This window comes from Pseudomonas sp. fls2-241-R2A-110 (assembly GCF_030209165.1).
Taxonomy (GTDB): Bacteria; Pseudomonadota; Gammaproteobacteria; order Pseudomonadales; family Pseudomonadaceae; genus Aquipseudomonas.
The window spans coordinates 226,475-282,534 of sequence record NZ_JARVSN010000005.1; the positions used below are offsets into that span (position 1 = coordinate 226,475).

General features: G+C 59.5%; 54 protein-coding genes, 2 tRNA genes and 1 pseudogene (2 of these 57 running past the window's edge). 37 read left to right on the forward strand and 20 right to left on the reverse strand.

Annotated features, from left to right (window positions below; translation table 11 throughout):
* The 3 genes from nhaA to QRN31_RS03520 all read left to right on the forward strand — a co-directional run.
* On the forward strand, positions 1–300 hold the 3' end of the coding sequence (gene nhaA / locus QRN31_RS03510; RefSeq protein WP_285430221.1) for a Na+/H+ antiporter NhaA. The gene continues 888 nt to the left of window position 1, outside the view; the window shows 300 of its 1,188 coding nt (coding positions 889–1,188); the start codon falls outside the window, past its left edge; the stop codon is at positions 298–300.
* A gap of 121 nt (positions 301–421) precedes the next feature.
* The gene (locus QRN31_RS03515; protein WP_285430222.1) at positions 422–1,606 is read left to right on the forward strand and encodes a colicin E3/pyocin S6 family cytotoxin; all 1,185 of its coding nucleotides are present in this window, start codon (positions 422–424) and stop codon (positions 1,604–1,606) included.
* A complete protein-coding gene (locus tag QRN31_RS03520; protein ID WP_285430223.1) occupies positions 1,603–1,833 on the forward strand; it encodes a DUF7683 domain-containing protein in 231 nt (76 codons plus the stop codon). The genes QRN31_RS03515 and QRN31_RS03520 overlap by 4 nt, the downstream gene beginning before the upstream one ends.
* Positions 1,834–1,917: 84 nt before the next feature.
* Here QRN31_RS03520 and QRN31_RS03525 read toward each other — a convergent pair whose 3' ends face one another.
* Positions 1,918–2,382 carry an outer membrane lipoprotein gene (locus tag QRN31_RS03525; RefSeq protein WP_285430225.1) on the reverse strand — a complete coding sequence of 155 codons (465 nt, stop codon included), beginning with the start codon at positions 2,380–2,382 and terminating at the stop codon, positions 1,918–1,920.
* Between the two features lie 166 nt (positions 2,383–2,548).
* Between QRN31_RS03525 and QRN31_RS03530 the strand changes: the two genes are divergently transcribed.
* A complete protein-coding gene (locus tag QRN31_RS03530) occupies positions 2,549–2,785 on the forward strand; it encodes a hypothetical protein (protein ID WP_285430227.1) in 237 nt (78 codons plus the stop codon).
* A gap of 5 nt (positions 2,786–2,790) precedes the next feature.
* Here the strand turns inward: QRN31_RS03530 and pdxH are convergent, their stop codons facing one another.
* The 5 genes from pdxH to dinG form a co-directional block, all read right to left on the reverse strand.
* Complete coding sequence (pdxH, locus tag QRN31_RS03535) at positions 2,791–3,438, reverse strand: pyridoxamine 5'-phosphate oxidase (protein ID WP_090180899.1); 648 nt, start codon at positions 3,436–3,438, stop codon at positions 2,791–2,793.
* A gap of 24 nt (positions 3,439–3,462) precedes the next feature.
* Positions 3,463–4,569, reverse strand: a complete 1,107-nt coding sequence (locus QRN31_RS03540) for an OmpA family protein (protein WP_285430230.1) — start codon at positions 4,567–4,569, stop codon at positions 3,463–3,465.
* Positions 4,570–4,683: 114 nt separating this feature from the next.
* Complete coding sequence (locus tag QRN31_RS03545) at positions 4,684–5,829, reverse strand: serine hydrolase domain-containing protein (RefSeq protein WP_285430232.1); 1,146 nt, start codon at positions 5,827–5,829, stop codon at positions 4,684–4,686.
* Positions 5,830–5,991: 162 nt separating this feature from the next.
* Entirely contained in the window at positions 5,992–8,502 is a 2,511-nt protein-coding gene (locus QRN31_RS03550) for a beta-agarase (protein ID WP_285430233.1), read from the reverse strand.
* Positions 8,503–8,597: 95 nt separating this feature from the next.
* A complete protein-coding gene (gene dinG / locus QRN31_RS03555) occupies positions 8,598–10,742 on the reverse strand; it encodes an ATP-dependent DNA helicase DinG (RefSeq protein WP_222590044.1) in 2,145 nt (714 codons plus the stop codon).
* Positions 10,743–10,841: 99 nt separating this feature from the next.
* Between dinG and QRN31_RS03560 the strand changes: the two genes are divergently transcribed.
* Entirely contained in the window at positions 10,842–11,306 is a 465-nt protein-coding gene (locus tag QRN31_RS03560) for a CopD family protein (protein ID WP_285430234.1), read from the forward strand.
* A gap of 112 nt (positions 11,307–11,418) precedes the next feature.
* On the opposite strand, the gene QRN31_RS03565 is transcribed toward QRN31_RS03560, so the two are convergent.
* The 4 genes from QRN31_RS03565 to QRN31_RS03580 form a co-directional block, all read right to left on the reverse strand.
* The gene (locus QRN31_RS03565) at positions 11,419–12,177 is read right to left on the reverse strand and encodes a collagen-like triple helix repeat-containing protein (RefSeq protein ID WP_285430236.1); all 759 of its coding nucleotides are present in this window, start codon (positions 12,175–12,177) and stop codon (positions 11,419–11,421) included.
* Positions 12,170–12,448, reverse strand: coding sequence for a DUF1145 domain-containing protein (locus QRN31_RS03570; protein WP_090180862.1), 279 nt, complete (start codon positions 12,446–12,448; stop codon positions 12,170–12,172). The genes QRN31_RS03565 and QRN31_RS03570 overlap by 8 nt, the downstream gene beginning before the upstream one ends.
* 148 nt (positions 12,449–12,596) lie before the next feature.
* The gene (locus QRN31_RS03575; protein ID WP_285430237.1) at positions 12,597–13,316 is read right to left on the reverse strand and encodes a PA1041 family peptidoglycan-binding anchor lipoprotein; all 720 of its coding nucleotides are present in this window, start codon (positions 13,314–13,316) and stop codon (positions 12,597–12,599) included.
* 90 nt (positions 13,317–13,406) lie between these two features.
* Entirely contained in the window at positions 13,407–14,102 is a 696-nt protein-coding gene (locus tag QRN31_RS03580; protein ID WP_285430238.1) for a PA1041 family peptidoglycan-binding anchor lipoprotein, read from the reverse strand.
* A 191-nt stretch (positions 14,103–14,293) separates the two neighbouring features.
* Here QRN31_RS03580 and QRN31_RS03585 point away from each other — a divergent pair, with 191 nt between their 5' ends.
* The 4 genes and pseudogenes from QRN31_RS03585 to QRN31_RS03600 all read left to right on the forward strand — a co-directional run bounded on the left by QRN31_RS03585 (position 14,294) and on the right by QRN31_RS03600 (position 16,086).
* On the forward strand, positions 14,294–14,791 hold the full coding sequence (locus QRN31_RS03585) for a DUF6231 family protein (RefSeq protein WP_285430239.1): 498 nt from the start codon (positions 14,294–14,296) through the stop codon (positions 14,789–14,791).
* Positions 14,792–14,795: 4 nt separating this feature from the next.
* A pseudogene (locus QRN31_RS03590) lies at positions 14,796–15,269 on the forward strand (YchJ family protein); the annotation flags it as partial.
* Positions 15,270–15,385: 116 nt separating this feature from the next.
* Positions 15,386–15,880 (forward strand): LEA/WHy family protein, encoded by a 495-nt coding sequence (locus QRN31_RS03595; RefSeq protein WP_285430241.1) that lies wholly within the window; start codon positions 15,386–15,388, stop codon positions 15,878–15,880.
* Positions 15,877–16,086, forward strand: coding sequence for an SEC-C metal-binding domain-containing protein (locus QRN31_RS03600; RefSeq protein ID WP_007906737.1), 210 nt, complete (start codon positions 15,877–15,879; stop codon positions 16,084–16,086). Before QRN31_RS03595 ends, QRN31_RS03600 begins: the two co-directional genes overlap by 4 nt.
* Positions 16,087–16,268: 182 nt before the next feature.
* On the opposite strand, the gene QRN31_RS03605 is transcribed toward QRN31_RS03600, so the two are convergent.
* Positions 16,269–16,826: a cysteine hydrolase family protein gene (locus QRN31_RS03605; protein ID WP_285430243.1), complete on the reverse strand. Its 558-nt coding sequence runs from the start codon at positions 16,824–16,826 to the stop codon at positions 16,269–16,271.
* Positions 16,827–16,972: 146 nt separating this feature from the next.
* Here QRN31_RS03605 and QRN31_RS03610 point away from each other — a divergent pair, with 146 nt between their 5' ends.
* From QRN31_RS03610 to pdeM, 11 genes are all read left to right on the forward strand, one after another.
* Entirely contained in the window at positions 16,973–17,617 is a 645-nt protein-coding gene (locus QRN31_RS03610; RefSeq protein ID WP_285430245.1) for a glutathione binding-like protein, read from the forward strand.
* Between the two features lie 242 nt (positions 17,618–17,859).
* Positions 17,860–20,310 carry a penicillin acylase family protein gene (locus tag QRN31_RS03615; RefSeq protein WP_285430247.1) on the forward strand — a complete coding sequence of 817 codons (2,451 nt, stop codon included), beginning with the start codon at positions 17,860–17,862 and terminating at the stop codon, positions 20,308–20,310.
* Between the two features lie 209 nt (positions 20,311–20,519).
* Positions 20,520–21,554, forward strand: coding sequence for a ligase-associated DNA damage response exonuclease (locus QRN31_RS03620; protein ID WP_285430248.1), 1,035 nt, complete (start codon positions 20,520–20,522; stop codon positions 21,552–21,554).
* Positions 21,551–23,239, forward strand: a complete 1,689-nt coding sequence (locus QRN31_RS03625) for an ATP-dependent DNA ligase (protein WP_285430250.1) — start codon at positions 21,551–21,553, stop codon at positions 23,237–23,239. The genes QRN31_RS03620 and QRN31_RS03625 overlap by 4 nt, the downstream gene beginning before the upstream one ends.
* A 310-nt stretch (positions 23,240–23,549) precedes the next feature.
* On the forward strand, positions 23,550–24,332 hold the full coding sequence (locus QRN31_RS03630) for a transporter substrate-binding domain-containing protein (protein WP_140666252.1): 783 nt from the start codon (positions 23,550–23,552) through the stop codon (positions 24,330–24,332).
* 56 nt (positions 24,333–24,388) lie between these two features.
* Positions 24,389–25,117, forward strand: coding sequence for an ABC transporter permease (locus QRN31_RS03635; protein ID WP_033058975.1), 729 nt, complete (start codon positions 24,389–24,391; stop codon positions 25,115–25,117).
* On the forward strand, positions 25,114–25,824 hold the full coding sequence (locus QRN31_RS03640; protein WP_222590030.1) for an ABC transporter permease: 711 nt from the start codon (positions 25,114–25,116) through the stop codon (positions 25,822–25,824). Before QRN31_RS03635 ends, QRN31_RS03640 begins: the two co-directional genes overlap by 4 nt.
* A 28-nt stretch (positions 25,825–25,852) precedes the next feature.
* The gene (locus QRN31_RS03645) at positions 25,853–26,971 is read left to right on the forward strand and encodes a succinylglutamate desuccinylase/aspartoacylase family protein (protein WP_285430255.1); all 1,119 of its coding nucleotides are present in this window, start codon (positions 25,853–25,855) and stop codon (positions 26,969–26,971) included.
* Positions 26,972–26,984: 13 nt separating this feature from the next.
* Positions 26,985–27,749, forward strand: a complete 765-nt coding sequence (locus QRN31_RS03650; protein WP_208671578.1) for an ABC transporter ATP-binding protein — start codon at positions 26,985–26,987, stop codon at positions 27,747–27,749.
* Positions 27,750–27,922: 173 nt separating this feature from the next.
* Positions 27,923–30,409, forward strand: coding sequence for a ligase-associated DNA damage response DEXH box helicase (locus tag QRN31_RS03655; RefSeq protein WP_285430257.1), 2,487 nt, complete (start codon positions 27,923–27,925; stop codon positions 30,407–30,409).
* Positions 30,409–31,065 carry a ligase-associated DNA damage response endonuclease PdeM gene (gene pdeM / locus QRN31_RS03660; RefSeq protein WP_285430259.1) on the forward strand — a complete coding sequence of 219 codons (657 nt, stop codon included), beginning with the start codon at positions 30,409–30,411 and terminating at the stop codon, positions 31,063–31,065. The genes QRN31_RS03655 and pdeM overlap by 1 nt, the downstream gene beginning before the upstream one ends.
* A gap of 48 nt (positions 31,066–31,113) precedes the next feature.
* On the opposite strand, the gene QRN31_RS03665 is transcribed toward pdeM, so the two are convergent.
* Together QRN31_RS03665 and dcd are read right to left on the reverse strand one after the other, a co-directional pair.
* Entirely contained in the window at positions 31,114–31,323 is a 210-nt protein-coding gene (locus QRN31_RS03665) for a hypothetical protein (protein WP_084321795.1), read from the reverse strand.
* Between the two features lie 106 nt (positions 31,324–31,429).
* Positions 31,430–31,996 (reverse strand): dCTP deaminase, encoded by a 567-nt coding sequence (dcd, locus tag QRN31_RS03670; protein WP_090187649.1) that lies wholly within the window; start codon positions 31,994–31,996, stop codon positions 31,430–31,432.
* Positions 31,997–32,350: 354 nt separating this feature from the next.
* Here dcd and QRN31_RS03675 point away from each other — a divergent pair, with 354 nt between their 5' ends.
* Positions 32,351–32,560: a cold-shock protein gene (locus QRN31_RS03675; RefSeq protein ID WP_002554837.1), complete on the forward strand. Its 210-nt coding sequence runs from the start codon at positions 32,351–32,353 to the stop codon at positions 32,558–32,560.
* Between the two features lie 110 nt (positions 32,561–32,670).
* Here the strand turns inward: QRN31_RS03675 and QRN31_RS03680 are convergent, their stop codons facing one another.
* Positions 32,671–33,678, reverse strand: coding sequence for a DUF481 domain-containing protein (locus QRN31_RS03680; RefSeq protein WP_285430263.1), 1,008 nt, complete (start codon positions 33,676–33,678; stop codon positions 32,671–32,673).
* 134 nt (positions 33,679–33,812) lie between these two features.
* Here QRN31_RS03680 and QRN31_RS03685 point away from each other — a divergent pair, with 134 nt between their 5' ends.
* The 4 genes from QRN31_RS03685 (at position 33,813) to QRN31_RS03700 (ending at position 38,614) form a co-directional block, all read left to right on the forward strand.
* Positions 33,813–34,193 carry an MGMT family protein gene (locus QRN31_RS03685; protein WP_285430265.1) on the forward strand — a complete coding sequence of 127 codons (381 nt, stop codon included), beginning with the start codon at positions 33,813–33,815 and terminating at the stop codon, positions 34,191–34,193.
* A gap of 44 nt (positions 34,194–34,237) precedes the next feature.
* Positions 34,238–35,797: an AmpG family muropeptide MFS transporter gene (locus tag QRN31_RS03690; protein WP_285430267.1), complete on the forward strand. Its 1,560-nt coding sequence runs from the start codon at positions 34,238–34,240 to the stop codon at positions 35,795–35,797.
* A gap of 130 nt (positions 35,798–35,927) precedes the next feature.
* Positions 35,928–37,643, forward strand: coding sequence for a proline--tRNA ligase (locus QRN31_RS03695; RefSeq protein WP_285430269.1), 1,716 nt, complete (start codon positions 35,928–35,930; stop codon positions 37,641–37,643).
* A 17-nt stretch (positions 37,644–37,660) separates the two neighbouring features.
* Positions 37,661–38,614, forward strand: coding sequence for a hypothetical protein (locus tag QRN31_RS03700; RefSeq protein WP_285430270.1), 954 nt, complete (start codon positions 37,661–37,663; stop codon positions 38,612–38,614).
* A gap of 130 nt (positions 38,615–38,744) precedes the next feature.
* Here QRN31_RS03700 and dinB read toward each other — a convergent pair whose 3' ends face one another.
* Positions 38,745–39,806, reverse strand: coding sequence for a DNA polymerase IV (gene dinB, locus QRN31_RS03705; protein ID WP_285430272.1), 1,062 nt, complete (start codon positions 39,804–39,806; stop codon positions 38,745–38,747).
* 299 nt (positions 39,807–40,105) lie between these two features.
* Here dinB and QRN31_RS03710 point away from each other — a divergent pair.
* From QRN31_RS03710 to QRN31_RS03725, 4 genes are all read left to right on the forward strand, one after another.
* Positions 40,106–40,182 (forward strand) — tRNA-Met (locus tag QRN31_RS03710).
* Between the two features lie 231 nt (positions 40,183–40,413).
* A tRNA-Met gene (locus QRN31_RS03715) sits at positions 40,414–40,490 on the forward strand.
* Between the two features lie 278 nt (positions 40,491–40,768).
* Positions 40,769–43,411, forward strand: a complete 2,643-nt coding sequence (mprF, locus tag QRN31_RS03720; RefSeq protein WP_285430274.1) for a bifunctional lysylphosphatidylglycerol flippase/synthetase MprF — start codon at positions 40,769–40,771, stop codon at positions 43,409–43,411.
* The gene (locus tag QRN31_RS03725; protein WP_285430275.1) at positions 43,411–44,709 is read left to right on the forward strand and encodes a virulence factor family protein; all 1,299 of its coding nucleotides are present in this window, start codon (positions 43,411–43,413) and stop codon (positions 44,707–44,709) included. The genes mprF and QRN31_RS03725 overlap by 1 nt, the downstream gene beginning before the upstream one ends.
* Positions 44,710–44,948: 239 nt before the next feature.
* On the opposite strand, the gene QRN31_RS03730 is transcribed toward QRN31_RS03725, so the two are convergent.
* Positions 44,949–45,236, reverse strand: a complete 288-nt coding sequence (locus QRN31_RS03730; RefSeq protein ID WP_111450975.1) for a type II toxin-antitoxin system RelE family toxin — start codon at positions 45,234–45,236, stop codon at positions 44,949–44,951.
* A gap of 11 nt (positions 45,237–45,247) precedes the next feature.
* Positions 45,248–45,538, reverse strand: a complete 291-nt coding sequence (locus tag QRN31_RS03735; protein WP_259152092.1) for a type II toxin-antitoxin system Phd/YefM family antitoxin — start codon at positions 45,536–45,538, stop codon at positions 45,248–45,250.
* 482 nt (positions 45,539–46,020) lie between these two features.
* On the opposite strand from QRN31_RS03735, the gene QRN31_RS03740 reads away from it, so the two are divergent.
* The gene (locus QRN31_RS03740; protein WP_285430278.1) at positions 46,021–46,347 is read left to right on the forward strand and encodes a DUF3077 domain-containing protein; all 327 of its coding nucleotides are present in this window, start codon (positions 46,021–46,023) and stop codon (positions 46,345–46,347) included.
* 189 nt (positions 46,348–46,536) lie between these two features.
* Here QRN31_RS03740 and QRN31_RS03745 read toward each other — a convergent pair whose 3' ends face one another.
* Positions 46,537–48,438: a potassium transporter Kup gene (locus QRN31_RS03745; RefSeq protein ID WP_285430280.1), complete on the reverse strand. Its 1,902-nt coding sequence runs from the start codon at positions 48,436–48,438 to the stop codon at positions 46,537–46,539.
* Between the two features lie 289 nt (positions 48,439–48,727).
* Between QRN31_RS03745 and rimO the strand changes: the two genes are divergently transcribed.
* The 6 genes from rimO (at position 48,728) to tsaA (ending at position 53,770) form a co-directional block, all read left to right on the forward strand.
* Positions 48,728–50,065: a 30S ribosomal protein S12 methylthiotransferase RimO gene (gene rimO / locus QRN31_RS03750; protein WP_059181533.1), complete on the forward strand. Its 1,338-nt coding sequence runs from the start codon at positions 48,728–48,730 to the stop codon at positions 50,063–50,065.
* Between the two features lie 113 nt (positions 50,066–50,178).
* Positions 50,179–50,652 (forward strand): GNAT family N-acetyltransferase, encoded by a 474-nt coding sequence (locus QRN31_RS03755; protein WP_285430282.1) that lies wholly within the window; start codon positions 50,179–50,181, stop codon positions 50,650–50,652.
* A 92-nt stretch (positions 50,653–50,744) separates the two neighbouring features.
* Complete coding sequence (locus QRN31_RS03760) at positions 50,745–51,455, forward strand: rRNA pseudouridine synthase (protein WP_090187685.1); 711 nt, start codon at positions 50,745–50,747, stop codon at positions 51,453–51,455.
* Positions 51,456–51,530: 75 nt separating this feature from the next.
* Positions 51,531–52,001 (forward strand): YehS family protein, encoded by a 471-nt coding sequence (locus QRN31_RS03765; RefSeq protein ID WP_285430283.1) that lies wholly within the window; start codon positions 51,531–51,533, stop codon positions 51,999–52,001.
* 136 nt (positions 52,002–52,137) lie between these two features.
* Complete coding sequence (locus tag QRN31_RS03770; RefSeq protein WP_285430284.1) at positions 52,138–52,908, forward strand: SDR family oxidoreductase; 771 nt, start codon at positions 52,138–52,140, stop codon at positions 52,906–52,908.
* A gap of 163 nt (positions 52,909–53,071) precedes the next feature.
* Positions 53,072–53,770 carry a tRNA (N6-threonylcarbamoyladenosine(37)-N6)-methyltransferase TrmO gene (gene tsaA, locus QRN31_RS03775; RefSeq protein WP_285430286.1) on the forward strand — a complete coding sequence of 233 codons (699 nt, stop codon included), beginning with the start codon at positions 53,072–53,074 and terminating at the stop codon, positions 53,768–53,770.
* Between the two features lie 171 nt (positions 53,771–53,941).
* On the opposite strand, the gene fpr is transcribed toward tsaA, so the two are convergent.
* Positions 53,942–54,721 carry a ferredoxin-NADP reductase gene (gene fpr / locus QRN31_RS03780; RefSeq protein ID WP_003443014.1) on the reverse strand — a complete coding sequence of 260 codons (780 nt, stop codon included), beginning with the start codon at positions 54,719–54,721 and terminating at the stop codon, positions 53,942–53,944.
* 121 nt (positions 54,722–54,842) lie between these two features.
* Between fpr and QRN31_RS03785 the strand changes: the two genes are divergently transcribed.
* The gene (locus tag QRN31_RS03785) at positions 54,843–55,769 is read left to right on the forward strand and encodes a LysR family transcriptional regulator (RefSeq protein WP_285430289.1); all 927 of its coding nucleotides are present in this window, start codon (positions 54,843–54,845) and stop codon (positions 55,767–55,769) included.
* Here the strand turns inward: QRN31_RS03785 and QRN31_RS03790 are convergent.
* Positions 55,766–56,060: the 3' portion of a diacylglycerol kinase gene (locus tag QRN31_RS03790; RefSeq protein ID WP_008153979.1), read on the reverse strand. Its footprint extends 68 nt past the window's final position; the window shows 295 of its 363 coding nt (coding positions 69–363); the start codon falls outside the window, past its right edge; the stop codon is at positions 55,766–55,768. The genes QRN31_RS03785 and QRN31_RS03790 overlap by 4 nt on opposite strands.

Here is a 56,060-nt window from a genome sequence, read left to right on the forward strand (position 1 = left end):
GTTGGCCTGCTATTGGGCAAGACGCTGGGTGTGTTCGGCCTGACCTGGCTGGCGGTGAAAATCGGCATCGCCGCCCTGCCCCAAGGCGCCAATTGGGGCCAAGTGCTGGGTGTGGCGATCCTTTGCGGGATCGGTTTCACCATGAGCCTGTTTGTCGGCTCCCTGGCGTTTGAGCCGGGCGTCAGCGAGTACGCCGGGATGGACCGGATGGGGATTTTGACCGGTTCGATTCTGGCCGCCTTGATCGGTTATGCGGTAACGGCGGCGGCGAGCCGCAAACGCACTGCGCTGCAATCCTGAGCGTTAGAGAACACTCTTAACGACATTCAGGATTCGTCCTACAGCCACGATTAGCCTCGTTCGTTAACGTCGCACAGCCCATTTTCAAAGGGCTGTCGACGTACGAACGCAAGGAAGATCAGTGGCTGGCAACAAGGAAGTCCCCAGGGTTCAGAACCCACCGTCCGGCGACGGACATCACATCAGTCACCGCTTCATGACGGCCACTGAGCTGGCCGAGCGGGAGACCCGACAGAACGCTTACGAGGCCATGCTCGCCAGGCAAGACGCCTTCGAGCGCAGTCGTGAAATCGTCGCAAAAACACACGAACCCGTTCGCGCGGGCTGTGTCTTCGCCAAGTCCTGCAATCTGCCGGACGCCATCATCGACTACTCGAATCCTTCAGGCATGGTGCCCACCGACAGCCTCAAGGATTACGGCGAAGTCGCCTGGCTCGGCGCTCGCGAAGCAGACGATGCCGGGCTGCTGAACCTCGAAACCATCAGCGGCAGCACCCTCTCGCTCGGCATTGGCCGACTTGCCCTGAGCGCCCCCGCGCTCTCTGCTCCAGTCGCCGCAATCGGCGCTGCTGGAACCGCCGCATTGGCCACTGTGGTTGCGCTGTTCTGGACACCCAGCCTGGGCGACAGCGCGCTCTATAGCGAAGATCAACTGCGCGCCCTGAAACAGGCCAGAACCCGCGCTCGTCTACAGGTCGAGCAACAGGCTGACGGCAGTCTCAAGGGTTACGGCTTCTATACCGGCAAGAACCGCGATTGGGAAATGGTTGATGTTGTGCAGTTCACATTGCGCGGCAGTCAGCAGGTGGCGGATCTGGGAGATGGCGTTGAACTGATCTGGACACCGGCTGTAGATGCTTCGGACATGCTCGGAATTCCAGCATTGGAGGCGGCACCGCAAGCGCCGCATGTTTGGGTTTATCCGCCAACGGAAGCGGCTGACGGGATAATTGTGAATCCGGTTTATCCGCCTGAGTACAAGGATTTCATTCTTGTGTTTCCGGTGGGTTCGGGGATTTTGCCGGTTTATATTGTGGTCAGTGCTCCTAACCACAAATATTATCCGGCGCCAAAGGGACTGACCGCTTTTCCCGATGCTACGAAAGCAACTCGTAAGACCCCAATTAAAGGGGGCGGCGGCCTTAGAAAACGCTGGAAAACTCCAAATGGGAAAATTTTTGAATGGGACTCACAGCATGGGACTGTCGAGATGTACGACAAACGTGGCCGTCATCTCGGTGAATATGATCCGACTACTGGCGAGCAGACCAAACCAGCGGATAACACCAGGAAAGTAGAACCATGATTTACGTTATAGAGGCATTTGATAAAAAAACCGAACTCCTCGCATTCGAAGAAGAGTTACCGAACGGCTACGAAAAAGAATTAAAAGCAATTATGGGATGGACAGCGGATCAACAAGGCTGGGAGGGATACAACCTCACGACCGAGCAACTTAATTCCCTGGAAGAAATACTCGGAAAGAAAATTTATAACCCATCATTTCTATTTCAACTCACCTGCAACGTCTAAAAATAGCGCGGTTTGATTCTCACTTCAAAAAACAAACCCCGACCAGTCACCTGATCGGGGTTTTCTTTTACCCTTCGTTCCCGCTTAGTGCGAAACGCGGCTAGTCCCATTAACCGTGGCAATCCGCACACGCTCGCCCACACGGAACACTTCGTTTGGCTGAACTTCCTGAACGTAGGCGCGCATGCTGCCATCGTCTTCGCGAACGGTGATTTCGACGCCTTGGGTACGGGTCAGGCCTTCTTCGGCAGCCGAGCCTGCAAGGCCGCCGGCGACGGCGCCGATGACGGCTGCGACGATGCTGCCGCGACCGCCGCCGATGGCGCTACCGCCAACACCACCCACAACAGCGCCTGCAGCGCCGCCGATTGGGGTCTTGGTGCCTTCGATTTTGACCGGACGCAGCGCTTCGATGGTGCCCATGCGAACGGTCTGTACACGACGCGCTTCATCACGGGAGTAGGAGTCACCGGTCAGGCTCGATTGGCAGCCAGTGAGCAACATCGCCATCGTGGAAAAGGAAGCAACCAGCAGAACAGACTTACGCATAGCATCAACTCCAAAGGACAGGTATTCATTAAACTCCGCAGCTTGACGCCTGTCACGGCATCGCCCGGATAAAATTGTTTTCATTCAGGCCCGGTACAGGCGCCTCGGAACTCACCACACAGTAGCGGCAAATTCAAAAAACTGCGCCACTGACCCTAGGATTCTCATGGATTATTTCATCATTGTCGTCACCACTGCGGCAGGTTTGTACTTCCACTGGTGGCTATACGTGCGGATCAAACGCTGGATGGACCGCGACCTGGCGTTGGCCCTGGCGGGTAAAGACGAGAAGAAGCGGGCCTTCATGCTCCAGCAACTGGCAAACGCGCACGCACAGAAAATCAAGCGCAAGGACCTGCCCCAGTGGCTTGAAGCCGCTGCGGCAGGCTATCCCGATCGGTAGACTGTTTAAGGTGCCAGACGTTCAAGCGTCCAGTGGGTGCCTTGCAAGCGGTAGTTGAGGCGATCGTGCAGACGGCTCGGACGGCCCTGCCAGAACTCGATGCGCTCGGGTAGCAAGCGATAACCGCCCCAGTGTTCCGGGCAGTGTGGCTGGGTGTCACTGAAACGTTGCTCGGTGGTCTTGAGCAACGCTTCCAGCTCGGCACGGTCGGCGATCACACGGCTCTGAGGCGATGCCCAGGCACCGAGGCGACTGCCCAGAGGCCTGACCTGGAAATAGGCGTCGGACTCTTCAGGTGTGACCTTCACGACCCGCCCTTCGATGCGCACCTGACGCTCCAGGGTTGGCCAGAAAAAAGTCATGGCGGCGAACGGATTCGCCGCCAGATGCTGGCCCTTGGCACTGTCGTAGTTGGTGAAGAAGGTGAAGCCCTCCTCATCCAGCCCCTTGAGCAGCAGAATGCGACAATGCGGTCGACCGTCCTGATCGACCGTGGCCAGCGTCATGGCGTTGGCCTCCACCGGCGGTTGCTCGGTTTTCACCGCATCGCCAAACCACTGATGGAACAACCCGAACGGCTCGGCCGGGGCTTGCGCCTCGGTCAGGCCATCACGGGTGTAGTCGCGACGCATATCAGCCAGGCCCTGTGTCATGGCGCATTCCTTTTAGTTAACGAATCACTTCTTGTCAGCATCGGCGGCAACGACTTTCTTGTCAGCTGCTGCGGCTTTGGCGGGAGCCGCTTTTTTCGTCGATGTTGCGGTTTTAGCCGGTGCTTTCTTGGCGGAGGCTTTCTTGGCCGGCGCTTTTTTCGCCGCAGGCACAGCAGCCTTCTTCGCCGCTGGCGCCGGGGTGACCGGTGCAACCACTGGCTTGATGGCCGTGGACGCGACCACTGTCAGAGGTGCGGGTGCCGGCATGTTGTACTTGCTCAGCAGCGCGACCATGGTGTTTTGCGGCGATACCAGCAACTCCACGCGACGGTTCAGGGCACGCCCCTCATTGCTGTCGTTGGCTGCACGCGGGGCTTCGCCGCCCATACCGCGCAACATCAAACGATCACGTTGCAGACCGCTGAGACGGAAGATCGCGGCAACGGCTTGTGCGCGCTCCTGGCTCAGTTTCACGTTGTCCGGTGCAGAGCCCGAGGTGTCACTGTGACCGAGCACCAACACGGCAGTTTTCGGATCGACTTCAAGGATTTTCGCGACGCGAGTGAACGGACCGAGGGTCACCGGCAGCAGCATGGCTGGGCGAGCCGGGTTGAACGAGCCTTCTACCGGCGCGGTGACGACCAGCACGTTTTCACGGCGTTCCAGTTGCAGGTTGCTGTCCTTGATGGCCTCGCGCAGGCGCGGCTCATAATCGTCGAGCCAGGCCTGGGTGACTTTAGGGTCTGGCATCGGCACGACTTTGGCAGTCGGTTGTTCTTTGCCACCGAACGGCCACCACCATTTGCCACCCGCATCGGCTTGAGCCTTGGCGACGTCGACAGGCTTGGCTTCAGGTTTCACTTCTGGCTTGGCTGGAGTTTTGACTGCAGTGTCATCAGAGCCGAACGGCCAGTACCAAGGGCTGGCGCTTTCCGTTTTGGCGACCGGTGCAGTAGCGGCAGGCTTCAAGGGAGCCGGCGCTGGAGCCGGGGCGGCAGGGTCTTTTGCGGCGACTTTGTCGGACGAACCGAACGGCCACCAGCTGCTGCCATCCGAATCATTTTTTGGGGTCTGTGCACAACCAGTGATAGCGAAGCAAAGGGCCAAGGCAAGGGTTTTATTGGATGACATTGGATATCCGCAAAATAAAGTAATGAAAAAATCTGACCGAATCGGCCCGCATAACCAGATGATTTGAAACTGAAAAGGCTTTCAGGTTCCGACACTGGAACCTTTGAGCGGGATTTACAGACAAGTGGCCAGTACTCGCACAAGTTTCTGCGCTCGCGGATCCATCAAGACGTACGGCCCTAAGGTATTGGTCACAAAGCCGAAGGCAACATCATGTTCCGGGTCAGCGAAACCGATGGAGCCGCCAGCGCCCGGATGGCCGAATGCCCGTGGCCCGAGGCCATAGGTTGCATTCGGGACATCCGGTTGATCGAGCATGCAACCCAGGCCAAAACGGGTCCGGGTCAACAAAGTCTTGTCTTCTCCGAGGCTGTGTTCGCAAGTCAGCTCATCGAGCATCTCGCTTTCCAGCAGGCTGCCGTCCAGTAGACCGGCGTAGAACCCGGCCAGGCTGCGGGCGTTGCCGTGGCCATTGGCGGCGGGTTGTTGCATGCGCCGCCACTCGGGTTTGTTGGTGCTGGTCATGATCGACGGCGGATTGGTGAAGGCCCGTGTTGTCATGGCCGTCGGTTCGCGCATGGTCACTTGCAGCAGGCGCTGGGCCGCGGCATCGCCGACGTTACCCTTGCCACGTGCGATATGCGCCACGCGATGGAATTCTTCATCGGCCAGGCCGACATGAAAATCCAGCCCCAACGGCTTCGCGACCCGCGCCACGATTGACTCTCCCGGCCCACGACCATCGACACGGCGCAACAGCTCGCCCACCAGCCAGCCGTAAGTGATGGCCGCATAGCCGTGGCCTTCGCCCGGCGTCCACCACGGTTCTTCGGCAGCCAGGGCATCGACCATGGTTTGCCAGTCGTAAAGCGCTTCGGGCGCCAGCAACTCGCGCAACGCCGGCAGACCGGCCTGATGGCAGAGCAATTGTCGCAGGGTCACGGAGGCTTTGCCGGCGGCGGCGAATTCAGGCCAGTAACGCGCAACCGGGGCGTCCAGTTGCAGCTTGCCTTCGGCCACCAGTTGCAGCGCGGTGACGGCGGTGAAGGTCTTGGTGCAGGAGAACAGGTTGGCAATGGTGTCGCTGTGCCAGGCCTCCAGGCCATCCTTGTCGGCGGTCCCGGACCAGAGATCAAGGACGGTTTCGCCACCGACCTTGATGCACAGCGCCGCACCACGTTCCTGAGGATCGTCGAACAGCGCCGCAAAAGCTTCACGCACCGCTTCGAACTGGAGTTCGTAATGACCCTGAATCTGCACCCGCAACGCTCCTGGATTAACGCTATACAAAGTGGTCCGCATTGTTCCAGCCCCCGAGGGTTTTGGGAACAGGGTAAGGCTGGGCGGTCGGTTGCCCATGGAGTGGGCAACCATTGATGTGCCTGTCAGGCCGCAAAGAACGGTAAAGCGATCCAGCAGGACTCAGTGACCGTTGGCCGAATGCCCGCCCGCATGGCCAGCGCCCTGCCCCGCCCCTTTGCCGGCGTCACCTTTTCTGCCGCCCTCGGAATCGTGACTGACTTTATCCGCCTCGGCCTTGGCCTTCTCGGCTTCTTTGCCCAACTGATCGACCATCGCCAGGTTGCTCTTGCGCACGCTGTCGACGAAGCCCTGGAACGGCAGATCGGTGATGCCTACCAGGCCAAAGTGACCGTTCTCGCCATCCAACAGACGACCGGTCACCGGTTGATCGAGGTACTGGAACCAGTGCACCCCGACAATCGACGGCTCGCTCATCGCCTGTTTGAGGAAGTTGGCGTACGCCGGGCCACGGTCTTCTTCCTTCGCCAGTTGCGTCACGCCGCCCCAGAAAGGGCCGCGATCCGCCGAGCCGAAGTTGAATTCGGTGATCAATACCGGTTTGTCGAGGCTGCGCAACCGGGCGAAGTCGTAACCGTCCTGCGGTTGCAGGGTGTACATGTTGAAACTCAACACATCGCAATACTGCGCGCAGGACTCGACGGCTTCAGGGGTGCTGATGGCGAAACGACCGCCCAGCAGCAACTGGTTCGGTGCATGCCACTTGAGCGAATCGGAGATGGTCTTGAAGTAAGTGTCAGCGAAGACCTTCTGGAAATATTTGAAGTCGGCCTCGATTTCCGGGTGATCGGCACTTGGCAGCGGCGCCACGAAGCCCGGGTCTTCCATTAATTCCCAGGCCGGCAAGTCGATGCCCCAGGCTTTGGACAGGCCCGCTTGGTTGCGATACTTGTCGCGCAGTTGCTTGAGGAACGCGCGTTTGGCTGGCACGTCAGTGGTCATTTTCAAGGTGCCGTAAGCCAACGCGTAACGAGACTTGGGGTCGTCGCCGGGACCGGCCCAGGCCAGTTCGTTGTCGGCGAAATAACCGATCAGCCATGGATCGTCGCGATGATCCCGGGCTGCGATGGCCACGGCACGTTCGGTCGCCATGGCGAAGCGCGGATCGAACGGATCGGGCATGCCACCCCACCAGTCGGTGCCGGTGCTGATGCTGGCGTAATCGCCGACGATCGACAGCGGCAAGGTGTATGGCACGCGATCAGCGTTGGCCAGCACCGGGTCGCTCCAGTTACCGATGGTGTTGAAGCCCCAGGCTTGCAGACGGTCCAGCGTATGGTTGGCCCAGCGCTGCTCATCAACCACGGCTTTGCAGGGTTCGGCAGTTTTTTGCTCAGCCGTGTTCGCGGCGCTCGCTTCAACCGCGCTGCTCTTGGCGGCTTCGGCGACACCGGATTCAGTGGTCGAGGGAACGACCGGTGGCTCAACGGCTTTTTCGGCCGTCGCCTCAACCGCTTCAGCCTTGGCGGCTTCAGCGACACCCGCCTTGGTGTCACTGCCTGGCTTGCAAGGTTCGCCATACAGGAGCTGCAAGTTGGCGGCGTAGAAGTCATACCAGCGACCGGCGTTGTAGCTTCGGCCCTGATCAACCCCGTTGCCGCCACGGTTGTCGCCTTCACCAAAGTGGCTGGCCAGCGGCTCGCCGGGTTTTGGCAGGGATTCGAACATCCACTCGCGACCCTCGACGTAGGTCTGGTTGATGTCCGGGCTGACCGTATTGACCCCCAGCGAATAGAACGGATGACCTTCAGGGGTCACCAGGTACCAGCGACCGTCACGCTTTTCCGTGCGGAAAAAACCGCTGGCCTTGAACGCCGGGCCTTTGTTCAAGCCGCCGAACTTGTCCAGCGACGATTTCTCGCGCTCGGCGAGCCAGGTTTTGGTTTGTTGCTGTTCTTTGGCAGTAGCGCCTTTAAGTTGCTCGTAACTGCCGACCTTCTCCGGCCATTTGGCCCGGGTCGATTGACCGTAAGCGTCCACCAGACCGCCATAAGCCGCCTTGGTCACGGCGTCACCGTCCTGCACGCCGAAGCGCTCAAGCAGGATGCTTTGGGCCACGTTGGGCTGATCCATCGACAGGGTCACCGAGACCACTTGACTGCGATCCAGATCACCGCTGCTGCTGGCCAACAACACGCGCTGACCGTCAAAGGTCATCGGCATCGGCGGGCCGGCTTTCATGCCCAGGTTCAATGGCGAAAACGGCTGCAGCGGCACCAACAGGGTTTGCGCAGGCCCAGCCGGCAAGTCGACACGACTGATCAGCGTCTTGCCATCGTTGCTCTGGATCTTCACGTACAGGGTCAAGGCCCAGCTCATTGCGCTCTGGACCCGCAAGGTCATGACGCCCGACTGCGACCAGTCCCAGACGCCCGTTTGCGGTGCCAGACGCACATTCGGTTGTGCGACCGGGTTGAATGTCACCCGACGCAACACTTCACCGTCGGCTGTTTGCTCAGCATTGGACTGCGGCAGGCTGGCATCCTGAGTCGTCACCTGAACTACATCGGCAGGGCGCACAAAGTTGAACAACGTCTGTTGGCCGGCAGGAGCCGCCAGCAAAGGGGTTGCGAACATCAGGGCAAAAACAGCGGGCAACGAACGGCGGATCATAAGAACGAAGTTCTCCCTAACGGCCAACGATGGCCAGTGGAAAAGCGATGGTAGAGAGATAGACAACAGGTTGGGCAAAATTGCCCAGCCCTGTATCAGGAAATTTCACGACGGAATGGCGGCAACGCATTGAGGATCGCTTTGCCGTAACGCTGGGTGACCAGGCGCCTGTCGAGCAAGGTGATGGTGCCGCGGTCTTCTTCGGTACGCAGCAGGCGGCCGCAGGCCTGGACCAGTTTCAGCGAGGCATCCGGCACGGAGATCTCCATGAACGGATTGCCGCCACGGGCTTCGATCCATTCAGCCAGGGCCGCTTCAACCGGATCGTCCGGCACCGAGAACGGAATCTTGGCGATCACCACGTGCTCGCAATAAGCACCGGGCAAGTCGACCCCTTCGGCAAAACTCGCCAGGCCGAACAGCACGCTGGAATCCCCGCCATCGACGCGCGCCTTGTGCTTGTTCAGGGTTTCCTGTTTGGACAAGTTGCCTTGAATGAACACTTGCTTGCGCCAGTCGCGGTCCAGTCCGTCGAACACGTCCTGCATCTGTTTGCGCGAGGAGAACAGCACCAGGGTGCCGCGCGAACCTTCGACCAGTTGCGGCAAATCACGAATGATCGCCGCCGTGTGGGCCGGCGCGTCACGCGGGTCGGCCTTGAGGTCCGGCACTCGCAACACGCCCGCATCGGCGTGATGGAACGGGCTTGGGACCACGGCGGTCACGGCTTTTTTCGGCAGCCCGGCGCGCATGCGGTAGCGGTCGAAAGTGCCCAGCGCGGTCAGGGTCGCGGACGTCACCAAGGCGCCGTAGGCCACGTTCCACAGGTTGCGCCGGAGCATTTCCGCCGCAAGGATCGGGCTGGCGTTAACCTCGATATCGAACAACGAACCGCTTTCGGCCAGGGTCAGCCAGCGCGCCATGGGTGGGTTGTCTTCCGGGTCTTCGGCGGTGAACGCGACCCACAACTCCCAGTTGCCCGAAGAGCGCGACAACAGGCTGCCGAACAGCGGATACCACTCTTCGGCCTGGTTGCTGGCGATGCCGATGTTGACCTCGCCGTCCATGCCTTCCTTGAGCAGCTCGGTGAGCCGGGTGAACAGGTCGGTCAGACGGGCAAAGCCCTTCTTCAACTCGACGCCCATCTCGCGCATGTGCTCGGGAATCACTCCGCCGACGAATCGGTGACGCGGCCGCTCGCGGCCCTCGACGTCTTCGCCGGGTTTGAAATCAGCGACCTGTTCGCAGGCAGTGAACATGAATTGCTGCTGGGTCTTGATCTCACGGGCCAGTTCCGGCACCTGCTCGATCAACTTGCCCAGATCGCCGGGCAGCGGGTGCTGGGCAAGCAGTTTGGTGAGGTTCTTGGCTGTGGTTTCCAGCCAGTCGGCAGTGGAACGCAGGCGCGTGTAGTGGGCGAAGTGGCCGATGGCCTTGTCCGGCAGGTGATGGCCTTCGTCGAAGACGTAGATGGTGTCGCGCGGATCGGGCAATACCGCGCCGCCGCCGAGCGCCAGGTCGGCCAGGACCATGTCGTGGTTGGTGACGATGACGTCGACCTTGCCCATGCCTTCGCGGGCCTTGTAGAAGGCGCACTGGCCGAAGTTCGGGCAATGACGGTTGGTGCACTGGCTGTGATCGGTGGTCAGGCGCGCCCAGTCGGCGTCCTCGAGGGCTGTCGACCAGCTGTCTCGGTCACCGTCCCATTTATTGCCGGCGAGTTTCTCGATCATGCTGGTGAACAGCTTTTGACTGGCCTCGTCGACTTCGATCTTGAAGCCTTCTTCTTCGAACAACTGCGCCGTGGCGGTTTGTGCGTGGCCTTCCTGGAGCAACATATCGAGCTTGGACAGGCACATGTAGCGCCCGCGCCCCTTGGCCAATGCGAAGGTGAAGTTCAGCCCGCTGTTACGCATCAGGTCGGGCAGATCCTTGTAGACGATCTGCTCTTGCAGGGCCACGGTGGCCGTGGCGATCACCAGGCGTTTGCCGGCAGCCTTGGCGGTGGGGATCGCCGCCAGGCTGTAGGCCACGGTTTTGCCGGTACCGGTGCCGGCTTCCACCGCGACAATCGCGGGGTCGCCACTGCGCCGGCCTTCATCGTCGGTGTCGATGTCACCGAGGACCTTGGCAATTTCGGCGATCATCAGGCGTTGCCCGTAGCGCGGCTTGAGGCTCTTGGCTTCAAGAAAACGCGAATAGGCGCCCTGGATCGTAGTTTTGAGTTCGGTGCTGATCATGGATTGTCGGGCGCAAAAAACGCTGGATAAATTTTCAGTGGTTCGGTTCGGCGGCTATCATACCTCGCTAATTAATCCCGCGCAGAACGGAGTACCCCAATGACACCTTTTGGCATCGTTTACACCCTGCATGTCCTGTCTGCCCTGGTCTGGGTGGGCGGCATGTTTTTCGCCTGGATGGTCTTGCGGCCCGCGGCAATGAAGGCGCTGGAAGGCCCTGCCCGGTTGAAGCTGTGGGTTGAAGTGTTTCAAGGTTTTTTTCGATGGGTCTGGGTCGCGGTGGTGCTTTTGCCCATCAGCGGAGTGGGCATGATTCATCTGCAGTTCGCCGGGTTTGAGACAGCGCCAAGGTATGTGCAGGTGATGATGGGGTTGTACGTGGTGATGACGGCGCTGTTCATCCGGATTCAGGCGTTGCTGTTGCCGCAATTGCGTACGGCGGTCGTGGCGCAGGACTGGCCGGCCGGAGCAGCGACGCTGGGGCAGATTCGCAAACTGGTGGGGATCAATCTGATCGTCGGGCTGGCGTTGGTGGCGATCGCGGCCGCGCGCCCGATGTTTTGATGATCGTTCCGATGCTCCGCGTGGGAATGCCTCAAGGGACGCTCCGCGTCCAGTGACGCGGAGCGTCACTGGCTGAATTCCCACGCAGAGCGTGGGAACTATCGACCAACGCTTACAACCGCTGAACCGTCACAGAACCCGCCGCGCCAGCAGGCCCCGGTTGACCATCGACGCCTGGACGCCCGCTCTTGCCGCCATCGGCCTTGTAAACGAAGCAGCCCTTGGCCTTGCCGCCAGCGCCCGGCTTGCCGCCGGGACCGGCGAGGCCACCGGCGCCGCCAGCCACCTCAACCTTGATCTGTGGCGCCGGGTAGTCACGCGGCACCTCCAATCTGACCAACGCTCCCGGCGCTCCAGGCTGGCCATCACTGCCATCGCTGCCATCGGCACCGCGACCTGCCTGGCCCCAGGTGCATCCCGGTGCCTCGCCGTTGGCGCCATCGAGGCCAACAAACCCTGGCGCGCCCGCACCACCGCGAGCATCCACCGACAGGAGCGACGCATTCAGCGCCTTGATCTGCAAATTCAGGTTACGGCCAGCGCGGGCAGCCTTGAGGTACGTCCCCGGCGCGCCACGCGCGGTGATCTGGCTGCCCTCAGACAGCTCGGCACGACTGACTTTCAATTCCAGCGCCTGCTCACTGGGCACGATAGCGATCCGCGCTTCACGCCCCAGATGCAAATCGCCGACCGTCAATTCGGTCACGTTCGAAGGGATCAGCAAGGTGCCGTAATCGGCGACTTCCAGACGCTCCAACTGCAAGGTGCTGGCGGTGTTGGGCAAGCGCATCAGCGAGTTGGTCTGGACACTGACCACCTGAGCGCAGGCCAATGGACTGATGAGAGCGGCGAGCAGACAGAGTTTACGCATGGGAAGCCTTCGATGCGGTCGGAGCCGGGAGGGTTTGCAGGTGGAATACGCCGAAAAACAGGATCTGCAGGCGATCGCCCCAAGGATGAGCGCGCCCCCTGAGGCTGCGGTAACAGAACACCGCCTCAAGTAGATGCAGGCCCGCCAACAGACCGCCGGCCAGATTGACCAACAGGTGCAGCGGATTGACAAACGGCGTCAGCAGATTGACCAGCACCACCAGCCAGAACAGCAGGGTCAATAACTTCCCCAGGCCCCAAAACACCTTCATACGCTCCCCCGTTGAGAATTATTATTTGCACGCACAGTAACGGCTTCCGCGAGGAATACGCCAGAGGGCAACGGAAAATTCTTCATGAAGGCCGCCGAATGGCCGTCGGATCAACTGTCGTTGTCACCCGACGGCTCTATTTCGGGGCTTAGCGATTAATGTGCAACTCCACGCGACGGTTTTTCGCACGCCCTTCATCAGTACCGTTATCGGCCACCGGCTGGCTTTTGCCCTTGCCTTCACTGGTGAGTTTGTTCGGGTCCAGGCCCTGGCTCAACAGATAGGCCGCCACGCTGCTGGCCCGGCGTTCCGAGAGTGCCTGGTTATAGGTATCCGAACCCACGCTGTCGGTATGACCGATTACCTTGATGCTCACGACATCGGCACCTTGCAGCTTGCTCATCAGCGCATCCAGTTCGCTGCGCGCGGTGGGGGTCAATTCGGACTGATTGAACGCAAACAGGACGTCGCCCGCATCGCTGAGGGTGATGACTTCCGATTGAGCAGGTTCGGCAGGTTTCACGCTGGCCGGATACTGCGGCAGCGGACAACCGTGATGGTCGACAGGCGTATTGGCAGGCGTATCGGGGCAACGATCACGTCGATCGAAGACACCATCACCGTCCTCGTCGCCATCCTGGGCGTAACAGATCAAGCCACCGGTCAAGATCCCGAGCGCCGCACCACCGCCTGCCCAGCCGCCACTTTCAAGCGCGCCCAATCCTCCGCCGACCAGTCCGCCAATGACGCTGCAGATCGGCCAGGTACGTTGATTAAGGGGGGCGGTGCCATCGCTGTGAGTTGCGCAACCGGTCAACAGGCTACCAAGTAGTAGAACCGGCAAGACGGTCCGTGTGAGAACGCTCATATTGAAAGCTCCTGTGTCACCGGTCCATACCGGTTACACAGGAGTAAAGACCCGCATCCGCGACTGCACAAGCCGCGGAGAGGAAGGGGCCTAGCGGTCGATTTTGATTTCCGTGCGACGGTTCATGGCGCGGCCGTCAGCCGTTTTGTTATCGGCCACCGGCTGGCTTTCACCGGCACCGGTTACCGATACGAAGCTGCTACGTGGCACGCCTTGCTGGATGAGGTATTCAACCACCGAGTGAGCACGCTTATCCGACAGTTTTTGGTTGTAGGCATCGCTGCCCACGCTGTCGGTATGGCCGGTCACGGTCAATCTGGCGGTAGGCGCCTCTTGTTTCAGGCGGGTGGCGATTTTGTCGAGGACTTGTTTATCGGAAGGCGTGAGCGTGGCTTTGTCGAACTGGAAGTGAACATCGCGGATGACAATGACTTCTTCCTTGACCACCACCGCCTCTTCGACCACAGGTGCAGGCGCCGGTGGAGGGCAGCCGTTGGCATCGACCTTCACGCCACGAGGAGTGCCCGGGCACTTGTCGCGGCTATCCGGCACACCATCGCCGTCTTCGTCGCCATCACCGTGAACCCAGCAATAGGCTGCTGCCGTGCCACCGACCAGCAGTGCACCATACCCTGCCCATGCCGAGCTCTCGGTCGCGCCGAGACCAGCACCCACGACACCCCCGACCGCCGCACAGGTCGGCCAGTCGGTTTTCTGCAAACCTGCGCAACCAGTTAACACACTGGTTAGCAGAACCAAGGGTAATGCTGTCCGAACTATGCTCATCTAGTTTTCTCCTGAGGGATCGGCTTAGAACCGATTCAGGGAGTAAAGACCGGAGTTTTAATCTCCGCCAGCAATAGGCCATTGCTCTTTTCTCCCCGCGTTCACGTCAGATGAAAGCTTTTAGAGCAAACCCGCTCTAGGCCCGGACGTTTGGGCAGGCTAGTCTTGGCGACTCTGATTGAGGATCTTCGATGATTGCAGGTATTTCTTCGCGCACGCCCCAGCAGGCGTTGGCCGCTTTGCTTGATCGTTACGCCCCTGAGCGTCTGTTGTTGATTGGTGCCAGCGAATTCCCCGCCCTGGAAGCCTTCAAACTGGCGCACCCGGACAGTTGCGTCGCGCACGCCACGCCCGGACCGTTGCCGACCGACTTGGCGGCACGACGGTTTGATCTGGCGCTGGTGGTCGATTGCCTCGAACACTTGCCCAAGCGTGATGGTCTGAACTTGTTGGGCGGGATCCGTAACCTCAACGCCAGCCGCATTGCAGTGCTGGCGGATTTGCCGGCCAGTGGCTGGCAGGAGACCGACTTTTTTTCCCTGGCCCTGCAAGCCAGCGAACGCTTCCAGCGCGACGATCAAGTGTTGACGCTGTTTACTTACGATCTGCTTGACTACAAACAGGTGCCCGACTGGCTCAATTCAAGGTTCTGGGCCAATCCGGAAAACTTCGGGAAATACTGGTGGTAACGCAATGAGTACATCCATTTGCCCTTGCGGCAGCGGCACCCTGCTCGATGCCTGCTGCGGCCATTACCATGCCGGGCATCCGGCGCCGTGTGCCGAAGCCTTGATGCGCTCGCGCTACAGCGCCTATGTGCTGGGGCTGATCGACTATCTGGTGGCGACCACCCTGCCCGCGCAGCAAGCAGGCCTGGATCGCAAATCCATCAGTGACTGGAGCGCGCAAAGCACCTGGCTGGGACTTGAGGTGGAAAGCTCCGAGGTATTCGGCGGCCAGCCGGAACATGCGTTCGTTACTTTCACCGCGCGCTGGCATGACGGCACCGGCGAACACAGCCATCGCGAGCGCTCTTCGTTCGTGCAGAACGCCGGCCATTGGTACTTCATCGACCCCACCGTGCCACTCAAGACCGGGCGTAATGATGCCTGTCCGTGCGCCAGCGGGCAGAAATTCAAGAAGTGTTGCGCAGGGTATTTCGGCGCGAGAGGTGAGCTCAAAGGATCGCAGCAGATCGACAGAGCTGCGCCGCCCCCATTCAGCAGCGGTGAAAGGTAGTGATCTTTTACGTCTAGACTGGGGTTCAAGGGAGAAATACCGCCATGATCACCCAGCGACTCGCACGCTATCTGTTCACCTTGTTTCTGTTGTCAGGACTCAGCGGCTGCGCGTCGTGGTTCGGCAACGATGAGCCGGACCCGCAAGTGCATCTGGTTCAGGTCGAAGTTGTGCGAGCCAAGCTGATGGAGCAGAAATTCATCCTGCACTTTCGCGTCGACAATCCCAACGACAGCGACCTGACTGTGCGTAGCCTTGAGTACCGCATTCACTTGGGCGACATGCTACTGACCGAAGGCGAACACGAACACTGGTTCACGGTCGGGCCCAAACACAGCGCTTATTTCAAAGTGCCGATCCGCACCAACCTGTGGCCCAAGGTCCGGGATCTGGTGAAAATGCTGAAAAAACCCGATCAACCCATCCCCTATCGTCTGGAAGGTGAACTGGAAACCGGCTTATTCATCGCGCACTACGTGCACCTGGCGCGCAATGGCGTGATAATCCCCGCCGATTTAATTCCGGAGAAAACCCGATGACCCAGCAACCCCATGTCCATGGCCCTGACTGCAACCACGATCATGACCATCACGACCACCATGATCACGACCATGGCCATGTCCACGGCCCGAACTGCGGCCACGCTCACCAGGAGCCAGTGCGCAACGCCCTGAAAGACGTCGGCCGCAACGACCCTTGCCCTTGCGGCAACGGCAAGAAATTCAAGAAGTGCCACGGCGCGTAATGCTTGGGGCGAAAATCTTTTTCGCCTGTTGAATCGCTATCGCGGGCAAGCCCGCTCCCACACTGGTTCTGTGAACGACGAAGATCCCTGTGGGAGCGACCTTGCTCGCGATGACGTCGGCAGACTCACTATCAAGGCGCCAGTTACACCGCATTCGCCACCCGCCTCGCTCCCAGAGGTTTTCAGTCAGCCATCAAAATCTGCGTGCTGCTGACAACCGTCGCATACTCCCCGTGCAAATTCCCCAGCGACATCGCATGCACGTCCTCGGCTGAACGCAGCTGGCCAAAATAATCCGCCTTGTCGAACGTGAAGCACGCATCCTCCGCCACCCAAGCGTCAAACCCCAGGTTACCGGCCGTTCGCGCCGTGGATTCGACCGAGTTGTTGGTCGCAACTCCGACCATCACCAACTGATCGATCCCCGCCTCGCGCAAACTCGCTGCAAGCCCGGTGGCACAAAACGCATCCGGCACCTGCTTCTGAATCAGTTGCTCGCCAGTCTGTGGGGCGAACCGCTCCTGAAACTCCACGCCCGATTGCTCAGGCCAGAACACGGAATCCGGTGAACGGGACAGGTGCTGCACATGAATCACCGGGCGCCCGGTGCGCCGCCAATATGCAAGCAAATCCAGAATTCGTTCCTCAGCCTGAGGATTATTTCGACGACCCAATCTGGGGTGCAGGATGCCTTTTTGCTGGTCGATGATGATTAACGCTGCGTTGGTCTTGAGCTCCATGCCGACTTTTCTCACACAAGGTCATTGAATTTCACGCACTTGAGCATCACCTCCTCTTACAGGCAAGCCCTCGAACGCAAACAGGACGACCTGATGCCCGCGGTCGCTGTCCGACCTTAATGACGTCTCTTGATTTGGAGTACTGCATGATCGACCTGTATTACTGGACTACCCCCAACGGCCACAAAATCTCGATTTTCCTGGAAGAAGCCGGCCTGCCGTACAACGTGCACCCGATCAACATCAGCCAGAATGAACAGTTCCAGCCGCACTTTCTTAAAATCTCCCCGAATAACCGGATCCCGGCCATCGTCGACCATGAGCCAGTCGATGGCGGAGAGCCGTTGTCGGTGTTTGAATCGGGAGCGATTTTGCTCTACCTGGCAGAGAAAACCGGTCAGTTCCTGCCCAAAGACCTGCGTGGCCGCCAGCAAGCGCTGCAGTGGTTGTTCTGGCAAATGGGCGGCCTGGGGCCGATGGCCGGGCAAAACCATCATTTCAGCCAGTTCGCGCCGGAGAAAATCCCCTACGCGATCAAGCGCTACATCGATGAAACCGCTCGCCTGTATGGAGTTCTGGACAAGCAATTGGCAAGCAATGAGTTTGTCGCCGGCAGCGAATACAGCATTGCCGACATGGCGATCTACCCCTGGATTGTTTCCCACAAGTGGCAGAGCCAGAATCTGGAAGATTTCCCGAATGTGTTGCGCTGGTTCAACCACATCCAGAATCGTCCGGCGACGGTGAAGGCGTATGCGCTGGCGGCCAAGGTCAACCCGCCAAAACCCTGAGCCAGGATCGTTCCCTCGCTTTGAAGATCGTTCCCACGCTCTGCGTGAGAATGCAGCCCGGGAAGCTCCGCGTCCCATCACAAGCCGAACGCGGAGCGTCCATTGAGGCATTCCCACGCAGAGCGTGGGAACGATCATGAACAGACAAATCCTGAAATAACCCGACACCCCGCTTGCGCGGTCCCCTCCTGCTCACTAACGTAGCGGCTTTATTGCGCCTCTACCCCCGCAGGAGCTTTGCCATGGCCTCGCCAGCCCTTACACATTTCATTCCCCGGTTCGGCGTTGCCGCAGCAGTAGCCAGTGTTTTGAGCCTGACCGGTTGTCAGACCTGGAACACTCAGGACACCCTCCCGCCAACCACTGGCGTGCAACCGCTCAAGGGCCTGGCGCAGAACGTCTCGGTGCGCCGCAATGCCATGGGCATGCCGCTGATCGAAAGCAACAGCTTTCACGACGCGCTGTTCAGCCTCGGTTACGTCCACGCCAGCGACCGCATCACGCAGATGGTCACCTTGCGCCTGCTGGCCGAAGGCCGTCTGGCAGAAATGTCCGGTGCCGACCTGCTCGATGCCGACCGCTACATGCGCGCCGTCAATCTGAAGAAAAGCGCCGGTGAGTTGTACAAGGCGTCTTCTCCGCGCCTGAAACGCTTCTTTGAAGTCTATGCTCGTGGTGTCAACGCCTACCTGTTCCGCTACCGCGACAAGCTGCCAGCCGACCTCGCTGCCACGGGCTACAAGCCTGAGTACTGGAAACCGGAAGACTCGGCGCTGATTTTCTGCCTGCTGAATTTCAGCCAGTCCGCCAACCTGCCAGAAGAAATTGCCTCGCTGGTGCTGGCCCAGACGGTCACCACCGACAAGCTCCCGTGGCTGACGCCATCGGCGCCCGATGAAAAACTGCCGGTCGCCGAGGCCGAAAAACTTCAAGGCATCAAACTCAATGGCGCCATTCCAGGGCTGACCGAGATCAGTAAAGCCACTGGCCAACTGTCTGACCTGAACCTGCTGGGCGCCACCTCATCGAACAACTGGGCCATCGGTCCGCAACGCAGCCGCAGTGGCAAAAGCCTGCTGGCCAGCGACATTGATGGCCCGCTGGGCGTGCCATCATTGTTCAGCTACGTGCAGATTCGTGCCCCCAAATACCAGGCTTCCGGCGTGACTGTTGCCGGTTTGCCAATGGTTCTCGGCGGTTTCAACGGCAAAGTGGCATGGAGCATGACGGCGGTCATGGGCGACAACCAGGACCTGTTCCTGGAAAAAATCAAACGTCAGGGCAATGGCCTCACCTATGAGGTCAACGGCAAATGGCAGCCAGTGGTCGTGCGAAACGAAACCTACTTCGTCAAAGGCCAGCGGCCGATTCGTGAAGCGGTGTATGAAACCCGCCACGGGCCGTTGCTCAATAGCGCCCAAGGCACGACGCTGGCCAATGGTCTGGGCCTGGCCTTGCAGACGCCAAGCTTCACTGACGACAAGACCCTGGACGCGTTTTTCGACCTGTCCCGCGCCCAAACGGTCGAGAAAGCCTCGGACGCCAGTCGTGAAATCCGCGCCATCGCCCTGAACCTGGTATTCGCCGACGCCAGCAACATCGGCTGGCAGGTCACCGGTCGTTACCCGAATCGTCGCGAAGGCGAAGGCCTGTTGCCATCGCCGGGCTGGGAAGGTCGTTACGACTGGGACGGTTACGCCGACCCGATGCTGCACCCATATGACCAAGACCCGGCCCAAGGCTGGCTCGGCACCGCCAACCAGCGGGTCATCCCCCATGGCTATGGCATGCAGCTGTCCAATTCATGGTCGGCACCGGAGCGCGGTGAGCGCATGGCCGAACTGGCCGGCGTGGGCAAACACGACACGCGTAGCATGATCGCGATGCAATACGACCAGACCACTACCTTCGCCGCCAAACTGAAAAAGATGTTTGAAGCCCCGGGCATGGCCCAGCCGCTCAAACAGGCCATTGAAGCACTGCCGGTTGCCGATCGCGCCAAGGCGCACGAGGCCTACGCGCGCTTGATGGCGTTCGACGGCAAACTCAGCCCGACCTCCGCCGACGCAGCGATTTACGAACTGTTCCTGCAGGAAAGCGCCAAGCAGATCTTCCTCGACGAACTGGGCCCGCAAACCAGTCCGGCGTGGAAAGCCTTTATAGCCAACGGCAAGTTGTCCTACGCGGCACAGGCCGATCACCTGTTGGGGCGTGAAGACAGCCCGTTCTGGGATGACGTGAGCACGCCGCAAAAAGAAGACAAACCGACCATCCTCGCCCGCAGTCTGGCAGCGGCGATCAGCGCCGGTGACAGTCAACTGGGTGGCGATCACAAAGCCTGGCAATGGGGCAAATTGCACCGCTATGAATGGAAGAATGCCAGCGGCCAGACCGTACGCGGTCCTCTCGCAGCGGGTGGCGATCACACCACGCTGAACACATCGGCGTTCACTTGGGGCCAGGATTTCAATACGACGCTGGCGCCTTCAATGCGCTTTATCGTCGATTTCGCCCAGGCTGAACCGTTGATGGGGCAGAACGGTACGGGGCAATCCGGCAACCCGGCGAGCCCGAACTACCTGAACAGTGTTGATCCTTGGCTCAAGGGGCAATACATGAGCCTGCCGATGCAGCCGCAGAACTTCGACAAGGTTTACGGCAGCACACGGTTGACCCTGACACCCGGCAAGTAAGGCAAAAGGCAAAAGGCAAGATTGATCGTTCCCACGCTCTGCGTGGGAATGCAGCCCGTGACGCTCCGCGTCACTGGACGCAGAGCGTCCCTTGAGGCATTCCCACGCAGAGCGTGGGAACGATCATTTCATCGCCCATGAAAATTCGATAGAACTTCTGGCTTCGCGCAAACCTCATAGCTAACAAGTCCCTCCATTTTGGTAACAACATGGATCTTGTTATCGCGCGTCCCGAAGGTTTGTACTGCCCCGCCGGCGATTTCTATATCGACCCGTGGCGGCCGGTCGAGCGTGCCGTCATCACCCACGCCCACGGCGACCACGCCCGAGGTGGCAATCAGCATTACCTGGCGGCCACACCCGGCGAAGGGATATTGCGTGCGCGACTGGGACAGGACATCAACCTGCAAACCCTGCCCTATGGCCAGCGGTTACTGCATCACGGCGTCACCTTGAGTTTTCACCCCGCTGGCCATGTGCTCGGTTCCGCACAAGTGCGCCTGGAATACGGCGGTGAAGTCTGGGTCGCGTCCGGGGATTACAAGATCGAACCGGATGGCACCTGTGCGCCGTTCGAACCGGTGCGTTGCCACACATTCATCACCGAATCGACGTTCGGCCTGCCGATTTACCGCTGGCAGCCTCAAGCGCAGGTTTTTTCCGAGATCAATCAGTGGTGGCAAGCCAATGCGGCCGCCAACAGAACCAGCGTGCTGTTGTGCTACTCATTCGGCAAGGCCCAGCGAATCTTGCACGGCATCGACGCCAGCCTCGGCCCCATTCTGGTACACGGCGCGGTCGAACCGCTGAACCGGGTTTACCGCGAAAGCGGCGTTTATATACCGCACACGATCTATGCCGGCGACGTCCAAAAAAGCGACCCGATCATGCGCAAGGCGCTGGTCATTGCCCCGCCATCGGCGGGTGCCAGCACCTGGATGCGGCGTTTTGGCGACTACAGCGACGGCTTCGCCAGCGGCTGGATGCGTTTGCGCGGCACGCGTCGGCGGCGCGGTGTGGACCGTGGCTTCGTGCTCTCCGACCACGCCGACTGGCCCGGCCTGCTCTGGGCCATCGAACAGACCGGAGCTGAACGGGTGATGGTCACCCACGGCTCGGTCGGCGTACTGGTGCGCCATCTGCGCGAACAGGGACTAGATGCTCAAAGCTTCAGCACCGAGTACGGCGACGATGAGGAAGACGCTGCGTTCACTGAGCCCGACACCGCCGAGGTGCAGCCATGAAAGCCTTCGCCGAGCTGTACGCGGAACTTGACGCGACCACTTCAAGCAACGCCAAACTGTCCGCCATGCAATCCTACTTCGCTCAGGCAGCGCCACAAGATGCGGCATGGGCGGTGTATTTCCTGTCCGGCGGACGGCCTCGGCAATTGGTGCCCGTGCGGGTGCTGCGAGAGCTGGCGGTGGAGTTTTCCGGCCTGAAGCCCTGGCTGTTCGAAGAAAGTTACCAAGCGGTTGGCGACCTGGCAGAAACCATTTCGCTGATCCTGCCTGAAGCCTCGCACAGCTCCACCGACGGGTTGGCGGCATGGATCGAAGACAAACTCCTGCCCCTGCGTGGCGAGTCGCCGCAGGTTCTTGCTCAGCGCTTGCCTGCGCTGTGGGCGCAGCTGGACCGCCATAGCCTGATGCTCTGCATCAAACTCATCACCGGTAGTTTTCGCGTCGGCGTGTCCAAGCTGCTGGTCACTCGCGCCTTGGCATCCATGGCCGGGCTCGACAGTAAACGCGTGGCCCAGCGGCTGGTCGGTTACACCGATCTGTCCAATCGTCCGACTGCCGCCAGTTACCTGAAGCTGATCGCGGCCGAATCCAGCGATGAACATGCCCAGCGGGGTGGCCAGCCGTACCCGTTCTTCCTGGCGCATGCCTTGTCGCAACCGGTCGAGCAATTCGAAGACCTGCTGGGCCCCGCCAGCAACTGGCAGGTGGAATGGAAGTGGGACGGGATTCGCGCCCAAGTGGTCAAGCGCGAGGGGCGCCTGTGGATCTGGTCCCGTGGCGAAGAGCTGGTCACGGAGCGTTTTCCCGAACTCGACAGCCTGGTGCATGGCCTGCCGGACGGCACGGTCATCGACGGTGAAATCGTTGCCTGGAAACCCGCGCAATCCGGCACACAGGATGCCTTCAATCCGCAATCAAACGCCTCGCCAGCGGTGCAACCTTTCGCCCTGCTGCAACAGCGCATTGGTCGCAAAACCCTCGACAGGAAAATCCTCGAAGAAGTGCCGGTGGTCATCCTCGCCTACGACCTGCTGGAATGGGCCGGCGATGATTGGCGCAATCAGCCGCAGGACAAACGCCGTACTCAGCTGGAGCAAGTCATCGCCACCTGCAACAACCCGGTATTGCTCGCCTCGCCGGTACTCACCGGTGAAAACTGGTTCGACCTCGCCCGACAACGCGAGTCTTCGCGCCGCCGCGGCGTCGAAGGCATGATGCTCAAGGCCCGGGATGCGCTGTATGGCGTCGGCCGGACCAAGGACATGGGCACTTGGTGGAAGTGGAAAGTCGACCCGTTCAGTGTCGATGCGGTGCTGATTTACGCGCAACGCGGCCATGGCCGCCGGGCCAGTCTCTACAGTGATTACACCTTCGCAGTCTGGGACGGCCCGCCCGATGCCCGCGAACGAACGCTGGTGCCATTCGCCAAAGCCTATTCAGGGCTGACTGACGAGGAAATGCGCCAGGTCGACAGCATTGTGCGCAAAACCACGGTAGAGAAATTCGGGCCGGTCAGCAGCGTCAGGCCGAGCCTGGTGTTTGAGCTGGGGTTCGAGGGCATTGCCCTGTCCAAACGCCACAAGAGCGGAATCGCCGTGCGGTTTCCAAGGATGCTTCGCTGGCGCCAGGACAAGTCCGTCGAAGAGGCCGACAACCTCGCTACCTTGCAGGATTTATTAGGCTGACCGCAATCCCTGTGGGAGCGAGCTTGATCGCGATTAAGGTGTATCAGTTGGTATAAATTCATCTGACATTCCGCTATCGCGAGCAGGCTCACTCCCACAGTTTTTTGTGCCAATCCGAACTAACTTGGTGCGGCTATTTCCCCGCGCCCGATTTCGTGCATAAATCTCCTGTTGCCATTTCTTGAATCACCTTTTAAAACGCTTGTTCGGGACTCTGGTTCGGAAATTGCTACTTTCACTTGGTCTTACGCTTTCCAGTAACAATAATTCTGCGCCACAAGCGCTCATATTGGTTCTTAGGGATTGAATAATGAAAAAAGCATTGCTGACCCTTTCTGCACTGGCATTGTGCATGGCTGCTGGTTCCGCCATGGCAAAGGAATACAAAGAACTGCGTTTTGGCGTTGACCCTTCTTATGCTCCGTTCGAGTCCAAAGCGGCTGACGGTAGCCTGGTGGGCTTTGACATTGATCTGGGGAACGCAATCTGCGCCGAGCTGAAGGTCAAGTGCAAATGGGTCGAAAGCGATTTCGACGGCATGATTCCGGGCCTCAAGGCCAATAAATTCGACGGCGTGATCTCTTCGATGACCGTCACCGAAGCCCGCGAAAAAGTCATCGACTTCTCCAGCGAGCTGTTCTCCGGCCCAACCGCCTACGTGTTCAAGAAAGGTTCTGGCGTCACCGCAGACGTCGCTTCGCTCAAGGGCAAGACCGTCGGCTACGAACAAGGCACCATCCAGGAAGCCTATGCCAAAGCCGTTCTGGACAAGGCCGGCGTTAAAACCCAGGCCTACGCCAACCAGGATCAGGTCTATGCCGACTTGACTTCCGGTCGTCTCGACGCAGGGATTCAGGACATGCTGCAAGCTGAACTGGGCTTTCTGAAGTCGCCGCAGGGCGCCGATTACGATGTCACCAAGCCAGTCGACAACGCTTTGCTGCCGGCCAAAACAGCTGTCGGTATTAAGAAAGGTAACACCGAGCTGAAAGCGCTTTTGGATAAAGGTATCAAAGCGTTACACGATGATGGCAAATACGCCGAGATTCAAAAGAAACACTTTGGCGATCTGAATCTGTACAGCGGCAAATAATGCCCGGCGCCCATCTCGCGATGGGCGCTTTTTTTATCCGATCAGGTTGCTGATTTATGTTCGAAAACCTATTACAAAATCTGGGGCTCTCAGCCTTCAGCCTCAAGGGCTTCGGTCCGTTGCTGATGGAAGGCACCTGGATGACCATCAAATTATCGGCGTTGTCGCTCTTGGTGGCCGTCTTGCTCGGCTTGCTGGGCGCCAGCGCCAAGCTGTCCAAAGTCAAACTGGTGCGCGTGCCGGCGCAGGTCTACACCACGCTGATTCGCGGCGTGCCGGACCTAGTGCTGATGCTGTTGATTTTCTACAGCCTGCAAACTTGGCTGACGTCGTTTACCGACTTCATGGAATGGGAATACATCGAGATCAACCCATTCAGCGCCGGGGTCATCACCCTGGGCTTCATCTATGGCGCGTACTTCACCGAGACCTTCCGTGGCGCGATACTCGCAGTCCCGCGTGGTCAGGTCGAAGCCGCCACCGCGTATGGCCTCAAGCGTGGCCAGCGTTTCTGGATCGTGGTGTTCCCGCAAATGATGCGTTTTGCCCTGCCGGGGATCGGCAATAACTGGATGGTGATGCTCAAGGCCACTGCGCTGGTGTCGATCATCGGCCTCGCCGACCTGGTCAAAGCCGCTCAGGACGCCGGCAAAAGCACCTATCAACTGTTCTATTTCCTGGTGCTGGCCGCGGTGATTTACCTGCTGATTACCAGCGCTTCCAACTTCGTCCTGCGCTGGCTCGAACGCCGTTACGCCGCTGGTTCCCGGGAGGCCGTACGATGATCGAACTCTTGCAGGAATACTGGAAGCCCTTCCTTTATACCGACGGCCAGAACATCACCGGCCTGGCCATGACCCTTTGGCTGCTCAGCGCCTCGATTTTCATTGGTTTCCTGGTGTCGATCCCGCTGTCCATCGCCCGGGTCTCGCCGCATTTCTACATCCGCTGGCCGGTGCAGTTCTACACCTACCTGTTCCGTGGCACGCCGTTGTATATCCAGCTGCTGATCTGCTACACCGGGATCTACAGTCTGGCCGCCGTGCGCGCCCAACCGGTGCTCGATGCATTCTTTCGCGATGCGATGAACTGCACGATCCTGGCATTCGCCTTGAACACTTGCGCCTACACCACGGAGATTTTCGCCGGGGCGATCCGCAGCATGAACCACGGTGAAGTCGAAGCGGCCAAGGCTTATGGCCTGACAGGCTGGAAGCTGTATGCCTACGTGATCATGCCGTCAGCCCTGCGTCGTTCGTTGCCGTATTACAGCAACGAAGTGATTCTGATGCTGCACTCGACCACCGTGGCGTTCACGGCGACCATCCCGGACATCCTGAAAGTCGCGCGGGACGCCAACTCGGCGACCTTCCTGACCTTCCAGTCGTTCGGCATCGCCGCGCTGATCTACCTGACCGTGACCTTCGCGCTCGTCGGCCTGTTCCGCCTCGCCGAACGCCGCTGGCTGGCCTTCCTCGGGCCTACCCACTAGGACCCGCTTTAGGGATAAAGAGACAAACATGCGCCACCAGATTCATAACCTGTTGTCCCCGCTGCCGGGGACCGCTCGACAGATTCACAGCTTCCACTTCGGTCCCTCGTCGGCCAAAGGCAAGATTTACATCCAGTCGTCCCTGCATGCCGATGAATTGCCCGGCATGCTGGTGGCCTGGCACCTCAAGCAGCGCCTGGCGGAACTGGAAGCCGCCGGCCACCTGCGCAGCGAGATTGTGCTGGTGCCAGTGGCCAACCCGGTCGGCCTGGAACAAGTGTTGATGGACGTGCCGCTGGGCCGCTACGAGCTCGAAAGCGGGCAGAACTTCAACCGCTGGTTCGTCGATTTGAGCGAGGCCGTCGGTAACGAGATCGAAGGCAAGCTTGGCGATGATCCGCAGCACAACCTCGAACTGATCCGCAGCAGCCTGCGTAATGCGCTGGCAACGCAGACTGCCGGCACACAACTGCAATCCCAGCGCCTGACCCTGCAACGGCTGGCCTGCGACGCGGACATGGTGCTGGACCTGCATTGCGATTTCGAAGCCGTGGCGCACCTCTACACCACGCCCGAAGCCTGGCCACAGGTCGAGCCGTTGGCCCGTTACATCGGTGCCGAAGCGAGCCTTCTAGCCACCGACTCCGGCGGTCAGTCGTTCGATGAATGCTTCACCCTGCTTTGGTGGCAGTTGAAAGAACGCTTCGGCGAGCAATTCGACATTCCGCTGGGCAGCTTCTCGGTCACCGTCGAATTGCGCGGCCAGGGTGACGTCAATCACCCGCTGGCCAGTCTCGATTGCCAGGCGCTGATCGACTACCTGATTCACTTCGGGGCCATTGCCGGCGAACCGGCGTCACTGCCTGCACTGCCCTACCCCGCCACGCCGCTGGCCGGCGTCGAACCGGTGGCTACGCCGGTCGGCGGGCTGCTGGTGTTCACCGCGCTACCGGGGGAATACCTCGAAGCCGGGCAGAAGATCGCCGAAATCATTGACCCGATCAGCGATCTCGTCACTCCCGTTCATTGCACCGCCGCCGGGCTGATGTACGCCCGTTCGCTGCGACGCATGGCCACTGCCGGCATGGTGATCGCGCACGTCGCGGGCGCCGAAGCCTATCGCAGCGGCTACCTACTTTCGCCTTGAGGATGCATGCCCCATGTACAAACTGACCATTGAAGGCCTGCATAAAAGCTATGGCGATCATCATGTGCTCAAAGGCGTTTCACTCAAGGCCAACACGGGCGACGTCATCAGCCTGATCGGCGCCAGCGGTTCGGGCAAAAGTACCTTCCTGCGTTGCATCAACTTTCTGGAGCAACCCAACGACGGTGCGATGACCCTGGACGGCCAGAATATCCGCATGATCAAGGATCGCCACGGCATGCACGTGGCCGACGCCAATGAGCTGCAAAAGATCCGCACGCGCCTGGCCATGGTGTTCCAGCATTTCAACCTGTGGAGCCACATGACCGTGCTGGAAAACATCACCATGGCGCCGCGCCGGGTGTTGGGTTGCAGCAAAGAGGAAGCCGAAGACCGCGCTCGTCGCTACCTCGACAAGGTCGGCCTGGCCGCTCGTGTGGCGGATCAGTACCCGGCATTCCTTTCCGGCGGCCAGCAACAACGGGTCGCTATTGCCCGCGCGTTGGCGATGGAGCCGGAAGTCATGCTGTTCGACGAGCCGACGTCGGCGCTCGACCCGGAACTGGTCGGAGAAGTGCTCCGAGTAATCCAGGGCCTGGCTGAGGAAGGCCGGACCATGATCATGGTGACCCACGAAATGAGCTTCGCCCGCAAGGTCTCGAGCCAGGTGCTGTTCTTGCACCAGGGACTGGTGGAAGAGGAAGGCGCGCCGGAAGACGTGCTGGGCAATCCGAAGAGCGAACGGTTGAAGCAGTTCCTGAGCGGCAACCTGAAGTAGGCAGGGCCTGTAGGCGCGAGCCTGCTCGCGATGGTGGTGTAATCAGGAAACACTTTACTGACTGACACTGCGCAATCGCGAGCAGGCTCACTCCCACAAAAAACAAAGCAATTAAACTTGTTACATTCCGGCGCGGTCACTGAAAGAACACGTTCAGAGCGCACACCGCCGGCATGGGAACCTCCCCCGACTTCGCAAAACAATGGTTCACCGCCCGCGGCTGGAAGCCATTCGCCTTTCAGAAACAGGTGTGGACGGCGGTTAAACGCGGTGAGTCCGGGTTACTGCACGCCAGCACTGGCGCTGGTAAAACCTACGCGCTCTGGTTTGCCGCGCTCAATCGCTTCGCGGCATCTGTCGCGCCTGTTGAAACACCACGCAAACGAAAACCGCTCGCCCAACCGCTGACCGTGTTGTGGATCACGCCCATGCGCGCTCTGGCCGCCGACACAGCCCGAGCGCTGGAAGCGCCGCTGCTTGATTTGCACATACCGTGGAGCGTCGGCCTGCGTACCGGCGACACCAGCAGCAGCGAGCGCGCCCGTCAGAGTCGACGTCTGCCCACCACCCTGATCACCACTCCCGAAAGCCTGACCCTGATGCTGGCCCGTGCCGATGCGCGCACGGCGCTGGCGACCCTGCGCATGGTGGTGGTCGACGAATGGCATGAATTGCTAGGCAACAAACGCGGCGTGCAATTGCAACTGGCCCTGGCGCGCCTGCGGCGGTGGACCCCGGAGCTGATCGTGTGGGGCGTTTCCGCGACGCTGGGTAATCAGACCCACGCGGAACAGGTTTTGATCCCACAAGGTGGCGGCATCAGCGTACAGGGCCAGAACGCCAAGGCATTGCTCATCGACACCTTGTTACCCCCCACCATCGAACGGTTTCCCTGGGCCGGGCATATCGGTTTGAAAATGTTGCCGCAAGTCGTCGCGGAACTGGATTCCAGCCCCAGCAGCCTGGTCTTCACCAACACCCGTGCCCAATCGGAGATCTGGTATCAAGCCTTGCTGGAGGCACGCCCCGATTGGGCCGGGTTAATCGCTTTGCATCACAGCTCACTGTCGCGAGAAACCCGCGACTGGGTCGAGCGGGCATTGAAGGAAGGTCAGCTCAAAGCGGTGGTTTGCACTTCCAGCCTGGATTTGGGCGTGGACTTCTTGCCGGTCGAACGGGTGCTGCAAATCGGCTCGGCCAAGGGCGTGGCGCGGCTGATGCAACGCGCAGGTCGCTCAGGTCACGCGCCGGGACGGGTTTCACGGGTGACCCTCGTGCCCACTCACAGCCTGGAATTGATCGAAGCGGCCGCTGCGCAAGACGCCGTGGCGGCGCAACGCATCGAACCTCGTGAGTCACCGCATAAACCACTGGATGTGTTGGTCCAGCATCTGGTCAGCATGGCGCTGGGCGGTGGTTTTTTACCGGATGAGTTGTATGAAGAAGTCCGCGGCGCCTGGGCATACCGCGATCTCACCGAGGCGGACTGGACCTGGGCGCTTGCTTTCGTACGCCATGGCGGACTTTCTCTGACGGCTTACCCGGATTACCGAAGGGTCGAACCGGATGAACACGGGGTGTGGCGCGTGCCGGATGCGCGACTGGCGCGGCGCCATCGCATGAGCATCGGCACCATCGTCAGCGACGCAAGCATCCAGCTGAAGTTCTGGAGCAAGGGTGGCGGAGGTAAACAATTGGGCAGTGTCGAGGAAGGGTTTATCGCACGACTCAAACCGGGGGACGGTTTTCTGTTTGCGGGGCGTCTGTTGGAATTGGTCCGGGTGGAAAACATGACCGCTTATGTCAAACGCAGCACCGTGAAAAAAGCGGCGGTGCCGCGCTGGAATGGCGGCCGGATGCCCCTTTCCAACGAGCTGGCACAGGCGGTGGTCGAGCGCTTCAGTGCCGCCGCGCACGGGGATTTCGTCGGTCCGGAAATGCAGGCGTTGCAGCCTTTGCTCGAGGTGCAACAACGATGGTCTGGCCTGCCAACCTCGACGAAGTTGCTGGCAGAAGCCCTGAAATCCCGCGAAGGCTGGCACTTGTTTCTTTACCCCTTTGCCGGTCGCCAAGTGCATTTGGGCCTCGCGAGCCTGCTGGCCTGGCGCGCCAGCCAACAACAACCAGTGACGTTTTCCATTGCGGTAAACGACTATGGGCTGGAGTTGCTCAGTGCCACTCACATGGATTGGTCACAGGTGCTGAACGCCGAATTACTGAGCCCCGGCAATCTGTTGCAAGACGTGCTTGCCAGTTTGAATGCCGGTGAGCTTGCGCGTCGCCGGTTTCGGGAAATCGCACGGATCGCCGGGCTGGTCTTCGCCGGCTACCCCGGTGCGCCGAAAAGCACGCGCCAGGTTCAAGCGTCGAGCGGGTTGTTCTTCGAAGTATTCAAGCAGTACGACGCCGGCAATTTGCTGCTGGCGCAGGCCGGGGAAGAAGTCTTGCGCGAAGAACTGGATATTCATCGCCTGGAGCAGACGCTGGAACGCATCAACCGCCTGACAGTGGAGCTGCACCCGATAAAACGTCCTACACCGCTCGGGTTTCCGCTGCTGGTCGAGCGCATGCGGGAGAGCATGAGCTCGGAAAAACTCGCCGATCGCATCCGCCGCATGGTCAGCGACCTTGAGAAAACCGCCGAAGCCGGAAAACGCTGATGAACACGCCCTATCCCGTGCGACTGGCCGGAGAGGAACTGTGGCTGCTGCCCGAAAAAGCCATCTACTGGCCAGCCCAGCAAGCGCTGCTGATCGCCGATGTGCATTTCGGCAAGGCGGCGGCCTATCGCAGTCTTGGCCAGCCAGTGCCTCACGGCACCACCGCGAGCAATATCGCGGTGCTGGACGGGTTGCTGACAGGCCTGCCCTGCCGTCAGCTGATTTTCCTCGGGGATTTCCTACACGGGCCCGGCTCTCACGCAACGGCCACCCTGAGCGCCCTGGCCGAATGGCGAATGCGCCACCCTGATTTACCGATGACGCTGATTCGCGGAAACCATGACAAACGTGCGGGGGACCCACCGGCCTCGTTAAACATCCGGGTTGTGCCCGAGCCGTTGCTGATGGGGCCGTTCGCCTTGCAGCACGAACCTGAGCCACACCCTGATCGGCACGTGCTCGCCGGACACGTTCATCCGGTGTATCGACTCAATGGCAGAGGTCGGCAGACCTTGCGGCTGGCCTGCTTCAAGCTGGGCGTGGACATAAGCCTGTTACCGGCCTTTGGCGCGTTTACCGGCGGGTATCAGGTCGAGCAGGACGAGCGCTGCAGGATTTTTGTCATTGGTGACAACGAAATATGGCCAGTCAGCTGACGTCTTCAAGGACATCAGCTGACTGGCCATTCATTTTTCAGCAGCAGGTCAGACAACAGGCGCGGGAGGTGGCTCATCCGGCAAAGTGGGCTCACCGGGTTCAGTCGGTTGTTCATTGGGGGTATCGGGATCAGGCTGACCGGGGATGCCCCCTGCCATGCTGATGGGTGGATGTGCCAACAAGGACCAGGCCAAAACGCCAACCTGATTGGGCTCAAGCCTTGCCAGTTCGGCACTTATTCGCGGATCGATCTTCATATAGCACTCCTGAGCGAAGGCCCCGTTCGCTGTGCGCGAACCGGGCAGTACACCCAATAGAGTGTCTACCCGCTCAAGAATTCCCGCTACCTCTCAGATGAATGACTCAAGTGCGCGGGAGGGTGACGCCGAGCTGGCCCTGATACTTGCCGCCACGGTCCTTGTAGGAGACTTCGCATTCTTCGTCGGATTCGAAGAACAACATCTGCGCCACGCCTTCGTTGGCGTAGATTTTCGCCGGCAAGGTGGTGGTGTTGGAGAACTCCAGGGTGACATGGCCTTCCCACTCGGGCTCAAGCGGCGTCACGTTGACGATAATGCCGCAACGCGCGTAGGTGCTTTTACCCAGGCAGATGGTCAGCACGTTGCGCGGAATGCGGAAAAATTCCACGGTGCGTGCCAGGGCGAAGGAGTTCGGCGGAATGATGCAAACATCGCTTTTAACGTCGACGAAGCTCTTCTCGTCGAAGTTCTTCGGATCGACGGTCGCCGAGTTGATGTTGGTGAATACCTTGAATTCATCGGCGCAGCGAACGTCGTAGCCATAGCTCGAAACACCGTAGGAAATGACGCGCTCGGCGCCTTCGCCGCGCATCTGGCGCTCAACGAAGGGCTCGATCATGCCGTGCTCTTGCGCCATGCGGCGAATCCACTTGTCCGATTTGATGCTCATGGCGGGTGTCCTGAATAGCGAGGTGGAAAAATTCTGTCCGGCATCTTACCGGGCGCGCGCTCCGGGTTCAAAGTCCAGGGCGCAATTCTCGCCGATCCCCCGTGAATATTGGGCTTTGGCCGCAATACGCTGCACCGTCAGTCACGAAAACATAGAAACCTTCGCAAGAAGCATTGGCACGTCCCGGAAAAAGGGTTAAGGTGGCGCCACTGTGCTGCTTGTGTCACTGAGAATCTCTACACGATATGTTGAATTTCGATCCAACCATCTACAAGAATTTTTCCTGCTCTTTGCACTCAGTCTCGGCCAGGGTTCTTCCTGAGTCGCAGTTATCTTTGTTCAAGGAGTTACACCATGTCTAATCGCCAAACCGGTACCGTTAAGTGGTTCAACGATGAAAAAGGCTTCGGCTTCATCACTCCACAATCCGGTGACGACCTGTTCGTTCACTTCAAAGCTATCCAATCCGACGGCTTCAAAAGCCTGAAAGAAGGCCAACAGGTTTCTTTCATCGCTACCCGCGGTCAGAAAGGCATGCAAGCTGAAGAAGTTCAAGTTATCTAACTTGTACTTGCTTTAGTAAAAAGCCCCGCCCTCAAAAGCGGGGCTTTTTTGTGCCTGACTGTTTTGCAGGCAAAAAAAATCGCAGCCAGTGGCTGCGATTTTTTTATGTCTTACCAGGCCACGCCAAACCCTGCGGTGTAGCGCGTCTTGTCCAGGTCAGCCTCGCTGGTGCCGCTGATGATGTCTCGCTCAGCCTTGAGGTTGAGCGATGCCCACTCGGTGACTTTGTAGCGCAAGCCCATTTCGGCATCGAGCGCGTAATCGGCGACGCCCGACAACGGCTTACTCACTTCGCCATTGGTGAAGAACTCCACCTTCTTGCCAATCAGGTAGCGGTTGTAGTCCCACTTCATTGCCAAGGAATAGAAGTTCTCCTTGCTGCCGTCGGAGAATTCATAGTCCGTGCGGTTAAGCAGCGAACCCAGGGAGAACGCGCCCAACTCGTCATCCCAGAATTGGTAACCCGGACCGGTACCGACCGTGCGCTGACGAGAGAGGTCTTCGACCTGGTCACGCTTATAGACCGCTCGACCTTCCCAGAACCATTTCTCGGTCAGGAAGCGGTCGAGTGAGTATTCGGCGCGCCAGTTGTCGGTGGTGACCACATCATCCTGGAATTCGCGGTTGTACTCGCCTTCCGCGATGTGGCGCCATTTGCCATGGCGCGCGGTGGTCTTGAAGTTGATGTCATAGTCATCGGTGTTTTTTTCCGCACGCTGGTAATCCAGCGCCGCGTCGATATTACCTTTCCACACCAGGTCTTCGATCACGGGCTTGGGCTTGAGGATCTGGTGGATGCTGGCCAGCTCGACTGTCTTCGGCGCCTCGCCATTCTCCAACGTCACCTTGCCGTCCTCCGCAGGATGCAACGACTTGGCTTTCTGGCCGGTGTAAGCATCTTGCTTAACCAGCAACTCCTGATCACTTTCCAGGGTTTTGACCTGTTTCCAGTCGATCGGTACCGCGCCGGCGTACTCCGTCTGGATCAGTAATTTGCCGCCGTCGAACAGTGAGATTTTGCCGCTCAACTTGTCACCGTTTTTCAACCAGACGGTATCGGCGAGCAAGGGCGTGGAGGCACTCAAGACAGCAAGGCACAACAGAGTTCTGGACACCATAAGCAGAGATAGGCTCAAGATTGCGAAAAAAGTCGGCATTATCCATAGGAATAAGGCCCCAACAACGACTGACCCAACTAATTCCCCTGAGTTCATTCTCAACAGGCGATCCAGGACTTACTCTACGGTCGGTAATGCGAACTTTTTCAGGAACCGCGGACGTGACCGACTCAACCACTGAAACCGAAAGCGCGGCGCAAATCCGACGCACGGCGCTCTACCTGACCCTTGCACAGGTACCAGAGGGCAAAGTGGTGAGCTATGGTCAATTGGCCGAGCTGGCTGGATTGGGTCGAGCCGCCCGATGGGTTGGACGCACACTGAGCCAATTGCCCGGCGACACGAAGTTGCCCTGGCACCGGGTGCTCGGTGCCGGCGGTCGGATCAGCTTGCCCGTTGGCAGTCCTTCAGGGGACGAACAGCGGGCGCGATTGCGCTCTGAAGGCATCAGTGTCCTGAATAATCGTGTTGATATTCTGCGCCATGGCTGGCGTCCGGTAGAGCACAGCGGTTAGAGTGCGCGCTTTGTTTCCGTAACTCTTGAGGCAGACTCCAACCCATGCCCCGTAAAACCTGGCGCGCCGCGCTCGCCGCCTATGCCAGCCCCTCGACGCTTGTGTTGTTGTTGCTTGGTTTCGCCGCCGGCATGCCCTACATGCTGGTGTTTTCGACGCTTTCCGTCTGGCTGCGTGAGGCCGGTGTGGCCCGCGAAACCATTGGCTATGCAAGCCTGATCGGCTTGGCCTATGCCTTCAAATGGGTGTGGTCTCCGCTGCTGGACCAATGGCGCCTGCCATTTCTCGGCAAACTCGGTCGACGACGCTCCTGGCTGGTACTGTCCCAGACGCTGGTCATCCTCGGCCTGATCGGGATGGGTTTCTGCGACCCGCAAAAACACCTGTCTTGGCTGATCGCTATCGCCGTGGTCGTCGCCTTCGCTTCGGCGACACAAGACATCGCGGTAGACGCCTACCGTCTGGAAATCGCCGACGACACTCGCCAGGCCGCACTCGCTGCCAGCTATATGTCTGGCTACCGGATTGCCGCCTTGCTGGCCACGGCCGGCGCACTGTTCTTCGCTGAAGGCTTCGGCTCCACCGGCTTCAACTACAAGCACTCGGCCTGGACCGGCACTTACGTGCTGTTTGGTGCCCTGATGGTTCCGGCCTTGCTGACCAGCCTGTTCATGCGCGAGCCACCCGTGCCTCTGCGCACCCAACTCCAGGCCGGGCGCTACAGTTTTGTGCATCAACTGGTGTCAGTGTTCGTGCTGATCGTGTTGCTGGTCTCGGTACCGGCCATGTTCACCCAGCTCTACAACACCGACTTTGCCAGCGTGCTGTTCAAAGGCGTCAGCCTGCTCGACCTGTTGCTTGAAGACCGTGCATTCCTGCGGGCAATCCTCTACACCACCCTGACAATGATGTGCCTGTCAGCCATGGGCCGGCGCGGTCTGGCGCCGGTGCTGACCCCGATCAACGACTTCATTTTGCGTTACCGCTGGCAAGCGTTCCTGTTGCTCGGACTGATCGCCACCTATCGGATGTCCGATACGGTCATGGGCGTGATGGCCAACGTGTTCTACATCGACCAGGGTTTCACCAAGGACCAGATAGCCAGCGTCAGTAAGGTCTTTGGCCTGATCATGACGCTGCTCGGCGCCGGAATGGGCGGCTTGCTGATCGTGCGCTTCGGTATCTTGCCAATCCTGCTCATCGGCGGTATCACGTCGGCCGGGACCAACCTGCTGTTCCTGATGCTCGCCGACATGGGCGCGAATCTGAACATGCTGATCTTCACCATTTCCCTGGATAACTTCAGCTCGGGCCTGGCGACCTCAGCGTTCGTCGCTTACCTGTCGAGCCTGACCAACCTCAAATTCTCCGCAACCCAATACGCCTTGCTCAGCTCGATCATGTTGCTGCTGCCTCGCCTGATCGGCGGTTACTCAGGCGTCATGGTGGAGAAATTCGGCTATCACAATTTCTTCATGATCACGGCCCTGCTGGGCGTGCCGACGGTGCTGCTGATCGCCCTGCACTGGTTCCAGGAGAGCCGCCGCGCAGGTCCGACACCGACACCCGAACCGGTGCCGACTCAGGTCGCCGAAGAATCGTAAGACATTTCGCAGAGGGCGCGGAGAAACCCGCCCTCCTGCCACACCGCCGACCGCACGCCTGTACGCCAGCGGATCTCGCCCGTACAATGCTCCGTCATTTCTCGTCATCAGCAACCGACAACGGCCAACCATGCGCACCAGTCAATTTTTGCTCGCCACACAGAAAGAAACGCCTTCCGACGCGGTTGTAGTCAGCCATCAGCTGATGCTGCGCGCCGGCATGATCCGCAAACTCGCCTCGGGCCTCTACACCTGGCTGCCGATGGGCTTGCGAGTGATGCGCAAGGTCGAAGCCATCGTTCGTGAAGAAATGAACGCCGCCGGCTCTCTTGAAGTGTTGATGCCGAGCACCCAACCGGCTGAGCTGTGGCAGGAATCCGGTCGCTGGGAAGAGTACGGCCCTGAATTGCTGCGCTTCAAGGATCGCCACGGTCGCGATTTCTGCGCCGGCCCGACCCACGAAGAAGTGATCACCGATCTGATGCGCAATGAATTGAGCAGCTACAAACAGCTGCCAATCAACCTGTACCAGATCCAGACCAAGTTCCGCGATGAAATCCGCCCACGTTTCGGCTTGATGCGCGGCCGCGAATTCATCATGAAGGATGCGTATTCGTTCCACGCTGACCAGGCGTCGCTGCAGGTCACTTACGACCGCATGCACCAGGCTTACTGCAACGTCTTCACCCGCCTGGGCCTGAAGTTCCGTCCGGTTGAAGCCGACAACGGCTCTATCGGTGGCGCCGGCTCCCACGAGTTCCACGTACTGGCCGAATCCGGCGAAGACGACATCGTCTTCAGCAACGGTTCCGACTACGCCGCGAACATCGAGAAGGCAGAAGCCGTACCGCGTGAAACGTCTCGCCCTGCGCCAGCCGAAGAGCTGCGCCTGGTCGACACACCGAACGCCAAGACCATCGCGCAACTGGTCGAAGGCTTCAACCTGCCGATCGAGAAGACCATCAAGACCCTGGTGGTTCACGCTGAAGAGAAAGGCAAGCTGATTGCCCTGATCATCCGTGGCGACCATGAACTGAACGAAATCAAGGCCGCCAACCAGCCTGGCGTTGCCAGCCCGCTGGTCATGGCCTCCGAAAGCGAACTGCGTGACGCCATTGGCGCTGGCGCCGGTTCCCTCGGTCCGTTGAACCTGCCACTGCCAATCATCATCGACCGCTCCGTCGAACTGATGAGCGACTTCGGCATCGGCGCCAACATCGACGACAAGCACTACTTCGGCGTGAACTGGGAACGTGATCTGCCTGTTCCGACCGTTGCCGACCTGCGCAACGTCGTCGCTGGCGACCCAAGCCCGGATGGCAAGGGCACCCTGGAAATCAAGCGCGGCATCGAAGTCGGGCACATCTTCCAGCTGGGCAACAAGTACAGCAAGGCGATGAAGTGCGAAGTGCTGGGCGAGAACGGCAAGCCGGTCACCCTGGAAATGGGTTGCTACGGCATTGGCGTTTCCCGCGTGGTGGCTGCGGCCATCGAGCAGAACAACGACGCCAACGGGATCATCTGGAGCGACACCCTGGCCCCGTTCCAGGTCGCCCTGGTGCCACTGCGCTACGAAACCGAACAGGTTCGCGAAGCCACCGACAAGCTGTATGCAGAGCTGACTGGCGCAGGCTTCGAAGTGCTGCTGGACGACCGCGACAAGAAAACCAGCCCGGGCATCAAGTTCGCGGACATGGAGCTGATCGGCATTCCTCACCGGATCGTGGTCAGTGACCGCGGCCTCGCCGAAGGCAATCTGGAATACAAGAGCCGCACCGAACCTGAAGCGCAAGCGCTGCCGGTCGCTGACGTGCTGTCGTTCCTCCAGGCCCGCATCCGCCGCTGACACCAGATAGAGAAGTCATGTTCAAGCGAAACACCTTAGGCCTCGGTGGTGCCGCCCTGTGCGGCACCCTGCTGGTCAGTGGCTGTGCAAATCACATGTCACAACGCAGCGAGCACGAGGAACGTGTCGAGCGCAAATTGCTCGATCACAGCCTGCAGATCGATGTCGGCGAGCCCAAGGTGCTCGAATTGCCGCAACGTCGGGTGAAAATCCACGAGCAGAAGACGTTCGAAGTCACGGAATTCGAAGTCACCCGTCACTACGATCGCTATACGCCCTATCAACCCTGGCGGGAGGTTTACGAGATTCCGCTGGGTGCGGTGGCCGTGGTGGCAGGCATCGGCGCGAACGTGGTCAACGTGTTCGCCCTCGGCAATCTGCCGGACAGCGTGACGAAAGACTGGCTGAACTACGGTATCGCCGGGCTCAACCCGTTCATGAACATGCCATCCCATGGCCGAGCGCAGCAGAACCTGGCGGGCATCGACGAGGTTCAGCGCGACAAGCGCACCGAATACTCGAGCCTGCCCTGGAGCGAGCGCCCGGTGCAGGTCAAGGCCGGCAAGGAAACGTTCGAGCTGACTACCGATAAAAACGGTGTTTTACGCCTGAACCTGCTGGACACCCCGTTCGCCGAACATGACATCAATCATCTGACTCGACTGCTGATCAGTGTCGAAGACGGTCAGGACGATGTGCACAACGACTCGTCGCTGGCAGTCAGCAGTGGTTTGCGTGGCAAGTTGCTCGAAGCCCACGGGCTGATTTACGACGACCTGGAAGACGACGAGGTGAACCAGTGGGTGCACCGGGTCAAACGCCTGTCGGAACTGGGTCTGGAAGAAGAAGCCAGCGAGCTGGAACAAAGCCTGATCGAACTGACTCGCAACGATCCCGAGTTGCAGACCGAATTCCTCAAGTCCTTGACCAAGGATGCCGGGCGATTGGTGGCGGATCCGGGACCGAATTAAAAGCAAAAAGCTTCGCGAGCAAGCCCGCTCCCACAGTTGACCGAGTTGTTCAGATGAATGCGGTCTAATGTGGGAGCGGGCTTGCTCGCGAAAGCGGCCCGACATTCACAACAGCACCAAAACCCTGCCACTACCGCTCAAACAACTCCATCTGCTCAAACCCGCCCCGCAAATCCTCCAGCCTCACCCCAACCCCCAGCAATCGAACCGGTTTGCCGCCGCGATTGAACGCCTGCGTCAGCAGCAACTGATAACTTCCCAAGGTCCGCCCTGCCCCGGCCTGCTCCAGCGTCGTCTGGGTAAAATCATGGAATTTCACTTTGACGAACGGCTTGCCGGGCCGATAGCTACTATCGATTCGCGCCATGCGACCCGCCAGGGTTTCCAGCAGCTCGGGGAGCTTGTCCAGGCAACTCACCAGATCCGGGAGATCCACGTCGTAGGTGTTTTCAACACTGATCGACTGTCGACGACTGTCGTTGTGTACCAGACGGTCATCGATCCCACGTGCCAGGCTCCAGAGTCGTTCGCCGAAACTGCCGAATTCACGCACCAGCGCCAACTTGTCCCATTCCCGCAGGTGCGAACAATCGACAATGCCGAGTCGGCCCAGCTTGTCGGCGGTCACTTTTCCGACGCCGTGCAGCTTGCTGACTGACAGACCGCTGACAAAGTCTTCGACCTGATCCGGCGTAATGACGAACAAACCATTGGGTTTCTTCCAGTCACTGGCGATTTTGGCGAGAAACTTGTTTGGCGCCACGCCCGCCGAAACGGTGATGTGCAGTTGATTAGAGACGCGACGACGAATGTCCTGGGCAATACGCGTGGCGCTGCCGCCGAAATGCGCACTGTCCGACACGTCCAGATAGGCTTCATCGAGGGAAAGCGGCTCGATCAGGTCGGTGTAATCGCGAAAGATCGTGTGAATTTCCTTCGATGCTTCTCTATAAGCCTCCATGCGCGGCTTGACGATAGTCAGGTCAGGGCAGAGCTTCAAGGCATGCCCGGAAGACATCGCCGAACGCACGCCGTAGGCCCGCGCCTCGTAGTTGCAGGTGGCGATAACCCCACGTCTGTCAGCCGAACCACCCACCGCCAGCGGCTTACCCGCCAGGCGCGGGTCGTCACGCATCTCGATGGCGGCGTAGAAGCAATCACAATCGACGTGGATGATTTTTCGCTGCGTCATATAAAAGCGGTGTTCATGTGAAGAAATGGAGTGTTACCGAGTCAGATCGGCAGTATCTCACTGGCACCTGTATATAGCACCAGTAGTCTGAATGTTCTTTTCCACACGTAGGAAAAGTGTCGATGAATTTATTTTTTCAATCGAAAAGCATCAGCCAATAGAGCTGAAACCCTTGTGATACCTGCCTTGCGCGCCGATCCAACTGACCGAATCGACCGCTAAGCGATTGAACATGAACAGGTTTTTTCCAGATTGAGGTTGACACCCCTGCGTTCCTCTGTAGAATGCCGACACACAGACGCGGGATGGAGCAGTCTGGTAGCTCGTCGGGCTCATAACCCGAAGGTCGTCGGTTCAAATCCGGCTCCCGCAACCAAACATCAAAAAAGGCTACTCGAAAGAGTGGCCTTTTTTGTGCGCGTCTGTTTTGTGAATTGAGCGCTTAAATGAACAGAACCTCCTTTCGCGGGTGAAACCAGGAAATCGTTCTGATTCCGAAACTTAAGGCTCGGCAGCGACCGTTCGCCGCTCATTTACGCTTATTTGACCCTTCTGGGGATTAACGGTTGACACCCACGCGTTCGCCTGTAGAATGCCGCCACACAGACGCGGGATGGAGCAGTCTGGTAGCTCGTCGGGCTCATAACCCGAAGGTCGTCGGTTCAAATCCGGCTCCCGCAACCAAACATCAAAAAAGGCTGCTCGAAAGAGTGGCCTTTTTTGTATCTATTGAAAAAGTCCTTTCGCAACAATGACCTGTCACTGTGTAGTGAAGCGTTCCGGATCAACGAAGCTCTGAGACCAGACTATGCTGAATCGCAGACAGAACCCTCTACCACTGATGACATGCCATCACCGCTACCCGGTGAGAGGCGTTAATATTTGTGATTATTTTTTTCTACAGGGATTGGTAACTTGGCTCGATACCTCCATCCTGTCGCGCACAATCCAAGAGGTGATTGATGCGCGCCAACTCGTCTGATCCACAAGACACCGTCACAGCGACACAACCGATCAAGCCCGAGCGTTTGCGCTTGCTGGATCTGGTCAGCAAATATCGTCAACCCATTGGTCTGGCGGTCACTCTGCTGTTGTTCGCTATCGCGCTGATTGCCTGTCGTCATCTGCTGAGCGAGCTCGACCTGTACGCTTTGCACGACTCGATCCTTGAAGTTCCCAAGCCTGCACTGCTTGGGGCGCTGGGTGCGACCGTGGCCGGGTTCATTATTCTGCTGGGATATGAATGGTCGGCCAGTCGCTACGCCGGTGTGAAATTGGCGCCGCGCATCCTCGCGCTCGGCGGCTTTACCGCGTTCGCCATCGGCAACGCCATCGGCCTGTCCATGCTCTCGGGTGGCTCGGTGCGTTACCGTTTATATGCGCGCCATGGCCTGGGGGCTTCTGACGTCGCCCACATGACCTTGTTCGCCAGCCTCTCGCTGGGTTGCGCCCTGCCACCGCTGGCCGCTCTGGCGACTCTGAGCAACCTGCCTGCCGCTTCTACCGCCTTGGGTCTGTCCGAACTGTTACTGGGGACGATTGCCGCTGCCGTGCTGCTGCTCTTTTCAGTGTTGGCCATCGGCATATACCGCCGTCGACTGCCGGAACAACCCTATCCGGACAACTTGTTGGTCAAGGTCGGCCGGCGCACCTTGCGCCTTCCTGGCCGTCGCCTGACGCTCCTGCAACTGGTCATTACCGCCCTGGACGTGGCTGCCGCCGCCACCGTGCTGTATCTGTTGCTGCCGGAAGCCCCACCGTTCGGCGCCTTCATGCTGGTGTACCTGCTGGCCCTGGCCGCCGGCGTGCTCAGTCATGTACCCGGCGGGGTCGGCGTGTTCGAAGCGATTCTGCTGGCAGCTTTCGCCGACAAACTCGGCGCGGCGCCACTGGCGGCCGCACTGCTGCTGTATCGCTTGATCTACGTGATTCTGCCGTTGCTGGTAGCTTGCCTGATGCTGCTGATCAATGAAGGTCAGCGCCTGTTCCAGACGCGCCAATCATTGCGGGCCGCGTCCGGCCTGGCCGCACCGATCCTGTCGGTGCTGGTGTTCCTGTCGGGCGTGGTGTTGCTGTTCTCCGGCGTGACTCCGGAAATCGACACCCGCCTGGAACACATCGGCTTTCTGATTCCGCACCGATTGGTCGACGCCTCGCACTTCGGCGCCAGCCTGGTCGGTGTTCTCTGCCTGTTGCTGGCCCAAGGCCTGCGCCGCCGACTGTCGGCCGCATGGATGCTGACCACCATTCTTTTGCTGGTGGGCGCCCTGCTCTCCCTGCTTAAAGGGTTCGACTGGGAAGAAGCTTGCCTGATGACCCTCATCGCGAGCCTGCTCGGGGTCTTTCGCCGCTCGTTCTATCGCCCGAGCCGTTTGACCGAATTGCCGTTCTCGCCGCTGTACCTGGTGTCCAGCCTGTGCGTGCTCGGGGCGTCGATCTGGTTGCTGTTGTTTGCCTATCAGGACGTTCCGTACAGCCATCAACTCTGGTGGCAGTTCACCCTCGACGCCGACGCTCCGCGCGGCCTGCGCTCGTTGCTCGGCGCAGCGGTGCTGCTGGTGGTGGTGTCCCTGACCTGGCTGCTGCGCACCGCGCGTCCGGTGATCCATCTGCCGACACTGGATGAACTGGACCGTGCGGTGAAAATCCTCATGGCTTCCTCGCAACCGGACGGCGGCCTGGCCCTGACCGGTGACAAGGCGTTGCTGTTCCACCCTAACGACCAGGCGTTCCTGATGTACGCCCGCCGTGGGCGCAGCCTGGTGGCCTTGTACGACCCGATCGGCCCGACCCAGCAACGGGCGGAGATGATCTGGCAGTTCCGCGACCTGTGCGACGTCCACCATGCGCGCCCAGTGTTCTATCAAGTGCGCGCCGAGAACCTGCCGTACTACATGGACATCGGCCTGACCGCGATCAAACTGGGCGAAGAAGCCCGAGTCGATCTCAAGCGCTTTGATCTCGAGGCCAAGGGCAAAGAGATGAAAGACCTGCGCTACACCTGGAACCGGGGCACCCGTGATGGTCTGTCGCTGGAGATCTTCGAGCCGGGTCAAGCGCCGATGGACGAGCTCAAGGTGATTTCCGATGCCTGGCTGACGGGCAAGAACGTGCGCGAGAAAGGTTTCTCGCTCGGCCGTTTCAGCGATGACTACCTGAAACATTTCCGGGTGGCAGTGATTCGTTTCGAAGGACGCCCGGTGGCGTTCGCCAACCTGCTCGAGACGTACGGCCATGAATTGGCCAGCCTCGACCTGATGCGCGCACACCCGGACGCCCCCAAGCTGACCATGGAATTCATGATGATCGGCTTGATCCAACATTATAAAAATCATGGATACGCGCGTTTCAGCCTGGGCATGGTGCCGCTGTCGGGGTTGCAACCCCGCCGTGGCGCACCTCTGACCCAGCGTCTGGGTTCGATGGTATTCCGCCGTGGTGAGCAGCTCTACAACTTCCAAGGCTTGCGCCGCTTCAAAGACAAATTCCAGCCCGACTGGGAACCCCGTTATATGGCCGTGCCCGCCGGACTCGATCCGCTGGTTGCCCTGGCCGACACTGCTGCCCTGATTGCGGGCGGCTTGACTGGATTGGTGAAACGCTGATGATTCGACGCTCCTTGCGGTACGTACTGGCCACACTGGTAGTGCTGGCCCTGATTCTCGGTGGCGGTTACTGGTACCTGAAACGTCCGGCACCGGAACCAACCCTCGAACGGCTGACGCCCGCCGATGGCGCCGCGATCACGCGCGTCATTCCCGGAAGAACTCCACGCGCCCAGGTGCTGGTAGCGGTCAACGACGAGCAAAAGCTCAGCGACCAGCAATTGCTGACTTTGAGCCGCACCGCGTCGGCACAGATTGTTCAGGTCATTTTGCCCAAGGACTGCTTGCTGCAAAGTCGCGCATTGCAATCGGGTCTGAGAGAGCTCAAAGGCCCGGCGACCCTGGTCAGTGGTATCGGTCCTGGTGCCGTGCTGGCCTGGCGCTGGTTGTCCGAACAGAAGAACGACAAGGCCCAGGCCGTTTCGGTGGACCTGGCCCTGGAAAAACCGGGTTGCACGCACCTGCTGCCGAAAAGTGCTGCTCACGGCCACTGGCTGGTGGCGTGGAACGACAACCCGGATGACACCAGTGCCGGCTTCGTGCGCGACCAACCGAATGCCGAAACCAGCATCAGCGACTACGACATCAATCTGCCGCAAGTGCTGAACAACGAACTGCGCAAAATTCTCGTCGGCGGCGACAAAGCTGCTGGCGGCTTGCAGATTCCAGTGGTCGAAGTGCCGGCAGGTCAGGCCAAGGACACCGTCACTCTGTTCCTCTCCGGTGACGGCGGCTGGCGCGACCTGGACCGCGACGTCGCGGGCGAAATGGCCAAGATCGGCTATCCAGTCGTCGGCATCGACACCCTGCGTTACTACTGGCAGCACAAGAGCCCGGAGCAAAGCGCGCTGGACCTCGCCGAACTGATGCAGCACTACCGGCAAAAATGGGGCACCAAGCGCTTCATCCTGACCGGTTATTCGTTTGGCGCCGACGTCCTGCCGGCGATCTACAACCGCTTGGCCGAATCGGAACAGCAGCGCGTCGACGCAATCATCCTGCTCGCCTTCGCCCGCACCGGCAGCTTCGAGATCGAAGTCGAAGGCTGGCTCGGCAACGCCGGCAAAGAAGCCGCCACCGGCCCGGAAATGGCCAAGCTGCCTCCAGAGAAAGTGGTGTGCATCTACGGTGCAGAAGAAGTCGACGAAAGCGGCTGCACCGACAAGACCGCCGTAGGCGAAGCGATGAAACTGCCTGGCGGCCATCACTTCGACGAGAACTACCCGGCGCTGGCACAGCGGTTGGTGGACATCATCGTCAAGCGTCAGGCCAAGGACGGAGCGACGGCTCAGGAGTGATCTGAGTTAAGCCACGAAAAAGCCCCCGCAGCCGTTTGGTTGCGGGGGCTTTTTTACATGTCCGCCGCTCCTCTGTGGGAGCGAGCTTGCTCGCGATGACGGACGAGCAGCCATCATTGATATCGACTGTCAGACCGCTATCGCGAGCGAGCTCACTCCCACAGGAGATGATCAGTGGATTGAAAATCACTGGGCACAAAAAAGCCCCCGCTGCCTTCACGGCAACGGGGGCTTCCTACTTAGAGGCGACGTTCTGCGGCGCCGTATACCTCTTCGTCACGTCGAGCCCCGACTGCAACGATCAATACTTGAATAGCCTTGCCATCGACTCGATAAACAATCCGCGTGTCGCCTGTCCGGATCCGTCTACAGCCAGCCAGACTGGCTCTTAGGGGCTTGCCGCTCTTGTCCGGCTCACCATTGATAATCCGCTCTTCGATAACATCAAGAATACGGTTCGCTGCCACTGCTCCCAGCAGATCCAGATCCTTCTGGACCTCCGGATGATAGATAACGCCCCAAACCATCCATAGCTCCTTTAGTCTTTCCTGGCGTACCGTGCCCGCATATCGTCGTGACTGACGGCCTTGGCCTGATCAAAACCAATCAATCGCTCCCGGGCAGCAGCTTCAACGCGAAGGTCCTCAAGCTCATCGAGCATTTCCTGATACGCCTCGACATTGATGATGACCGCTGCGGGTTGGTTGTCTTTGAAAATGACCAGCCGCTCGGTGGCTCGGCTGGAGATTTCTTTAAGCCTCGCACTAAACCCCCTGACCATCGCAGTCACCGATATTGCTTGGTCAGCACGCTCTAACAATGCCGTCATACTCACCTCTCTACCTACTCGTGCAAATTTGAACACACAGTTCTACGCAGAGTATTGCGTTGAATTCGACATACAGCAAGCAGCAAAAAAACTGGATTCTATCGCCCTGCTCTTTTCTCGCACACGGCAAGTGTTTAGTTTCGTTTACTTCTGGTGTCGCAATATCGGATGACGCCCGCAGACCTTGTAGGCAAACTCCGAATCTCGTGTTTGGGCACTTTGCCGCCTTGTTGCGCGTTTCTTCGACGGGATAGTCTCCGGACGTCGCTGACCATTCAGCGATCGGGCTTGGAAACCCGTCAACTAGCCGCAACAGCGCCTCTTCATGATTGCATGTGTTTTTTGATCATGAGTTATGGCAGCTGTGCGTGGGACGCTCTCGGGCGTGCCGGTTTCCTAGTTCCCGGTTTTCCAACCTGCGTACAGCTGTCACCCATTTGCTTGGAAACGAATGGGGCAGCTCCTCAACTAGGATTTTGAACATGACTAAAACTGACTCAACCGCAATTTCAGATTTAAAAACCATCGGCTTCACCCCGCTCATCTACTGCCAGGATGAGGCGTTATTCAACGTCCGCGCCGGCGTCCCCATCGTTGATGCCTTGTCACAAGCCTCCGACCTGCTGTTCCTCGCCAAATCGTTTACCGAGGACGCCGCCTATGCAAAAGACACCGACCGCCACGCCTGGGCTGCGCATTACCTGACGGCGATGGGCAAGGCCGTGATTGATGACGTGGTGAAGGTGCTGACGCCGCGACCGGCGCGGACGAAGACTGAATCAGAAGAAGAAATGCCCGATAGCAAATAACACCGAAAATCCCCTGTGGGAGCGAGCCTGCTCGCGATTGCGTCAGCACAGGCAACCTTGAAAGCGACTGATCTACCGCTATCGCGAGCAAGCTCGCTCCCACAGGGACTTGCATCACCTTCAGGTCATTGCACCGGACACAAAAAAGCCCCTGTTGCCATGAAGTCAACAGGGGCTTTTTGATGGGGCTTACATCTCGACCTGTGTACCCAGTTCAATCACCCGGTTCAGCGGCAGATTGAAGAAGCGCAGGTTGCCGTTGGCGTTCTTGAGCATGAACGCGAACAACGCCTCGCGCCAGCGGGCCATGCCTTCGAGTTTGGAGGCGATGACCGTTTCGCGGCTGAGGAAGTAGGTGGTGCGCATCGGGCTGAAGTCCAGGTCCTCGAGGTGGCACAGCTTCAGTGCTTGCGGCACGTCCGGCTCGTCGACGAAACCGAAGTGCAGGATCACCCGGAAGAAGCCTTCGCCATAGGAGTCGACCTCGAAACGCCGTGATGCCGGGACCCGAGGAATGTCTTCGTACACCACCGTCAGCAGCACCACTTGCTCGTGCAGCACCTGGTTATGCAGCAGGTTGTGCAACAACGCGTGGGGGACGGCGTCCGGGCGCGCGGTCAGAAACACGGCAGTGCCCTGGACGCGGTGCGGCGGTTGCACGGCGATACTGCTGATGAAGATCGGCAGCGGCAACCCGCCCTCGTCGAGACGCTCGACCAGCAGTTGCTTGCCGCGTTTCCAGGTGGTCATCAGCACGAACAGCGCAATACCGGCGATCACCGGAAAGGCCCCGCCCTGAACGATTTTCGGCACGTTGGCGGCGAAGTACAGGCCGTCGACCAACAGGAAACCGATCGACAGCGGCACCGCGATGATCGGCGGCCACTTCCACAGCAGCAACATCACCGCCGACACCAGCACGGTGGTCATCAGCATCGTACCGGTCACCGCCACGCCATAGGCCGAAGCCAGGGCGCCGGAGGATCCGAAGCCGAGTACCAGCAGGATCACCCCGACCATCAGCGACCAGTTCACCGCGCCAATGTAGATCTGGCCCTGTTCGGCACTGGAAGTGTGCTGGATGTGCATGCGCGGAATGTAACCGAGCTGGATCGCCTGACGGGTCAGGGAGAACGCACCGGAAATCACCGCCTGGGAGGCAATCACCGTGGCCAGGGTCGATAAGCCGACCAGCGGAATCAACGCCCAGCTCGGTGCCAACAGGTAGAACGGGTTGCGAGCAGCTTCCGGGTCCCCCAGCAGCAACGCGCCCTGTCCAAAGTAGTTCAGCACCAGCGCCGGCAATACCAGGATGAACCAGGCACGGGCGATCGGCTTGCGGCCGAAGTGGCCCATGTCGGCGTACAGGGCCTCGGCGCCGGTCAGCGCCAGTACTACTGCGCCAAGAATTGCCACACCCATGCCCGGGTGGTCGATGAAGAAGCGCACGCCCCAGACCGGGTTTATCGCTTGCAACACTTCCGGGTGCTGGAAGATGCCGTGGACGCCCAGGGCACCCAGGACCACAAACCACGTCACCATGATCGGCCCGAACAGGATGCCGATGCGCGCGGTGCCGTGACTCTGGATCAAAAACAGCGCGACGAGCACGATCAACGACAGCGGCACCACCCAATGGTCGATGCCATCGAATGCCAGGCCCAGGCCTTCAATGGCCGAGAGCACGGAAATCGCCGGGGTGATCATGCTGTCGCCATAGAACAGCGCCGCACCGATCAGTCCGCAGACCACCAGCAGGGTGCGCAGTTTCGGATACCCCGACGCCGCCCGCCGCGCCAGCGCGGTCAAGGCCATGATTCCGCCTTCGCCCTGGTTGTCGGCGCGCAGCACGAACATCATGTATTTGAACGACACAACCCAGATCAGTGACCAGAAAATCAGCGCCAGGATGCCCAGCACGCCGTCATGGTTGACGGGTACGCCATAGCCACCGGAGAACACTTCCTTGAGGGTGTACAGCGGGCTTGTGCCGATATCGCCGTAAACCACACCCACCGCCGCGACCAGCATGCCGATCGGCTTTGCCGCCGAATGCTCAGCGCTTGCAGCCTGACTACTTGCCTGCCCCATCCAAAACTCCTACTACTCAGACCCGGACTTCTTATAAGAAGCACTATGCTTTGCCGTGCAGCATGCGCTGTTTTACTTAAGGTTACAGACGATTTATTGACTGTAAAAATTCGGTAAAGCGTAACGGCGCGAAGCATAGCGCAGCACTCGTCGTATTTCCCTGCATAAAGCTGGTCAAGTGCGCCTCTCATCGCTAGAATTGCGCACTTTTTGACCAGAGGCGCAACATAGCGCCCGTCTGTCGCCTTGCCGTCTTCGGCTGGAGGCGTCCCAAATACCGAGGTTAGACATGTCCACCACTCCCGCGCCAGCCAATCCAAAAGTTGGCTTCGTATCCCTGGGTTGCCCCAAAGCACTGGTCGACTCCGAGCGCATCCTTACCCAGCTGCGCATGGAAGGCTATGACGTCGTGTCCACCTACGAGGACGCCGACGTCGTGGTGGTCAACACTTGCGGTTTCATCGATTCGGCCAAGGCTGAGTCCCTGGAAGTGATCGGCGAAGCCATCAAGGAAAACGGCAAGGTCATCGTGACCGGCTGCATGGGCGTCGAAGAAGGCAATATTCGCAAGGTACACCCAAGCGTGCTGGCCGTAACCGGTCCGCAGCAATACGAGCAAGTGGTCAACGCGGTGCATGACGCCGTGCCGCCGCGCCAGGATCACAACCCGCTGATCGACCTGGTGCCGCCGCAAGGGATCAAACTGACCCCACGCCACTACGCTTACCTGAAGATTTCCGAAGGCTGCAACCACAGCTGCAGCTTCTGCATCATTCCTTCGATGCGCGGCAAACTGGTCAGCCGTCCGGTCGGTGATGTGCTCGACGAAGCCCAGCGCCTGGTCAAGGCCGGCGTCAAAGAGCTGTTGGTGATCTCGCAAGACACCAGCGCCTACGGCGTCGACGTGAAATACCGCACCGGTTTCTGGAACGGCGCGCCGGTGAAAACCCGCATGACCGAACTCTGCGAAGCCCTGAGCACCTTGGGCGTCTGGGTTCGCCTGCACTACGTTTACCCGTACCCGCACGTCGATGAGCTGATCCCGCTGATGGCCGCCGGTAAAATCCTGCCGTACCTGGACATCCCGTTCCAGCATGCCAGCCCGAAAGTCCTGAAAGCCATGAAACGCCCGGCCTTTGAAGACAAGACCCTGGCACGCATCAAGAACTGGCGCGAGATCTGCCCGGACCTGATCATCCGTTCGACCTTCATCGTCGGCTTCCCCGGCGAAACCGAAGAAGACTTCCAGTACCTGCTGGACTGGCTGACCGAAGCGCAGCTGGACCGCGTCGGCTGCTTCCAGTACTCCCCGGTCGAAGGCGCCCCGGCCAACCTGCTGGACGCGGCCATCGTGCCGGACGACGTCAAGCAAGACCGTTGGGACCGCTTCATGGCGCACCAGCAGGCCATCAGCTCGGCGCGCCTGCAACTGCGCATCGGCCGCGAGATCGAAGTGCTGGTCGATGAAGTCGACGAGCAAGGCGCGGTCGGCCGCTGCTTCTTCGATGCCCCGGAAATCGACGGCAACGTGTTCATCGACAACGGCAGCAACCTCAAGCCGGGTGACAAGGTCTGGTGCAAAGTGACCGACGCCGACGAGTACGACCTGTGGGCTGAACAGATCTAAACGCAAAAAATACACACAGCCCCGCTCTTTTCACGAGATGCGGGGCTTTTTTACGTCTATCGTTTTGTGGGAGAAAGGACTCGCACAATCAACGGTAAAAGGGGCAGCCGGCCATGCGCCAACATTCGGTCATCCACACGCCGAAACAGAGCGACTACGAAGAACTCACGCGCGTCTGGGAAGCCTCGGTGCGCGCCACCCATGACTTCCTCCCGAACAGCTACATCGAACTGCTGAAGAACCTGGTGCTGACCCGCTACCTCGACGCAGTGATGCTGATCTGCACCAAGGACGCTCGCCAGCGCATCACCGGGTTTGCCGGGGTCGCCGCGGGCAAAATCGAAATGCTCTTCATTGACCCGGCCCATCGTGGCCAAGGCTTGGGCAAGCAGTTGCTGCGCTATGCCATGGAACATTTGAACGCCGATGAGCTGGACGTCAACGAGCAGAACCCACAGGCGCTGGGTTTCTACTTCAAGCAGGGCTTTGAGGTGATCGGTCGTTCGGAAGTCGATGGTATGGGCCAGCCCTATCCGTTGTTGCATATGCGCTTGCGTCAGGCGCAACAATTGACGCGCAATGGCTGACACAACATTAAAAGCACATGCGGCAAATGGAGCCGGGATTAACCGGCGCCACGCAGGTACAATGCCCACCCCTTTTTTGTTACGGCCCTGTCATGACTGACCCGATTCGTCTCTCCAAACGCCTCATCGAACTCGTCGGCTGTTCCCGTCGGGAGGCTGAGCTGTTCATCGAGGGCGGCTGGGTCACCGTGGACGGCGAAGTCATCGACGAACCGCAATTCAAGGTCGACACCCAGAAAGTCGAGCTTGACCCGGAAGCCAAGGCCACCGCACCGGAACCGGTGACTATCCTGTTCAACGTACCGGCCGGGATGGACGCGGAAACGGCGATGGCCACCATCAGCGCCGAGACCCTGAGCGAAGAACACCGCTTCAGCAAACGTCCGCTCAAGGGCCACTTCCTGCGGCTGACCGCCAGCACCGACCTGCAAGCCAACGCCAGCGGTCTGCTGGTGTTCACCCAGGACTGGAAGATCTTGCGCAAACTGACTGCCGATTCCGCCAAGATCGAGCAAGAGTATGTGGTCGAGGTTGAAGGCGACATGGTGGCTCACGGCCTCAACCGCCTGAACCATGGCCTGACTTACAAGGGCAAGGAACTGCCGCCGGTCAAGGCCAGCTGGCAGAACGAAAATCGCCTGCGCTTTGCGATGAAGAACCCACAACCGGGCGTGATCGCCCTGTTTTGCCAGGCCGTCGGCCTGAAGGTCGTCGCCATCCGCCGCATCCGCATTGGCGGCGTGTCCATCGGCAAAGTGCCGCTGGGGCAATGGCGCTACCTGTCCGGCAAAGAGAAGTTCTAAGACTTTTCACGCCGCCATACATTTCGGCGCCGCTGTTTATGCGGCGCCCACTGCTGAATATCAGGACTGCACACCATGATCCATAATGACGTACTGCGCAGCGTGCGCTACATGCTCGACATCAGCGACAAAAAAGTCATCGAGATCATCAAGCTCGGCGGCATGGACGTCACCCTGGCAGACCTGCTGACGTACCTGGACAAGAAAGAGGAAGACGAAGAAGGCTTCGTACGCTGCCCGGACGAAGTCATGGCGCATTTCCTCGACGGCCTGGTGATCTTCAAACGCGGCAAGGACGAAAGCCGTCCGCCGCAACCTATTGAAGTGCCGGTGACCAACAACATCATCCTGAAAAAGCTGCGCGTGGCCTTCGAACTCAAAGAAGACGATATGCACGCCATCCTCAAGGCTTCGGAGTTTCCGGTGTCCAAGCCCGAGCTGAGCGCGCTGTTCCGCAAGGTCGGCCACAGCAATTACCGGGCATGCGGCGACCAGTTGCTGCGCAATTTCCTCAAGGGCCTGACCCTGCGTGTTCGCCCGCAGTAAGCGCACATGCGCCTTGAGCCGCACACCTGCGGCTCAAGGCCAGCCTGTATAGACCTTCATTCCTCGCAAAAATAGTGGCTCCGCTTCCGGCGGCTGACGACTAGGGTGTAATGACCCTCAGCTCTCAGGACTCGCCATGCACCCGTACTTTTCCCTGCAAGGCCGCACCGCACTGGTGACCGGCGGCACCCGTGGTATCGGCAAGATGATCGCCAAGGCCTATGTCGAGGCCGGCGCCAGCGTTTATGTGTGCGCTCGTGATGCCGACGCCTGCCGGCAAACCGCCGATGAGCTGAGCGCCTTCGGGGTGTGTCATGCGGTAGCTGCCAATCTGGCTCATGAGGAAGGCGTCCAGCAATTGGCGGCGCACCTGAGTGAGCAGATTGGCCAGCTGGACATTCTGGTGAACAATGCCGGCACCACATGGGGCGCGCCGCTTGAGAGTTACCCGGTCAAGGGCTGGGAAAAGGTCATGCAGCTCAACGTGACATCGGTGTTCAACTGCATCCAGCAGTTTTTGCCGCTGCTGCGAAAGGCCGGTTCGCCAGCAAATCCGGCACGGATCATCAATATTGGCTCAGTGGCCGGGATTTCTTCCTTTGGTGAAGAGGCGTATGCCTACGGCCCGAGTAAAGCGGCCCTGCATCAACTGTCGCGAATCCTGGCCCGGGAACTGGTGAGCCAGCACATCAACGTCAACGTCATTGCACCGGGGCGTTTCCCGAGCAAGATGACCCAGCACATTGGCAACGATGAGCAGGCGCTGGCGCACGATACGGCGTTGATACCCATGAAGCGCTGGGGTCGGGAAGAAGAGATGGCGGCGCTGGCGATCAGCCTGGCGAGCACGGCGGGCGCGTATATGACCGGGAATATTATTCCGCTGGATGGCGGATTCAGCCTCTGATCCGCATGATCGTTCCCACGCTCTGAGTGGGAATGCAGCCCGGGACGCCCCGCGTCCCAAAAGCGGACGCAGAGCGTCCATTGAAGCGTTCCCACGCAGAGCGTGGGAACGATCTTAGGGTGGGTTATCATGCCCGCCTCTTACCCGCTTCGACCCCCAAACCATGACCTACAGCGTTTCCCCCATCGGCTTCGTGCGCTCCTGCTTCAAGGAGAAATTCGCCATCCCGCGCCAACCGCAACTGGCCCCGGCTGCTCGCGGCGTGCTCGAACTGGTGGCGCCTTTTGATCAGGGTGATGCGGTGCAAGGCCTGGAGCAGGTCAGCCATGTCTGGCTGTTGTTCCTGTTTCATCAAGCCCTTGAAGAAAAACCACGCCTGAAAGTCCGCCCGCCTCGTCTGGGCGGCAACAAATCCATGGGCGTGTTTGCCACGCGCGCGACGCACCGGCCCAACGGCATCGGTCAATCCGTGGTGAAGCTGGACAAGGTAGAAGCCAATCGGCTGTGGATATCTGGAATAGACCTGCTCGACGGCACGCCGATTCTGGACATCAAACCCTATGTGCCTTACGCGGACATCATCGACACAGCGTCCAATAGCATCGCCAGCGCTGCGCCATCGCTGATTCCCGTGCAGTGGACGGACTCAGCCCTGCAACAGGCTCATAGCCATGCTCAGCGCCTTGAAGAGCCGTTGGTGGCACTGATCGAGCAATGCCTGGCACAAGACCCACGGCCGGCGTACCAGATTCCTGCGCCGGAGCGCGAATACGGGGCGCAATTCTGGGATCTGGATGTGCGCTGGCATTATCCCGAGGCCGGCGTGATCCGCGTTCTTGAAGTCATTCCCGCAAAATCCTGAATGCAAGAAACGAAAAAGCCCGCGATGCCTTTTCAGGCAACGCGGGCTTTTTGTGGCGAATAAAAAACCAATGTGGGAGCGAGCTTGCTCGCGAAAGCGGACTGTCAGTCAACATGATCGTTGAATGTTAAACCGCATTCGCGAGCAAGCTCGCTCCCACAGGTATTGGGCTTACTTCTCGACGAACGCACGCTCGATCAAGTAATCACCCGGCTCGCGCATCCGCGGCGAAACTTTCAAACCGAAGCTGTTCAGCACTTCGCTGGTCTCGTCGAGCATGCTCGGGCTGCCGCATAGCATGGCGCGGTCGTCCTGCGGGTTAATCGGTGGCAGTCCGATGTCGCTGAACAGCTTGCCGCTGCGCATCAGGTCGGTCAGGCGACCTTCGTTCTCGAACGGCTCACGGGTCACGGTCGGGTAGTAGATCAATTTGTCACGCAGCGCTTCACCGAAGAACTCGTTCTGCGGCAGGTGCTCGGTGATGAACTCGCGGTAAGCGACTTCATTGACGTACCGTACGCCGTGGCACAGGATCACTTTTTCGAAACGCTCGTAGGTTTCCGGGTCTTGGATGACGCTCATGAATGGCGCCAGACCGGTACCGGTGCTGAGCAGGTACAAATGTTTGCCAGGCTTCAAGTCATCCAGCACCAGGGTGCCGGTAGGCTTCTTGCTGATGATGATCTCGTCGCCTTCCTTCAGATGCTGCAACTGGGAAGTCAGCGGGCCATCAGGCACCTTGATGCTGAAGAACTCGAGATGCTCTTCCCAGTTCGGGCTGGCAATCGAGTAAGCGCGCATGAGCGGCCGGCCGTTGGGCTGTTGCAGGCCGATCATCACGAACTGACCGTTCTCGAAGCGCAGGCCCGGATCGCGGGTGCACTTGAAGCTGAACAGAGTGTCGTTCCAGTGGTGAACACTGAGGACACGCTCGTGGTTCATGTTGCTCATGTACGTGGGACTCCTGGAGATTTGCCTGCGCCAATGATGTGCGCAATTGCATCGCATTCTAATGGCAGCGACAATATCTGTTAAATGGATTATTAAGATAAGGGTTATCGGTTATATAGATATGCGATTTACTCTCCGTCAACTTCAAGTATTCGTCGCTGTCGCCCAGCAGGAAAGCGTATCCCGTGCCGCGGGCTTGCTCAACCTCTCGCAATCGGCGGCCAGCACCTCGATCACCGAGCTAGAGCGCCAGTCCAGCTGCCAGCTGTTCGACCGCGCAGGCAAACGGCTGAGCCTTAACGCCTTGGGCAAGCAGCTATTGCCACAAGCCGTGGCGCTGCTTGATCAGGCCAAGGAGATCGAAGACCTGCTCAACGGCAAGTCCGGTTTCGGCTCCCTGGCGGTTGGCGCGACCCTGACCATTGGCAATTATCTGGCGACCTTGTTGATCGGCAGCTTCATGCAACGCCATCCCGAAAGCCAGGTGAAGCTGCATGTACAGAACACAGCCAATATCGTGCAACAAGTCGCTCACTACGAAATTGATCTGGGTCTAATCGAAGGCGACTGCAGCCACCCGGACATCGAAGTGCAAAGCTGGGTCGAGGACGAACTGGTGGTGTTTTGTGCGCCTCAGCATCCATTGGCCAAACGTGGCAGGGCGACCATGGAGGAGCTGACCCATGAGGCATGGATCCTGCGCGAGCAAGGCTCTGGCACACGGCTGACCTTCGACCAGGCGATGCGTCACCATCGCAGCACACTCAATATCCGACTCGAGCTGGAACACACCGAAGCGATCAAACGCGCGGTAGAGTCAGGATTGGGGATTGGCTGTATTTCCAGATTGGCACTGCGCGATGCCTTCCGCCGCGGCAGCCTGGTGGCGGTGGAAACGCCAGATCTGGACCTGGCGCGACAGTTCTATTTCATCTGGCACAAACAGAAATATCAGACCTCGGCGATGCGCGAGTTTCTCGACCTGTGCCGCGCGTTCACCGCCGGGGTGCAGCGCAGCGACGAGATCGTCCTGCCCACCATCGCTTAAAGCAGAATCACCGCCCACACCAGCGCGATCATGCTCAACGCCACGAGCTGAGCGGCGCTGCCCATGTCCTTGGCGTTCTTGGACAGCGGGTGCAACTCAAGGGAAATGCGGTCGATGGCCGCTTCCACCGCAGAATTGAGCAATTCGACAATCAACGCCAACAGGCAGACGGCGATCAGCAACGCCTGTTCGACACGGCTGACGTTCAGAAAGAACGAAAGGGGGATCAGGATGACATTCAGCAGCACCAGTTGCCGAAAAGCCGCTTCGCCGGTAAAGGCTGCGCGCAGG

Excerpts from the sequence above, each read along its gene's own strand:
- dinG (WP_222590044.1), bottom strand. The coding sequence starts at position 10,742 with ATGATCAGCACCGAACTCAAAACTACGATCCAGGGCGCCTATTCGCGT.
- dinB (WP_285430272.1), bottom strand. The coding sequence starts at position 39,806 with ATGACGCAGCGAAAAATCATCCACGTCGATTGTGATTGCTTCTACGCC.
- fpr (WP_003443014.1), bottom strand. The coding sequence starts at position 54,721 with ATGAGCAACATGAACCACGAGCGTGTCCTCAGTGTTCACCACTGGAAC.
- QRN31_RS03635 (WP_033058975.1), top strand. The coding sequence starts at position 24,389 with ATGTTCGAAAACCTATTACAAAATCTGGGGCTCTCAGCCTTCAGCCTC.
- QRN31_RS03550 (WP_285430233.1), bottom strand. The coding sequence starts at position 8,502 with ATGATCCGCCGTTCGTTGCCCGCTGTTTTTGCCCTGATGTTCGCAACC.
- QRN31_RS03655 (WP_285430257.1), top strand. The coding sequence starts at position 27,923 with ATGGGAACCTCCCCCGACTTCGCAAAACAATGGTTCACCGCCCGCGGC.
- QRN31_RS03520 (WP_285430223.1), top strand. The coding sequence starts at position 1,603 with ATGATTTACGTTATAGAGGCATTTGATAAAAAAACCGAACTCCTCGCA.
- QRN31_RS03730 (WP_111450975.1), bottom strand. The coding sequence starts at position 45,236 with ATGGTTTGGGGCGTTATCTATCATCCGGAGGTCCAGAAGGATCTGGAT.
- QRN31_RS03630 (WP_140666252.1), top strand. The coding sequence starts at position 23,550 with ATGAAAAAAGCATTGCTGACCCTTTCTGCACTGGCATTGTGCATGGCT.
- QRN31_RS03640 (WP_222590030.1), top strand. The coding sequence starts at position 25,114 with ATGATCGAACTCTTGCAGGAATACTGGAAGCCCTTCCTTTATACCGAC.
- QRN31_RS03765 (WP_285430283.1), top strand. The coding sequence starts at position 51,531 with ATGATCCATAATGACGTACTGCGCAGCGTGCGCTACATGCTCGACATC.
- QRN31_RS03560 (WP_285430234.1), top strand. The coding sequence starts at position 10,842 with ATGACACCTTTTGGCATCGTTTACACCCTGCATGTCCTGTCTGCCCTG.
- QRN31_RS03650 (WP_208671578.1), top strand. The coding sequence starts at position 26,985 with ATGTACAAACTGACCATTGAAGGCCTGCATAAAAGCTATGGCGATCAT.
- QRN31_RS03610 (WP_285430245.1), top strand. The coding sequence starts at position 16,973 with ATGATCGACCTGTATTACTGGACTACCCCCAACGGCCACAAAATCTCG.
- QRN31_RS03570 (WP_090180862.1), bottom strand. The coding sequence starts at position 12,448 with ATGAAGGTGTTTTGGGGCCTGGGGAAGTTATTGACCCTGCTGTTCTGG.
- QRN31_RS03645 (WP_285430255.1), top strand. The coding sequence starts at position 25,853 with ATGCGCCACCAGATTCATAACCTGTTGTCCCCGCTGCCGGGGACCGCT.
- QRN31_RS03605 (WP_285430243.1), bottom strand. The coding sequence starts at position 16,826 with ATGGAGCTCAAGACCAACGCAGCGTTAATCATCATCGACCAGCAAAAA.
- QRN31_RS03600 (WP_007906737.1), top strand. The coding sequence starts at position 15,877 with ATGACCCAGCAACCCCATGTCCATGGCCCTGACTGCAACCACGATCAT.
- QRN31_RS03760 (WP_090187685.1), top strand. The coding sequence starts at position 50,745 with ATGACTGACCCGATTCGTCTCTCCAAACGCCTCATCGAACTCGTCGGC.
- QRN31_RS03595 (WP_285430241.1), top strand. The coding sequence starts at position 15,386 with ATGATCACCCAGCGACTCGCACGCTATCTGTTCACCTTGTTTCTGTTG.
- rimO (WP_059181533.1), top strand. The coding sequence starts at position 48,728 with ATGTCCACCACTCCCGCGCCAGCCAATCCAAAAGTTGGCTTCGTATCC.
- QRN31_RS03625 (WP_285430250.1), top strand. The coding sequence starts at position 21,551 with ATGAAAGCCTTCGCCGAGCTGTACGCGGAACTTGACGCGACCACTTCA.
- QRN31_RS03740 (WP_285430278.1), top strand. The coding sequence starts at position 46,021 with ATGACTAAAACTGACTCAACCGCAATTTCAGATTTAAAAACCATCGGC.
- QRN31_RS03725 (WP_285430275.1), top strand. The coding sequence starts at position 43,411 with ATGATTCGACGCTCCTTGCGGTACGTACTGGCCACACTGGTAGTGCTG.
- QRN31_RS03665 (WP_084321795.1), bottom strand. The coding sequence starts at position 31,323 with ATGAAGATCGATCCGCGAATAAGTGCCGAACTGGCAAGGCTTGAGCCC.
- QRN31_RS03695 (WP_285430269.1), top strand. The coding sequence starts at position 35,928 with ATGCGCACCAGTCAATTTTTGCTCGCCACACAGAAAGAAACGCCTTCC.
- QRN31_RS03580 (WP_285430238.1), bottom strand. The coding sequence starts at position 14,102 with ATGAGCATAGTTCGGACAGCATTACCCTTGGTTCTGCTAACCAGTGTG.
- QRN31_RS03755 (WP_285430282.1), top strand. The coding sequence starts at position 50,179 with ATGCGCCAACATTCGGTCATCCACACGCCGAAACAGAGCGACTACGAA.
- pdeM (WP_285430259.1), top strand. The coding sequence starts at position 30,409 with ATGAACACGCCCTATCCCGTGCGACTGGCCGGAGAGGAACTGTGGCTG.
- QRN31_RS03575 (WP_285430237.1), bottom strand. The coding sequence starts at position 13,316 with ATGAGCGTTCTCACACGGACCGTCTTGCCGGTTCTACTACTTGGTAGC.
- QRN31_RS03620 (WP_285430248.1), top strand. The coding sequence starts at position 20,520 with ATGGATCTTGTTATCGCGCGTCCCGAAGGTTTGTACTGCCCCGCCGGC.
- QRN31_RS03680 (WP_285430263.1), bottom strand. The coding sequence starts at position 33,678 with ATGGTGTCCAGAACTCTGTTGTGCCTTGCTGTCTTGAGTGCCTCCACG.
- tsaA (WP_285430286.1), top strand. The coding sequence starts at position 53,072 with ATGACCTACAGCGTTTCCCCCATCGGCTTCGTGCGCTCCTGCTTCAAG.
- QRN31_RS03690 (WP_285430267.1), top strand. The coding sequence starts at position 34,238 with ATGCCCCGTAAAACCTGGCGCGCCGCGCTCGCCGCCTATGCCAGCCCC.
- QRN31_RS03735 (WP_259152092.1), bottom strand. The coding sequence starts at position 45,538 with ATGACGGCATTGTTAGAGCGTGCTGACCAAGCAATATCGGTGACTGCG.
- QRN31_RS03525 (WP_285430225.1), bottom strand. The coding sequence starts at position 2,382 with ATGCGTAAGTCTGTTCTGCTGGTTGCTTCCTTTTCCACGATGGCGATG.
- QRN31_RS03785 (WP_285430289.1), top strand. The coding sequence starts at position 54,843 with ATGCGATTTACTCTCCGTCAACTTCAAGTATTCGTCGCTGTCGCCCAG.
- QRN31_RS03585 (WP_285430239.1), top strand. The coding sequence starts at position 14,294 with ATGATTGCAGGTATTTCTTCGCGCACGCCCCAGCAGGCGTTGGCCGCT.
- pdxH (WP_090180899.1), bottom strand. The coding sequence starts at position 3,438 with ATGACACAGGGCCTGGCTGATATGCGTCGCGACTACACCCGTGATGGC.
- mprF (WP_285430274.1), top strand. The coding sequence starts at position 40,769 with ATGCGCGCCAACTCGTCTGATCCACAAGACACCGTCACAGCGACACAA.
- QRN31_RS03540 (WP_285430230.1), bottom strand. The coding sequence starts at position 4,569 with ATGTCATCCAATAAAACCCTTGCCTTGGCCCTTTGCTTCGCTATCACT.
- QRN31_RS03770 (WP_285430284.1), top strand. The coding sequence starts at position 52,138 with ATGCACCCGTACTTTTCCCTGCAAGGCCGCACCGCACTGGTGACCGGC.
- QRN31_RS03675 (WP_002554837.1), top strand. The coding sequence starts at position 32,351 with ATGTCTAATCGCCAAACCGGTACCGTTAAGTGGTTCAACGATGAAAAA.
- QRN31_RS03615 (WP_285430247.1), top strand. The coding sequence starts at position 17,860 with ATGGCCTCGCCAGCCCTTACACATTTCATTCCCCGGTTCGGCGTTGCC.
- dcd (WP_090187649.1), bottom strand. The coding sequence starts at position 31,996 with ATGAGCATCAAATCGGACAAGTGGATTCGCCGCATGGCGCAAGAGCAC.
- QRN31_RS03565 (WP_285430236.1), bottom strand. The coding sequence starts at position 12,177 with ATGCGTAAACTCTGTCTGCTCGCCGCTCTCATCAGTCCATTGGCCTGC.
- QRN31_RS03700 (WP_285430270.1), top strand. The coding sequence starts at position 37,661 with ATGTTCAAGCGAAACACCTTAGGCCTCGGTGGTGCCGCCCTGTGCGGC.
- QRN31_RS03745 (WP_285430280.1), bottom strand. The coding sequence starts at position 48,438 with ATGGGGCAGGCAAGTAGTCAGGCTGCAAGCGCTGAGCATTCGGCGGCA.
- QRN31_RS03530 (WP_285430227.1), top strand. The coding sequence starts at position 2,549 with ATGGATTATTTCATCATTGTCGTCACCACTGCGGCAGGTTTGTACTTC.
- QRN31_RS03685 (WP_285430265.1), top strand. The coding sequence starts at position 33,813 with ATGCGAACTTTTTCAGGAACCGCGGACGTGACCGACTCAACCACTGAA.